This window comes from Ensifer sp. 2TAB8 (assembly GCF_052115125.1).
Lineage (GTDB): Bacteria > Pseudomonadota > Alphaproteobacteria > Rhizobiales > Rhizobiaceae > Ensifer.
The window spans coordinates 114613-168937 of the sequence record NZ_JBFRGB010000003.1; the positions used below are offsets into that span (position 1 = coordinate 114613).

At 62.9% G+C, this 54325-nt stretch carries 55 protein-coding genes, 1 tRNA gene, 1 pseudogene and 1 riboswitch (2 of these 58 running past the window's edge); of the genes and pseudogenes, 22 read left to right on the forward strand and 35 right to left on the reverse strand.

What is annotated here, in order from left to right:
- Together dapF and AB4Z53_RS08555 are read right to left on the reverse strand one after the other, a co-directional pair.
- On the reverse strand, positions 1-749 hold the 5' portion of the coding sequence (gene dapF, locus AB4Z53_RS08550; protein WP_162768586.1) for a diaminopimelate epimerase. Its footprint begins 151 nt before the window's first position; 749 of the gene's 900 nt are visible here — the first part of the coding sequence; the start codon lies at positions 747-749; the stop codon falls past the left edge of the window.
- Between the two features lie 92 nt (positions 750-841).
- Complete coding sequence (locus tag AB4Z53_RS08555; RefSeq protein ID WP_441595558.1) at positions 842-1855, reverse strand: MBL fold metallo-hydrolase; 1014 nt, start codon at positions 1853-1855, stop codon at positions 842-844.
- Between the two features lie 79 nt (positions 1856-1934).
- On the opposite strand from AB4Z53_RS08555, the gene AB4Z53_RS08560 reads away from it, so the two are divergent.
- From AB4Z53_RS08560 to trmD, 6 genes are all read left to right on the forward strand, one after another.
- Entirely contained in the window at positions 1935-2423 is a 489-nt protein-coding gene (locus tag AB4Z53_RS08560) for a MarR family winged helix-turn-helix transcriptional regulator (protein WP_441595559.1), read from the forward strand.
- Between the two features lie 249 nt (positions 2424-2672).
- Positions 2673-4238, forward strand: a complete 1566-nt coding sequence (ffh, locus tag AB4Z53_RS08565) for a signal recognition particle protein (protein ID WP_113535342.1) — start codon at positions 2673-2675, stop codon at positions 4236-4238.
- A 13-nt stretch (positions 4239-4251) separates the two neighbouring features.
- Complete coding sequence (locus AB4Z53_RS08570) at positions 4252-4587, forward strand: chorismate mutase (RefSeq protein ID WP_113535341.1); 336 nt, start codon at positions 4252-4254, stop codon at positions 4585-4587.
- Between the two features lie 37 nt (positions 4588-4624).
- Entirely contained in the window at positions 4625-4999 is a 375-nt protein-coding gene (gene rpsP / locus AB4Z53_RS08575) for a 30S ribosomal protein S16 (RefSeq protein ID WP_113535340.1), read from the forward strand.
- A gap of 146 nt (positions 5000-5145) precedes the next feature.
- Complete coding sequence (rimM, locus tag AB4Z53_RS08580; RefSeq protein WP_113535339.1) at positions 5146-5709, forward strand: ribosome maturation factor RimM; 564 nt, start codon at positions 5146-5148, stop codon at positions 5707-5709.
- 11 nt (positions 5710-5720) lie between these two features.
- On the forward strand, positions 5721-6413 hold the full coding sequence (trmD, locus tag AB4Z53_RS08585; protein WP_113535338.1) for a tRNA (guanosine(37)-N1)-methyltransferase TrmD: 693 nt from the start codon (positions 5721-5723) through the stop codon (positions 6411-6413).
- On the opposite strand, the gene AB4Z53_RS08590 is transcribed toward trmD, so the two are convergent.
- Positions 6395-7141: a sulfite exporter TauE/SafE family protein gene (locus AB4Z53_RS08590; RefSeq protein WP_441595560.1), complete on the reverse strand. Its 747-nt coding sequence runs from the start codon at positions 7139-7141 to the stop codon at positions 6395-6397. The genes trmD and AB4Z53_RS08590 overlap by 19 nt on opposite strands.
- A 328-nt stretch (positions 7142-7469) precedes the next feature.
- On the opposite strand from AB4Z53_RS08590, the gene rplS reads away from it, so the two are divergent.
- From rplS to AB4Z53_RS08615, 5 genes are all read left to right on the forward strand, one after another.
- Positions 7470-7988 (forward strand): 50S ribosomal protein L19, encoded by a 519-nt coding sequence (gene rplS / locus AB4Z53_RS08595; RefSeq protein WP_043625625.1) that lies wholly within the window; start codon positions 7470-7472, stop codon positions 7986-7988.
- Between the two features lie 125 nt (positions 7989-8113).
- Positions 8114-8923 (forward strand): transporter substrate-binding domain-containing protein, encoded by an 810-nt coding sequence (locus AB4Z53_RS08600; protein ID WP_113535336.1) that lies wholly within the window; start codon positions 8114-8116, stop codon positions 8921-8923.
- Positions 8924-8932: 9 nt separating this feature from the next.
- Complete coding sequence (locus AB4Z53_RS08605; protein WP_113535335.1) at positions 8933-9754, forward strand: amino acid ABC transporter permease; 822 nt, start codon at positions 8933-8935, stop codon at positions 9752-9754.
- Positions 9755-9997: 243 nt separating this feature from the next.
- Positions 9998-11407: a 3-isopropylmalate dehydratase large subunit gene (gene leuC, locus AB4Z53_RS08610; protein WP_291148762.1), complete on the forward strand. Its 1410-nt coding sequence runs from the start codon at positions 9998-10000 to the stop codon at positions 11405-11407.
- A 134-nt stretch (positions 11408-11541) separates the two neighbouring features.
- Entirely contained in the window at positions 11542-12078 is a 537-nt protein-coding gene (locus AB4Z53_RS08615) for a SixA phosphatase family protein (protein ID WP_441595561.1), read from the forward strand.
- A 79-nt stretch (positions 12079-12157) separates the two neighbouring features.
- On the opposite strand, the pseudogene AB4Z53_RS08620 reads toward AB4Z53_RS08615, so the two are convergent.
- Positions 12158-12406: pseudogene (locus tag AB4Z53_RS08620) on the reverse strand (L,D-transpeptidase family protein); the annotation flags it as partial.
- Positions 12407-12549: 143 nt separating this feature from the next.
- Between AB4Z53_RS08620 and AB4Z53_RS08625 the strand changes: the two are divergent.
- Complete coding sequence (locus AB4Z53_RS08625; RefSeq protein ID WP_034802783.1) at positions 12550-13233, forward strand: response regulator transcription factor; 684 nt, start codon at positions 12550-12552, stop codon at positions 13231-13233.
- 93 nt (positions 13234-13326) lie between these two features.
- A complete protein-coding gene (locus tag AB4Z53_RS08630) occupies positions 13327-13782 on the forward strand; it encodes a cyclic nucleotide-binding domain-containing protein (protein ID WP_113535332.1) in 456 nt (151 codons plus the stop codon).
- Between the two features lie 22 nt (positions 13783-13804).
- Here the strand turns inward: AB4Z53_RS08630 and AB4Z53_RS08635 are convergent, their stop codons facing one another.
- From AB4Z53_RS08635 to tesB, 7 genes are all read right to left on the reverse strand, one after another.
- The gene (locus AB4Z53_RS08635; RefSeq protein ID WP_113535331.1) at positions 13805-15988 is read right to left on the reverse strand and encodes a TonB-dependent siderophore receptor; all 2184 of its coding nucleotides are present in this window, start codon (positions 15986-15988) and stop codon (positions 13805-13807) included.
- A gap of 232 nt (positions 15989-16220) precedes the next feature.
- Positions 16221-17027, reverse strand: coding sequence for an exodeoxyribonuclease III (locus AB4Z53_RS08640; RefSeq protein ID WP_113535330.1), 807 nt, complete (start codon positions 17025-17027; stop codon positions 16221-16223).
- Positions 17028-17193: 166 nt separating this feature from the next.
- A complete protein-coding gene (locus AB4Z53_RS08645; protein ID WP_113535329.1) occupies positions 17194-17856 on the reverse strand; it encodes a LolA family protein in 663 nt (220 codons plus the stop codon).
- Positions 17857-18063: 207 nt separating this feature from the next.
- Complete coding sequence (locus AB4Z53_RS08650) at positions 18064-20733, reverse strand: DNA translocase FtsK 4TM domain-containing protein (RefSeq protein ID WP_441595562.1); 2670 nt, start codon at positions 20731-20733, stop codon at positions 18064-18066.
- 233 nt (positions 20734-20966) lie between these two features.
- Positions 20967-22322, reverse strand: coding sequence for an ammonium transporter (locus tag AB4Z53_RS08655; protein ID WP_441595563.1), 1356 nt, complete (start codon positions 22320-22322; stop codon positions 20967-20969).
- Positions 22323-22349: 27 nt separating this feature from the next.
- Entirely contained in the window at positions 22350-22688 is a 339-nt protein-coding gene (locus tag AB4Z53_RS08660; RefSeq protein WP_113535326.1) for a P-II family nitrogen regulator, read from the reverse strand.
- A gap of 234 nt (positions 22689-22922) precedes the next feature.
- A complete protein-coding gene (tesB, locus tag AB4Z53_RS08665) occupies positions 22923-23807 on the reverse strand; it encodes an acyl-CoA thioesterase II (protein ID WP_113535325.1) in 885 nt (294 codons plus the stop codon).
- Positions 23808-23892: 85 nt separating this feature from the next.
- On the opposite strand from tesB, the gene AB4Z53_RS08670 reads away from it, so the two are divergent.
- The gene (locus AB4Z53_RS08670) at positions 23893-25107 is read left to right on the forward strand and encodes a ubiquinone biosynthesis hydroxylase (RefSeq protein WP_113535324.1); all 1215 of its coding nucleotides are present in this window, start codon (positions 23893-23895) and stop codon (positions 25105-25107) included.
- Positions 25108-25349: 242 nt separating this feature from the next.
- Here AB4Z53_RS08670 and AB4Z53_RS08675 read toward each other — a convergent pair whose 3' ends face one another.
- The 4 genes from AB4Z53_RS08675 to AB4Z53_RS08690 form a co-directional block, all read right to left on the reverse strand.
- Positions 25350-25538 carry a Trm112 family protein gene (locus AB4Z53_RS08675; RefSeq protein WP_043626122.1) on the reverse strand — a complete coding sequence of 63 codons (189 nt, stop codon included), beginning with the start codon at positions 25536-25538 and terminating at the stop codon, positions 25350-25352.
- 10 nt (positions 25539-25548) lie between these two features.
- Positions 25549-26229: an LON peptidase substrate-binding domain-containing protein gene (locus AB4Z53_RS08680; protein ID WP_291164320.1), complete on the reverse strand. Its 681-nt coding sequence runs from the start codon at positions 26227-26229 to the stop codon at positions 25549-25551.
- 194 nt (positions 26230-26423) lie between these two features.
- Positions 26424-27398 carry a thioredoxin gene (trxA, locus tag AB4Z53_RS08685; protein ID WP_291164317.1) on the reverse strand — a complete coding sequence of 325 codons (975 nt, stop codon included), beginning with the start codon at positions 27396-27398 and terminating at the stop codon, positions 26424-26426.
- 58 nt (positions 27399-27456) lie between these two features.
- Positions 27457-27966, reverse strand: a complete 510-nt coding sequence (locus AB4Z53_RS08690) for a prolyl-tRNA synthetase associated domain-containing protein (RefSeq protein ID WP_441595564.1) — start codon at positions 27964-27966, stop codon at positions 27457-27459.
- A gap of 251 nt (positions 27967-28217) precedes the next feature.
- Here AB4Z53_RS08690 and AB4Z53_RS08695 point away from each other — a divergent pair.
- Positions 28218-28292 (forward strand) — tRNA-Gly (locus AB4Z53_RS08695).
- A 206-nt stretch (positions 28293-28498) separates the two neighbouring features.
- On the opposite strand, the gene AB4Z53_RS08700 is transcribed toward AB4Z53_RS08695, so the two are convergent.
- The 9 genes from AB4Z53_RS08700 to AB4Z53_RS08740 all read right to left on the reverse strand — a co-directional run bounded on the left by AB4Z53_RS08700 (position 28499) and on the right by AB4Z53_RS08740 (position 35682).
- Positions 28499-29515 (reverse strand): aldose epimerase family protein, encoded by a 1017-nt coding sequence (locus AB4Z53_RS08700; protein WP_441595644.1) that lies wholly within the window; start codon positions 29513-29515, stop codon positions 28499-28501.
- A gap of 194 nt (positions 29516-29709) precedes the next feature.
- Entirely contained in the window at positions 29710-30894 is a 1185-nt protein-coding gene (locus AB4Z53_RS08705) for a vWA domain-containing protein (protein ID WP_441595565.1), read from the reverse strand.
- Between the two features lie 6 nt (positions 30895-30900).
- Entirely contained in the window at positions 30901-31827 is a 927-nt protein-coding gene (gene metA, locus AB4Z53_RS08710; RefSeq protein WP_113535318.1) for a homoserine O-acetyltransferase MetA, read from the reverse strand.
- Between the two features lie 61 nt (positions 31828-31888).
- Positions 31889-31966, reverse strand: a riboswitch (SAM riboswitch).
- Between the two features lie 240 nt (positions 31967-32206).
- A complete protein-coding gene (locus AB4Z53_RS08715; protein ID WP_291160292.1) occupies positions 32207-32668 on the reverse strand; it encodes an NUDIX hydrolase in 462 nt (153 codons plus the stop codon).
- Positions 32665-33504, reverse strand: coding sequence for an AAA family ATPase (locus AB4Z53_RS08720; RefSeq protein ID WP_034802731.1), 840 nt, complete (start codon positions 33502-33504; stop codon positions 32665-32667). The genes AB4Z53_RS08715 and AB4Z53_RS08720 overlap by 4 nt, the downstream gene beginning before the upstream one ends.
- Positions 33505-33612: 108 nt before the next feature.
- Positions 33613-33993, reverse strand: a complete 381-nt coding sequence (locus AB4Z53_RS08725; protein ID WP_441595566.1) for a RidA family protein — start codon at positions 33991-33993, stop codon at positions 33613-33615.
- Between the two features lie 10 nt (positions 33994-34003).
- Complete coding sequence (gene leuD, locus AB4Z53_RS08730; RefSeq protein WP_275021800.1) at positions 34004-34609, reverse strand: 3-isopropylmalate dehydratase small subunit; 606 nt, start codon at positions 34607-34609, stop codon at positions 34004-34006.
- A gap of 155 nt (positions 34610-34764) precedes the next feature.
- A complete protein-coding gene (locus AB4Z53_RS08735; protein WP_113535314.1) occupies positions 34765-35196 on the reverse strand; it encodes a VOC family protein in 432 nt (143 codons plus the stop codon).
- 225 nt (positions 35197-35421) lie between these two features.
- Positions 35422-35682: a hypothetical protein gene (locus AB4Z53_RS08740; protein WP_291160304.1), complete on the reverse strand. Its 261-nt coding sequence runs from the start codon at positions 35680-35682 to the stop codon at positions 35422-35424.
- Positions 35683-35808: 126 nt separating this feature from the next.
- On the opposite strand from AB4Z53_RS08740, the gene AB4Z53_RS08745 reads away from it, so the two are divergent.
- Both AB4Z53_RS08745 and AB4Z53_RS08750 read left to right on the forward strand, forming a co-directional pair.
- Complete coding sequence (locus tag AB4Z53_RS08745) at positions 35809-36714, forward strand: HpcH/HpaI aldolase/citrate lyase family protein (protein ID WP_113535312.1); 906 nt, start codon at positions 35809-35811, stop codon at positions 36712-36714.
- On the forward strand, positions 36711-36917 hold the full coding sequence (locus tag AB4Z53_RS08750) for a DUF1737 domain-containing protein (RefSeq protein ID WP_113535311.1): 207 nt from the start codon (positions 36711-36713) through the stop codon (positions 36915-36917). The genes AB4Z53_RS08745 and AB4Z53_RS08750 overlap by 4 nt, the downstream gene beginning before the upstream one ends.
- Positions 36918-37176: 259 nt before the next feature.
- Here AB4Z53_RS08750 and AB4Z53_RS08755 read toward each other — a convergent pair whose 3' ends face one another.
- Positions 37177-37611: a metallopeptidase family protein gene (locus AB4Z53_RS08755; RefSeq protein ID WP_441595567.1), complete on the reverse strand. Its 435-nt coding sequence runs from the start codon at positions 37609-37611 to the stop codon at positions 37177-37179.
- A gap of 169 nt (positions 37612-37780) precedes the next feature.
- On the opposite strand from AB4Z53_RS08755, the gene AB4Z53_RS08760 reads away from it, so the two are divergent.
- The 5 genes from AB4Z53_RS08760 to bfr all read left to right on the forward strand — a co-directional run bounded on the left by AB4Z53_RS08760 (position 37781) and on the right by bfr (position 44713).
- Entirely contained in the window at positions 37781-38734 is a 954-nt protein-coding gene (locus tag AB4Z53_RS08760) for an ImuA family protein (protein ID WP_441595568.1), read from the forward strand.
- Positions 38649-40202, forward strand: a complete 1554-nt coding sequence (locus AB4Z53_RS08765; RefSeq protein ID WP_441595645.1) for a Y-family DNA polymerase — start codon at positions 38649-38651, stop codon at positions 40200-40202. The genes AB4Z53_RS08760 and AB4Z53_RS08765 overlap by 86 nt, the downstream gene beginning before the upstream one ends.
- Positions 40199-43561 carry an error-prone DNA polymerase gene (locus tag AB4Z53_RS08770; protein ID WP_441595569.1) on the forward strand — a complete coding sequence of 1121 codons (3363 nt, stop codon included), beginning with the start codon at positions 40199-40201 and terminating at the stop codon, positions 43559-43561. The genes AB4Z53_RS08765 and AB4Z53_RS08770 overlap by 4 nt, the downstream gene beginning before the upstream one ends.
- A gap of 383 nt (positions 43562-43944) precedes the next feature.
- Positions 43945-44256: a (2Fe-2S)-binding protein gene (locus AB4Z53_RS08775; RefSeq protein WP_441595646.1), complete on the forward strand. Its 312-nt coding sequence runs from the start codon at positions 43945-43947 to the stop codon at positions 44254-44256.
- Positions 44222-44713: a bacterioferritin gene (bfr, locus tag AB4Z53_RS08780; protein ID WP_034802698.1), complete on the forward strand. Its 492-nt coding sequence runs from the start codon at positions 44222-44224 to the stop codon at positions 44711-44713. The genes AB4Z53_RS08775 and bfr overlap by 35 nt, the downstream gene beginning before the upstream one ends.
- Positions 44714-44785: 72 nt before the next feature.
- Here the strand turns inward: bfr and AB4Z53_RS08785 are convergent, their stop codons facing one another.
- The 10 genes from AB4Z53_RS08785 to obgE all read right to left on the reverse strand — a co-directional run.
- On the reverse strand, positions 44786-45307 hold the full coding sequence (locus AB4Z53_RS08785) for an RNA pyrophosphohydrolase (protein ID WP_113535306.1): 522 nt from the start codon (positions 45305-45307) through the stop codon (positions 44786-44788).
- Between the two features lie 51 nt (positions 45308-45358).
- Positions 45359-46567, reverse strand: a complete 1209-nt coding sequence (locus tag AB4Z53_RS08790) for a divergent polysaccharide deacetylase family protein (RefSeq protein ID WP_441595570.1) — start codon at positions 46565-46567, stop codon at positions 45359-45361.
- 349 nt (positions 46568-46916) lie between these two features.
- A complete protein-coding gene (locus tag AB4Z53_RS08795) occupies positions 46917-48239 on the reverse strand; it encodes a S41 family peptidase (protein WP_113535304.1) in 1323 nt (440 codons plus the stop codon).
- Positions 48229-49626 carry a murein hydrolase activator EnvC family protein gene (locus AB4Z53_RS08800; RefSeq protein ID WP_113535303.1) on the reverse strand — a complete coding sequence of 466 codons (1398 nt, stop codon included), beginning with the start codon at positions 49624-49626 and terminating at the stop codon, positions 48229-48231. The genes AB4Z53_RS08795 and AB4Z53_RS08800 overlap by 11 nt, the downstream gene beginning before the upstream one ends.
- A 158-nt stretch (positions 49627-49784) precedes the next feature.
- On the reverse strand, positions 49785-50267 hold the full coding sequence (gene rlmH, locus AB4Z53_RS08805; RefSeq protein ID WP_441595571.1) for a 23S rRNA (pseudouridine(1915)-N(3))-methyltransferase RlmH: 483 nt from the start codon (positions 50265-50267) through the stop codon (positions 49785-49787).
- Between the two features lie 261 nt (positions 50268-50528).
- Positions 50529-50960 carry a ribosome silencing factor gene (gene rsfS, locus AB4Z53_RS08810; protein WP_077968685.1) on the reverse strand — a complete coding sequence of 144 codons (432 nt, stop codon included), beginning with the start codon at positions 50958-50960 and terminating at the stop codon, positions 50529-50531.
- 171 nt (positions 50961-51131) lie between these two features.
- Positions 51132-51761 (reverse strand): nicotinate-nucleotide adenylyltransferase, encoded by a 630-nt coding sequence (locus AB4Z53_RS08815; protein ID WP_441595572.1) that lies wholly within the window; start codon positions 51759-51761, stop codon positions 51132-51134.
- Between the two features lie 16 nt (positions 51762-51777).
- Positions 51778-53061, reverse strand: a complete 1284-nt coding sequence (locus AB4Z53_RS08820; protein WP_441595573.1) for a glutamate-5-semialdehyde dehydrogenase — start codon at positions 53059-53061, stop codon at positions 51778-51780.
- Complete coding sequence (gene proB / locus AB4Z53_RS08825) at positions 53054-54223, reverse strand: glutamate 5-kinase (RefSeq protein WP_441595574.1); 1170 nt, start codon at positions 54221-54223, stop codon at positions 53054-53056. Before proB ends, AB4Z53_RS08820 begins: the two co-directional genes overlap by 8 nt.
- Before the next feature lies 1 nt (position 54224).
- Positions 54225-54325, reverse strand: the end of a protein-coding gene (obgE, locus tag AB4Z53_RS08830) for a GTPase ObgE (protein WP_113535299.1). It continues 925 nt past the right edge of the window; the window shows 101 of its 1026 coding nt (coding positions 926-1026); its start codon lies off the right edge, out of view; it ends in the stop codon at positions 54225-54227.

A 54325-nucleotide genomic window follows, 5' to 3' on the forward strand; every position in this document is an offset into this window, starting at 1 on the left:
GGCACGTTGACGACGACATTGCGGTCGGTGCGTTCGGTGCGGGCGGCGCTGACGGCGGCGGCACAGGCAGCCGAGCCGCAGGCCAATGTCAGGCCGGCGCCGCGCTCCCAGGTTCTCAGATCCAGTTCACCACGCGAAAGCACGCGGGCGATCGAGATGTTGGCACGTTCGGGGAAGATCGGATGGTTCTCGAGCAACGGGCCGAAACGTTCGAGGTCGTAGGACCAGACGTCGTTCTCGACCCAGAAGATCGCGTGCGGATTGCCCATGGAGGCAACCGAGGGCGAATGCAGCACGGGATTGTCGATCGGGCCGATCTGCAGTTCGATGCGGCGGGTGTCGTGGAACTCTTCGGCGAGCGGGATCTCGTTCCAGGCGAAGCGCGGCTTGCCCATGTCGACGGATATCGTGCCGTCGTCATGCTCCTTGGCTTCCAGCAGGCCGGCGACGGTGTGGAAGAGGAAGGCCTTCTTGCCGGTTTCGGCGGCGAGCGCCTGAACGACGCAACGGGTGCCATTGCCGCAGGCCTGGGCCATCGAGCCATCGGAATTGACGATGTCGATCCAGGCATCGGTCCCGGCGGCCTTGGGGTCGTGGATCGCCATGATCTGGTCGAAGGCAGTTGCCGGGTCGGCATTGAGCGCAATGGCCGCCGCCGGCGTCACCCGATCCTTCCGACCGCGCATGTCGACGACGAGGATCTTGTTTCCAAGCCCGTTCATCCTGGCAAATTGCACGTAGTCGGTCATGTCGCGATTGTCCAAACGGGCTCGCGCCAAGCGGGCCATCCTTCATTCGGGCTGTATATGGCCGAAAAGCCCGGAAATTACCAGTGCTGCATTCATTCTGCGGCGGGTGCCGATGCTGGCACGTTGAAGACTTCGCCGGGGTGAAGCGGACGGAAGCGGGCACGGGCGACGCCGGCCGCGTCGAGTGCCCGTTCCAGCGCCTGCCGTGGCTCGTCGACGCCTTCGTCGGTCAGGCGAAACGTGCCCCAGTGATGACCGGCGACGTGGGCGGCGGCGCAATCGACCATGCCGCGCACCGCCTCTTCCGGGTTCTGGTGCTGGTCCTGCATGAACCAGCGAGGCTCGTAGGCGCCGAAGGGCAGGTTGGCGAGGCGGAAGGCACCATGTTTTTCCCGGGCGGCGCGGTAGTTGATGCCCTCGTGAAAGCCGGTGTCGCCGACATGGTAGATCTTGCCCGCCGGTGTCTCCAGCACGAAGGCGGCCCACAGCGCCATGCGCCGATCGCGCGAGCCGCGCGCCGACCAGTGATGGCAAGGCTCCGCATGGATGACGATATCGTCGCCGCAATCGAGCCTGTCGCCCCAGTCGACCGCGTCGATCTCGGCATCGGGAACGGCACGGCGGATGATCGTGTCGTTGCCGAGCGGCGTGATGATCCGTGGCCCGTGTTCCTGCTGCAGGGCGCTCAGCGTCTCGGTGTCGAGGTGGTCGTAGTGATTGTGGGTGACGAGCACGATGTCGATCGGCGGCAGGTCGTCAAGCTCGATGCCGGGGGCGTTGTAGCGGTGCGGACCGGCAAAGGCGACGGGGCTGGCGCGCTGTGCCCAGACGGGATCGGTGAGGATGTTGACGCCGTGCACCTGGACGAGCAGCGTCGCGTGGCCGACCATGGTGACGCGCAGATGTTCGCCTTCGACGCTGACTTCCGGCTTCACCTGTGCGTAGGGGCTCGGATTGCGCGTCGGCCAGCGGACCTTGCCGCCCCCGAACTGCCAGCGCAGCAGGTCGGGGAGCCCGCGCGGCTCCTTTCCGCCGGGATTGAAGAAGTGCGTTCCGTCGAAGTGGTCGGAGGGCGGCCCTTGGTAGTACGAATTGCGCTTGTTCATCCGAGTCGTTCACCCATCGCTGAATGGCCAAGGTTTAAGAAGTTCTTGAAGACAGCAACTGAATTGCTATCGTGTTCGCATGCTCGTTCGATTCGATCCGCATGAACGCCTCTACAAGACCCTGAAGCTGGTCCGTTCCATCCATCTCAACATGCAGCGCTCGGCAGAACATATGCTCGATGGTGCGGGCATATCAGTGGCGGAGCGCGCAGTTCTCGAACTTTTTTGCGAAATTCCGCTGACGGTACCGGAGGCGGCGCGGCGTCTGTCGATGAAGCGGCAGTTCGTTCTGCGCATCGTCACAGGACTGATGGACAAGCAATTGCTGGAACGGCAGCCGAATCCGGAACATCGCCGCGCCTACCTTTGCGCGCCGACTGCCGCCGGACGCGATCTGTTCGAGGAGATCCATCGCCGTGAAATCGAGATGCTGCACGTCCTGCTTGGTGACATCAACCAGACGGAAGCGGTGGCAGCGCTACGGGTGATGACGCGGGTGGCGACCGCCTTCGAACGGCTGGCCGGTGAACTGGATGAGGCTGTCGAGGAAGAGACGTTCGAAGCCTAAAACGCCGCATTGGCCTGTCGTCCTTGACTTTTGCCGCGCTTTCCTGTTTATCCGCCCCAATTCCTTCGCAAGCTCAAGTCTTCGAAGCCACCGACCGGGTCCCGTAAAGGTATAAAGAGAACCCGGAGGTCAACATCCGACAGCGCGTTGCGCCCTCGGGTGGTTTTTGGCTTTGCGCCTTGTTTTCTGCGCGAAGGAACCCACGTTTCCGGCGAGTTGATCGCCACCGGAAACTAGAAGGAAGTGAGAATGTTCGAGAGCCTCCAGGACCGCCTTGGTTCCATATTGAATGGACTGACCGGCCGCGGCGCATTGTCGGAAGCCGATGTTTCCGCTGCGCTTCGCGAGGTTCGCCGTGCGCTGCTCGAAGCCGACGTCGCGCTCGACGTCGTGCGCTCCTTCACTGAAAAAGTTCGCGAAAAGGCCGTTGGCGCCGAGATCCTGAAGTCGATCAAGCCCGGCCAGATGGTCGTCAAGATCGTCCATGACGAGCTGATCGAGATGCTCGGCTCCGAGGGCGTCACCATCGACCTCAACGCGCCGGCACCGGTCGTCATCATGATGGTGGGTCTGCAGGGCTCGGGTAAGACGACCACCACCGGCAAGATCGCCAACCGGATGAAGTCGCGGGACAAGAAAAAGGTCCTGATGGCTTCGCTCGACACGCGTCGCCCGGCAGCCCAGGAGCAGCTGCGCCAGCTCGGCGTGCAGACCGGTGTCGATACGCTGCCGATCATTGCCGGCCAGTCGCCGACCGACATTGCTGCGCGCGCCGTCCAGGCTGCCAAGCTCGGCGGCCATGACGTCGTCATCCTCGACACCGCCGGCCGTACCCATATCGATGAGCCGCTGATGATCGAGATGGCGGAGATCAAGCGGAAATCCAATCCGCATGAAATCCTGCTCGTCGCCGATGCGCTGACCGGTCAGGACGCCGTCAACCTTGCCCGTAACTTCGACGAACGCGTCGGCATCACCGGCCTGGTGCTCACCCGCATGGACGGCGACGGCCGTGGTGGTGCGGCGCTTTCGATGCGTGCCGTCACCGGCAAGCCGATCAAGCTCATCGGTGTCGGCGAAAAGATGGGCGAGCTCGAAGAGTTCCATCCCCGCCGCGTCGCCGACCGTATTCTCGGAATGGGCGACATCGTTTCGCTGGTCGAGAAGGCTGCCGAAAACATCGACGCCGAGAAGGCGGCCGCCATGGCCGCCAAGATGGCCAAGGGCAAGTTCGACCTGAACGATCTCGCCGACCAGCTTGGCCAAATGCAGAAGATGGGCGGCATGGGCGGTATCATGGGCCTGATGCCCGGCATGGCCGGCATGAAGGACAAGATGGCCGCCGCCGGCCTCGACGACAGCCTGTTCAAGCGCCAGCTCGCCATCATCTCGTCGATGACCAAGGCCGAGCGCGCCAACCCCGACCTGCTGAAGCATTCGCGCAAGAAGCGCATCGCCGCCGGTTCCGGCACCGATGCCGCCGACATCAACAAACTTCTGAAGATGCACCGCCAGATGGCGGACATGATGAAGATGATGGGTGGCAAGGGCAAAGGCGGCATGATGAAGCAGATGATGGGCGGCCTTGCCAACAAGATGGGGCTTGGTGGCCTCGGTGGCGGCGGCATGCCTGACCTGTCGAAGCTCGACCCGAAGCAGCTCGAAGCGTTGCAGAAGCAGGCCGAAGCCGCCGGCCTAAAGCCGGGCGGAATGCCGGGTCTCGGCGGCGGTGGCCTGCCGGGTCTGGGTGGCGCTAAGCTTCCCGGCCTCGGTGGCGGTTTCCCCGGCCTTCCCGGCCTGCCGAAGAAGAAGTGAGGATCGGTGAGAGATGATTGATCCCGAAATCAAACAGGAATTGGCGGGTTACCGGCAGTCGATCGACAACATCGATGCCGCACTCGTCCACATGCTGGCCGAACGCTTCCGCTGCACTCAGGCAGTCGGCGTTCTCAAGGCCAAGCACGACTTGCCGCCGGCCGACCCGGCGCGCGAAGAATACCAGATCGAACGCCTGCGCCGCCTGGCCAAGGATGCCAATCTGGACCCGGATTTCGCCGAGAAGTTCCTGAACTTCATCATCAAGGAAGTCATCCGGCATCATGAAGCCATCGCCGCCGACCGCTCGCATTCCGCGGGCAGCGCCGGCACAAACCATTCCGCTTGAACGAAGCGGTCAAGAAAGCCTGCAAGGAGTTACTCAAATGGCACTGAAAATTCGTCTCGCCCGTGGCGGTTCCAAGAAGCGTCCGTACTACCAGATCGTCGTTGCCGACGCCCGCAGCCCGCGTGACGGCCGCTTCCTCGAGAAGATCGGCTCCTGGAACCCGATGCTCGGCAAGGACGACGAAAAGCGCGTCGAGCTCGACGCCGAGCGCGTCGCTCACTGGATCGCCCAGGGCGCACAGCCGACCGACCGCGTTCTGCGCTTCCTCGACCAGGCTGGCCTCGCAAAGCGTCCGGCTCGCAGCAACCCGACCAAGGCTGTTCCGGGCAAGAAGGCTCAGGAGCGCGCTGCTGAAGCCAAGCAGAAGGCTGAAGAAGCCGCTGCTGCCGCTGCAGAAGCTGCCGCAGAATAATTGCCGGCAAACGGTCTGGAACGGGATCGGCGGTCCTCCGACAGCACTCCTGTTCCAGCTTGCCGTGACTTAAGGAAACGGGTGGCATTTCCATGCCGCCCGTTTTCCGTTATGTGCAGCGAGATATACCGAAACGGACGCGGACGATGAGCAAACTCGAAAACCCGGTTCTGATGGCGACTATCGGCGCGGCGCAAGGCTTGCGCGGCGAGGTCAGGGTCAAATCCTTTACCGACGATCCGACGGCGCTCGGCGACTATGGCAATCTGCACAGCGATGACGGCCGTGTCTTCGAGGTGCTCGAAATCCGCGAGGCGAAGAATGTCGTGGTCGTGCGCTTCCGTGGTGTCAACGATCGCAATGCCGCCGAAGCGCTCAATGGTCTCGAGCTGTTCATCGAGCGGGACAACCTGCCAGACGAGGATCTCGACGAGGACGAATTCTTCTATGCCGATCTCGAGGGCCTGGAAGCGATCGACGGCAATGGCACCAGCTATGGCAAGGTCAGCGGCGTTTTCGACTTCGGTGCCGGCGATCTCCTGGAGCTGAAGGGTCCGGGCCGTCGCCCGGTGCTGATCCCCTTTACCGAATGGTCGGTGCTGGAGATCGATCTGGAGGCCGGCCGGTTGCTGGTCGATCCCGTGGCGGCAGGTCTTTCCGAGGACAAGGATCAGGATTCGGGCAATCCGTTTTCCGCAAAGCGTAAGTGAGCGGTGCGGCAATGACTTTTCGCGCGACTGTTCTGACGCTTTATCCCGAAATGTTTCCGGGTCATCTCGGCGCCTCGCTTTCCGGTAAGGCGCTGGAGCGTGGCCAATGGTCGATCGAGCCGGTGCAGATCCGCGATTTCGCCGAAGACAAGCACCGCACCGTCGACGACACGCCGGCCGGCGGCGGCGCCGGTATGGTGCTGAAGCCCGACGTGCTTGCCCGGGCGATCGATCAAGTCTCCGCGGCTGACGATCGTCCTCGGCTGCTGATGAGCCCGCGCGGCCGACCGCTGACACAAGAGCGGGTGCGCGAACTTGCTGCCGGACCCGGCGTCGTCATCGTCTGCGGACGTTTTGAGGGCGTCGATCAGCGGGTGATCGATGCCCGTGGCCTCGAAGAGGTTTCCATCGGCGACTACATTCTCTCCGGCGGCGAGCCGGCCGCGCTGACGCTGCTCGATGCCGTGGTGCGTATCCTGCCGGGCGTCATGGGTAACGAGCTTTCGGGCGTGCATGAGAGCTTCGAGGGCGGCCTGCTCGAGCATCCGCACTATACCCGGCCGCAAGTGTTTGAAGGCCGCGAAATCCCGCCGGTGCTGACCTCGGGCAATCACGGCGCCATTGCCAAGTGGCGCGAAGCGGAGGCGCGGCGCCTCACCGCCGAGCGCAGGCCCGATCTTCTCGATCAGCCCGTGAAGAAATAATAGGCGGCAAGCAGCAAGCCGACGGCGACGACGAGCGCGCGGATGACCGCCTGCGGCACGCGCCGGGCCGCCCAGACCCCGGAGTAGCCGCCAAGGGCTGCGCCCGGCACCATGATGGCCGCATGCAGCCAGGAGACGACGCCGCCGGCGGCGAAGACGACGATGGCGATCGCGGCAATCACGATCGAAATGAAGTTCTTGAGCGCGTTCAGCCGGTGATAGCCACCGCCGGTCGCAAGCCCCAGCACCGCCAGCATCATGATGCCCATGCCGGCGCCGAAGAAACCGCCATAGATGGAGGTGACGAACTGGGCGCCGATGCCGGCCGGATTGATCGCATGCTCGTCAACGCGCGCCTTGGGCTTGAGCAACGGCCCGGCAGCGAAGATCGCCGTTGCCGCAAGCAGCAGCCAAGGGACCAGCGCACGGAAGGAGGCGTTGGAGAGCGAGACGAGCAGCAGCGCACCGGCAAGGCCGCCGAGGGCCGAGATCGCGCCGAGCAGGATCGCATAGCGCTTGTCGGCCCGGATTTCCTTGGCATAGGCGAGCGCGGAGGTGATGTAGCCCGGGAACTGGATGATCGACGAGGTCGCGTTGGCAACGATCGGCGAGAGGCCGCCAAGCGTCATCGCCCCGAACGTCAGGAACGTTCCGCCGCCGGCGATGGCATTGACGACGCCGGACAGGAAGCCGGCCGCAAAAAGCATGAGCACTTCGAAGATATGCATGGTATTCCCCGGAACCCCATGCTCGGGATAGCCGGTGGCGGTGGCGACCGCAAGTCCGCGCCATCGGACAATCGAGTGGACCGTCTAAGCTGATTTTCTGATGGAATCGCCGCCGCTGATGCGGATCGCCGAGAAAATATGGCTTCCGGGGATGACAAGCAGGGCAGATTGGTGTAAGTGCCGCCCCGGTTCGGGTTCTATGCCCGTCGACCAAAACAAAGAATGGCGTACCCGCTCCTGTTGGTTTCCAGCAAGACCTGAAGGCAAAGCCCGACAGGTTCATCGTGAGCGCTCTGGCTGTTTCAGAAGAACTTGAAAGGTTAGACCGATGAACATCATCCAGCAGCTGGAAGCCGAACAGGCCGCCAAGATCGCCGCCAAGCGCACGCTCCCGGAATTTTCCGCCGGCGACACCCTGCGCGTCAACGTCCGCGTTGTCGAAGGCAACCGTACCCGCGTCCAGGCCTATGAAGGCGTCTGCATCGCTCGTTCGGGCGGCGGCATCAACGAAAGCTTCACCGTTCGCAAGATCTCCTACGGCGAAGGCGTCGAGCGCGTATTCCCGGTTTACTCTCCGCTCGTCGAGAGCGTCGAAGTGGTTCGCCGCGGTAAGGTCCGTCGCGCCAAGCTCTACTACCTGCGCGATCGTCGCGGCAAGTCGGCTCGTATCGTCGAGAACACCGGCACGCGCGCCCGCAAGCTGAACGAAGCCGAGCGTCAGGCGATTGCCGAGGAAAAGGCACGCATCGAGGCTGAAAAGGTTGCAGCAGCTCAGGCGCTCGCCGCCGAAAAGGCAGCAGCCGAAGCCGCCGAAGCAAAGGCAGCAGCGGAAGCCGCAGCAGAATAAGTTTTCAATCCTCTGGGATTGTTGGAAAGGCGGCCTCGGCCGCCTTTCTTTTTTGGTACTATCCGCTTGTCTTTCCGATGGAATTTGTGACATTTTCCGCTGCCACAATTTTCGGGAGCCCTCCAATGACAATCCGTCGCCACGTGCTTGCGGGCATCGCAGCTGCACTTGCCGTTCCTTTCGCATTTTCTGCACCGGCGCTTGCCAGCGACCTGCCCGACCTGGGAGGCAAGACGGTTGTCGTCGTCACGGAGAACGCCTACCCGCCGCTGCAGTTTGTCGATCCGAAGTCCGGCGAAGCCAAGGGCTGGGAATACGACGCCATGAACGAGATCGCCAAGCGGTTGAATTTCAAGGTCGAATATCAGAACACCAGCTGGGACGCGATGATCCAGGCGGTGCATGACGGTCAGTACCAGATCGGCATGACCGGCATCACCATCAAGGACGATCGCAAGGAGAAGGTCGACTTCTCCGACCCCTACATGCGTTCGCAGCAGTTCATGCTGGTGCGTAGCGAGGAAAACCGCTTCAACGACGGAAAGAGCTTCGGCGCCTTTGCCGACGGTCTCGTTGGCGCCCAGCCGGGCACCTCGCCGTTCTACACCGCCGTCTACGAAATGCTTGACGGCAACGAGCAGAACCCGCGCATCAAGCTGTTCGAGACTTTCGGCGCAACCGTCCAGGCACTGAAGGCCGGCGACGTCGACGTGGTGCTGACCGACAGTGTCGCCGCCAAGGGTTATGTCGATTCGTCCGAGGGCAAGCTCAAGGTCGTCGGCGGCCCGCTCGGTACCGAGGATTTCGGCTTCATCTTCCCGAAGGGCTCGGACCTCGTCGCTCCGGTCAACGCCGCGATCAAGGCGCTGAAGGCAGACGGCACATTCGACGCCCTCGATAAGAAGTGGTTCCTCGAATACAAGATGGGCGGCTGATCCGAGGCTATGGCCGCTCCGCAATCTCCTGATATGTCCGGTAAGGGCGACTATCCCTGGTGGTTGGTCGCCCTTCTTGCGATCGCGGTGGCCCTCGCCGCCGTGATCGTCAGCAACGACATCTTCTCCGAAGTCTTCACCGTCGTCTTCAAGGGGCTCGGCGTCACCGTCTTCGTGACCCTCATGGGCTTCGTACTGGCAACAACGCTCGGCCTCGGCATCGCGCTGATGGCGCTTTCCGAGCATTCGGCGCTCCGGCAGATCGCGCGCTTCTACACGGAGATCATCCGTGGCGTGCCGATCCTCGTGCTTCTGTTCTATATCGCCTTCGTCGGTGCGCCGGCGCTCGTCGTCGCTGCCAATTTCATCTGCGCGCCGCTGATCGCAGCCGGCTGGATGGAGCCTGTCGTCGTGCGCGACATTTCGCTGATGTGGCGTGCCATCATCGCTCTGATGATCGGCTACTCCGCCTTCATCGCCGAGGTGTTCCGGGCCGGCATTCTCTCGGTCGACAAGGGACAGGTGGAGGCTGCCAAGGCGCTCGGGCTCACGCGCTACCAGCGCTTTCGTCTCGTCATCTTTCCGCAGGCGATCCGTGTGATCCTGCCGCCGCTCGGCAACGACTTCGTCGCCATGGTCAAGGACTCTTCGCTTGTCTCTGTGCTCGGCGTCGCCGACATCACGCAGATGGGCAAGGTCTATGCTTCCGGTTCCTTTCGCTTCTTCGAGACCTACTCGATCGTCGCCTATGTCTATCTGGTGCTGACCATCGGCCTGTCTCTGGCATTGCGAGGCCTGGAGCGGCGGCTGAGGCGTGCGGAGCAGCGTTGAGCGCGATCACGCCAATTGCCGACCTGTCAAAAAATTGATATGAACGCGCCCATGGAATCCAAATTCGGATGTCGCGAACAGAAAATCGTCGTGCTGCAGGATCACAAACGCCTGCCGGCACGCTTCTTTGCGCGCGTTCACGGGGCGCTTACAAGCCGCCTATCCTGATCCCTTGATCAGCATTTCCGGTTGCCTTGCCGCCGGCTTTCCCTACCTTTTTGAAAACTCGATGGATATACCGCCATGAGCGCACCGCGTACTCTCTATGACAAGATCTGGGACGACCATCTGGTCAACAGCCAGGACGATGGCACCTGTCTTCTCTACATCGATCGTCACCTCGTTCACGAAGTGACGAGCCCACAGGCCTTCGAGGGCCTGCGCATGGCTGGCCGCCAGGTCCGCGCGCCTGAAAAGACGCTCGCCGTCGTCGACCACAACGTCCCGACTTCGGCCGATCGTCACCTCGGCATCAAGAACGAGGAAAGCCGCATTCAGGTCGAGGCGCTCGCCAAGAACGCCGCCGACTTCGGCGTCGAATACTACTCCGAGAACGACAAGCGTCAGGGCATCGTGCACATCGTCGGCCCGGAGCAGGGCTTCACCCTGCCGGGCATGACCATCGTCTGCGGTGACAGCCACACCTCGACGCACGGCGCCTTCGGTTCGCTGGCGCATGGCATCGGCACGTCCGAGGTCGAGCACGTGCTCGCCACCCAGACGCTGATCCAGAAGAAGGCGAAGAACATGCTGGTGCGCGTCGACGGCCAGCTACCATCAGGCGTCACCGCCAAGGACATCATCCTCGCCATCATCGGAGAGATCGGCACTGCCGGCGGTACCGGCCACGTCATCGAGTTTGCCGGCGAAGCGATCCGTTCGTTGTCGATGGAAGGCCGCATGACCATCTGCAACATGACGATCGAGGGCGGCGCCCGCGCCGGCCTGATCGCGCCGGACGAGACGACGTTCGCCTATATCAAGGACAAGCCGCGCGCTCCGAAGGGCAAGGCCTGGGACATGGCGCTCGACTACTGGAAGACGCTGCACACGGACGAAGGCGCCCATTACGATCGCGTCGTCGTGCTCGACGCTGCCAACCTGCCGCCGATCGTTTCCTGGGGTTCCTCTCCGGAAGACGTCATTTCGGTGCAGGGCATCGTTCCCAACCCGGATGAGATCCAGGAAGAGAACAAGCGGGCCTCCAAGTGGCGCGCGCTCGACTACATGGGCCTGAAGCCGGGCACGAAGATCACCGACATCGCCGTCGACCGCGTCTTCATCGGATCCTGCACCAACGGCCGCATCGAGGACCTGCGGGCTGTGGCTGAGGTCGTCGAAGGCCGCAAGGTCGCCTCGACGGTTTCGGCCATGATCGTTCCGGGCTCGGGCCTCGTGAAGGAACAGGCCGAGGCCGAAGGCCTCGACAAGATCTTCAGGGAAGCCGGCTTCGACTGGCGCGAGCCGGGCTGCTCCATGTGCCTGGCGATGAACGACGACCGGCTGAAGCCGGGCGAGCGTTGCGCGTCCACGTCGAACCGCAACTTCGAGGGCCGCCAGGGCTTCAAGGGCCGTACGCATCTGGTCTCGCCGGCAATGGCGGCAGCCGCGGCGGTGGCGGGTCACTTCGTCGACATCCGCGAATGGAAATAAGCCGGATTTGAGCTTTTCCGGCGTCAATGGCCGCCCTTCGGGGCGGCCTTTTTTATTTGGCCTGGTTGCTGCCCGCGCATGCTTGAAAATGCGTTAAGCTGTGCCAGCCGATGCATGTTTGGGAGGACGATGGGATGAGCGACGACGTACCTGTGCAAAGCTATCGCCTGCTGCTGTTACGCCATGCCAAGTCCGCCTGGCCGGACGGCGTCACCGACATCAATCGCCCGCTCGGAGAACGCGGCCGCAAGGCTGCGCCGCTGACGGGAATGTACATGGCCGGCCATAAGCTCGTGCCCGATCTCGCACTCGTCTCGACCGCCAAGCGTGCGCAAGAGACCTGGCAATTGGTGGCAGCCACCCTGCCGTCCGAGGTCGCGGTCGAGAATACCCGGGCGATCTACGAGGTGGGTGCCCCCCAGATCCTCAGCGTCCTGCGCGCGACCGATCCGGCCGTCAGGACCCTGCTCATCGTCGGCCACAATCCGGGTATGGAAGATCTGGCGCTGCAGCTGGTCGGTTCCGGCGATGCGGATTTGCGCATGCGGATGGCGGACAAGTTTCCGACCGCCGCCCTTGCCGTTCTCGAATTCGAAGCCCCGGGATGGCGGGAGCTGATGCCCGGTGGGGCGAAACTCACGCGCTTCGTGACACCCCGCTCGCTTCGCTGAGCTGCACCGCAGTCCGCCGACTGCACGATGGTGCCGCGGCGCATATGCGGCATCAGCCGACGCATGGCCAGCAGGCTAACCGCGTCGGCAGCGGCGCCGGCGGCAGGGAAAGGCGGTCGTGCCGGACATAGCCACCGATCAGCATCATTGCCGCCCGCGGCGTGGCGCCGTCGCCCTCACGCTTCAGGCTGGCGATGCCGCTTCGCCCGATCGCCGCCTGCTCGACGCGGCCGTCGAAGCAGACCAGCGCCCGCCTTCGATCGCGCCGCGCCGCGCAGACGGTGATGATGGATCTGGCCGGTCTTTTTCCCGACGTTTTCTTGCGCATCATTCTCACGGATTTTTGCTTTGCCCGTGAATTGGGGGGCACCATAAGCACGGTTGCAGCTATAACGACTTACCAATGCTGGTTCGCTTGCCAACACAGGCATTTGAGCTAGTTTGAAAACGGAAGCAAACAGGAATTGTCCCATGGCGACCCGCACCATTCTTCTTGTCGATGACGACAATGACCTGCGCGAGACACTGGTCGAGCAACTCTCGCTCTACGAAGAATTCGATCTCATCCAGGAAGCCACCGCCGGCAAGGGTATCCAGACCGCACGGGCGCAGCAGGTGGACCTGCTGATCATGGATGTCGGCCTACCCGACATGGATGGCCGCGAGGCGGTGAAGCTCCTGCGCAAGGGCGGCTTCAAGGCGCCGATCATCATGCTGACGGGCCACGATACCGATTCGGACACGATCCTCGGCCTCGAGGCCGGCGCCAACGACTATGTGACGAAGCCGTTCCGCTTCGCCGTGCTGCTTGCCCGTATCCGCGCACAGTTGCGCCAGCACGAGCAGAGCGAGGACGCGACCTTCAGCGTCGGGCCCTATACGTTCAAGCCCAGCCAGAAGCTGCTGACACTGGAAAACGGCCAGAAGATCCGGCTCACCGAGAAGGAAGCGGCGATCATCCGCTACCTCTACCGCGCCGACCAGAAAGTGGTGACGCGCGACGTGCTCCTGGAAGAGGTCTGGGGCTACAATTCCGGCGTGACTACCCACACGCTGGAAACCCACGTCTATCGCCTCCGCCAGAAAATCGAGAGGGACCCTTCCAATGCCGAGATTTTGGTGACAGAGAACGGCGGCTACAAGATCGTTCCGTAGCTGGAGTGTGCATGGTGCAAAACCATGCCTATGCTTCGTTTCCTGTCACCGGCCCTCCGGCCGGCAGCGTGGTGATTTCGGGAGGTTAGCCGCTTGGCGCTCAACGACGATATCGTGCTTCTCTCCAACGTGCCGCTGTTTGCCGATATCAGCGAGGACAAGCTGCGGCTGATCGCCTTCGGCGCGGAGCGGCGGCGCATATTCAAGGGTCAGGAGCTGTTTCGCGAAGGGGCGCCCGCCGATTGCGCCTTCGCAATCGCAAGCGGCAGCCTGTCCCTGTCGAAGGTCGGCGTCGACGGTTCGGAGACGACGGTCTCGACGGTCGGCCGCGGGGCGCTGCTGTCGGAGCTGGCGCTGATCTCGATGGTCGAGCGCAAGTTCACCGCGACCGCCGAGGAAGACAGTGAAGTCATTCGCATCAACCGGCCGCTCTTCCGCCGCATGCTGGAAGAGTATCCGGAAGTGGCCGAACTCGTCGAAGCGCGCATCCGCGAGAACCTGCAGGCGATGATCCGCCGGGCCGGCGCGCTCGCCGGCCGTTTCGCCTGAGCCGAGTAGCGGCTTCTGGTCGTTACCACCGGTATTTCAGCGAGCCGAGCACCGTACGGCCCTGGCCGAAATAGCAATAGCCATCGGTGCAGACCTCTTCGCGGCGGTCGCCGAGATTGGTGACGCTGACGGCGAGCGACAGGCCGTCGAGGTCGGGGTTCTTGACGCCGAAGTCGTAGGCGATCGAGGCGTCGAAATAGACGGCGCCGCCGTTCTTTGTCGTGTTGGCATCGGATGTGTAGGAGCTTGATGCCAGACGCACGCCGCCGCCGAGGCTCAAGCCCGCAAGCTGCGTGTCGTCCGGCAGCAGATAGTTCACCCAGAGCGACGCGACATGGCGCGGCTTTGTTGACGGCACGTTGCCGATCAGCGACGGGTCGACGTTTCCGGTGATTTCGGCGTCGTTGTAGTTGTAAGCGGCGATGAAGCTGAGCCCGTTGTCGAATTCCCGGCGCCCTTCCACCTCGAAACCGTTGGTCGTCACTTCGCCGGCCGACTTGTAGTAGTAGCCGACGGGAAGAGACGGGTCCGATATATATTGCGGCGCGTCGGTCTCGACGATCCGGTAATAGGCGGCACTCAGCGAATAGGCCTCGCCTTCGGGCTGATACTTCACGCCCAGTTCGATCTGCTCGCCGGTCGTCGGATCGAGCACCGTGCCATCGGCAGAAAGCTCGGTACGCGGCACGAAGGAGGTGCTGTAGCTGGCATAGGGCGCGATGCCGTTGTCGAAGAGATAGAGCAAACCCGCCTGTCCGGTGAGTTCGCCATCGTCCTTGCGATCGACGGCACCGGTGTTCTTGTCGGTGTTGGTCTGGTCGACCCAGTCGTAGCGGAGGCCGCCGACGGCGCGCCAGTTGCCGACCTCCAGCTGATCCTGGACATAGATACCGGTTTGTCGCAGGTCCCGCCCGCTGAAGCTGGCAAGGGCTGGCGTCGAGCCGCCGACGCCGAAGGTTGGGTTGTTGAGATCGAAGCGATAGGCCGGGTCGACGGCGCCGAAACCGAGGCCGAAGTCGGAGGTGATCCAGGTGTAATCGAAGCCGGTCAGCAGCGTGTGCGAGGCAGCGCCGGTGTCAAAGTGCGCCTGGAGCTGGTTGTCGATCTGGTAGGCGCGCTGGTCGTCCTTGATGGCAACGGGCGAGCGGTCGAACACGTCGGGTGCGACCTCGGTCCCGAATTGCAGGTAACGGGCCTTCAGATCCAGATCGCTGACGCGGCCGTGCTGGCGGAAAGTCAGGCCATTGTCGAATTCGTGCTCGAACTTGTAACCGGCCTGAACCTGCCCAACCTTCTGGTAGTCGTAGTCCGGGTCGCTATAGCGCAGCAGCCGGCCGTCATGCTCGAGCACGCGTGGGCTGGCGTCGCTTTCGCCCTTCTGCCCGAGGCCGTACACGGTCAGCGACGTACCCTCGTCCGGCTTCCAGGTGAAGGAGGGTTGCAGCAGGTAGCGGTCGTCGGCAACGTCGTAACTGGTCTCACCGTTTCGCAGAAGTCCGACGATGCGATAGAGGACGTCGCCCTCGGCCGTTGCCGGCCCGCCGATGTCGAAGGCGGCCTGAGCGCGGCCGATCGTGCCATATTGCAGCTCGACCTCGCGGTGTGTGTCCTCCTCAGGCATCTTGGAGATGCGGTTGACGATGCCGCCAACGCCGGCAGCACCATACATGACGGAGACTGGGCCCTTGAGGATCTCTATCCGCTCGAGGCCGTAGACCTCGGTCGGGAAGGTGCCGTAGTTCATGTAGGGCTGGCGCAGGCCGTCACGGAAGTCGCCGGTCGTCGTCGTTTCGAAGCCACGGATGTAGATCTGGTCGAAGCGCGGATCGAAGCCGAAGGCGCCGGTCGTGACGCCGGCGGCATAGCGTGTCGCCTGGATCATGTCCTGCACGCCGCGCTCTTCGAGTTCCTTGCGCGTGACGACCGATACGGAGCGGGGCGTTTCGATCAGCGGTGTGTCGGTTTTGAGTGCCGAGACGTTGCGCGTCGGCACGATCGTGTCGTTGTCCTCCGCGATCGTCGCGGCTGCCTTGCCCGCCGTCACCTCGATCTTTTCCAGCCGCGTCGTCTTCTGGCTTTCGGCCGATTGCGCGTAGGCCGCATTCGGCGAAAGGAACGCGGCGGCAGCGCTTGCGGCCAGGACAGTGGTCGCGGAGAGTGTGCGGCGCGATGTCCGCATGAAGTCGATCGGCAGGGTTTTTGGCATGTCTGGCCCTCTTGCGGGCGCACGAAAGCCCTCCGGCAACAGCCAGAGCAGAGCACCCGAATATCAGTGAAAATGGCAGCCCGGCGGCTGCCGGAGGCGGTGTCCCCGCCGCCTGACAAGAGGGATAGTCCGTTTGGAAATGCGCATCAAGAAAAATATGATTCTTTTAGTCATGTTTTTCTTGATGGAGCGGCGAGCACTAAAGGCGCGTGCCACCGCTCAGAAAAAAGCGTTAGATATCAAAATGCGCGATGACGGGCACGTGGTCGGAGGGGCGTTCCCAGCCGCGGGCTTCACGCAGGATGTCGACATTCGTGAGCGCCGGCGCCAGATCGGCGGAGGACCAGATATGGTCGAGGCGGCGGCCACGGTCCACGGCTTCCCAGTCCTTCGCCCGGTAGCTCCACCAGGTGTAGAGCTTGGTCGGGGTCGGCGTGTGCTGGCGCATCAGATCGACCCAGCCACCGCCGTTCATGACCGTGTTCAGCCCCTCTGTTTCGATCGGCGTATGGCTGACGATCTTCAGAAGTTGCTTGTGCGACCAGACGTCGTCCTCCAGCGGCGCGATGTTGAGGTCGCCGACGAGGATAGAGGAAATGCCGGCCTCGGCTTCGGCGTGCAGCAGCTTCATCTCTTCGACGAAATCGAGCTTGTGGCCGAACTTCGGGTTGATGGTGCGGTCCGGCTCGTCGCCGCCCGCCGGGACGTAGAAATTGTGCAGCCGGATCTTCTTGCCACCGGCTTCGAAGACGACGGAGAGGTGGCGGGCGTCGCCGACGCCGCAATAGTCGCGGCGGTCGCTGAGCTCATGCAGCGGCAGGCGCGAGATCGTCGCCACGCCGTGATAGCCCTTCTGACCATGCATCTCGATATGATTGTAACCAAGCGCCTTCAGCGGCTTGGACGGGAACTGGTCGTTCGGGCACTTGGTTTCCTGCAGGCAGAGGATATCGGGCTGCCAGGTCTTCAGGAGATGCTCGACCAGCGGCATGCGCAGGCGAACGGAGTTGATGTTCCAAGTGGCGACGGAAAGGGCCATACGTCATTCCCTGATCGGATGGGCCGGACGCTCGCGAGGGGAAGGCCGGCTGAGGATGAATGTTGACCTGAGCTTTAAGCAGGTCCGGGGCACCGGGACAAGGAATGCATGAAAAAGGCCGCCATTGGCGGCCTTGTGTCCACAATGCCAGAGCCTGAGAACTCGCTCAACCGCCCTTCTTGTTGCGGACCTCGTCATAGGGGATCTGGAAGACCTTGTCGTCCAGCGCCATGCCGGTCTGGACATTGAAGATCATGACCGAGGTATCCTTCTTCTGCGCGTCGGTGATCGTCCACTGGCGCAGATCGTAGGTCTTCGGGTCGAACATCATGGTGATCGTCGAATCGCCGAAGATCGAACGGTCGCCAAGCACGATGGTGATGAGGTCGGACTCTTCCTTGACGCCGCGCACCATCTTGCCGGTCAGGTCGATCTTCTCGCTGAGCAGCAGGTTGAGCGGCGTCTTCGACAGCGGATAGATGTCCCAGGTCTTGAGCTTCATGTTGCCGATGACCACCGACTTGCCATCGGCAATCACGCGCATCGGCGAGGGGGCCTCGTAGTTGAAGCGGATGCGGCCGGGGCGGCGGATGTAGAACTTGCCGCCGGTCTGTTCGCCGCGCGGGCCGAACTGTACGAATTCGCCGGCCATGGTCTTCACCGAGGAGAAGTGATCGGCGATCTTCTGGGCCGCGCTCGGCGCCTGCGCGAAGGCCTGGGTGAGGTCGAGACCGGTGCCGCCGATGCCGGCAAGCGCCGCAACCCCGCACATGAAAAGGCGGCGCGAAACTACCGGATGGCTGCGCTCGCCGTTCTTCGTCTCTGTCATCTCAGTCTCCTTCATTTACGGATCATCTGGAGCGCAAGTGCGGCGCCTTCAAGGCGCCTTTTTCGAGCTTTTTGGCTCTTGCTCTCACATGACCGTTACCGGTTCGGCCGCCTTCGGCGGGGCGCATGGCCATATCTTGCTGGCCGTGTCTCTCATCTGCGCGATTGCGGACGCAGAACCGCGCGGCACTTCTGCCGCCGAACTGCTTTACCGGCCGGTGATTTCCGCTTCGGTCGGGACCAGGATCTCGCGTTTTCCGGCATGGTTCGCCGGGCCGATAATGCCTTCCTGCTCCATGCGCTCGATCAGCGATGCGGCACGATTGTAGCCTATCCCGAGCCGGCGCTGTACGTAGGAAGTGGAAGCCTTGCCGTCGCGCAGGACGATTGCGACCGCCTGATCATAGGGATCGTCGGAATCGGAGAGGTTCGACGTGCCGGCCGGCCCACCGCCATCGCCGTCCTCGTCGTCATCCTCGGTGATGGCATCGAGATACTGCGGGACGCCCTGGGTCTTCAGATAGGCGACGACTTCCTCGACCTCGGTGTCGGAGACGAAGGGGCCGTGGACGCGCTGGATGCGGCCGCCACCGGCCATGTAGAGCATGTCACCCATGCCGAGCAGCTGTTCGGCGCCCTGTTCGCCGAGGATCGTGCGGCTGTCGATCTTGGAGGTCACCTGGAACGAGATGCGCGTCGGGAAGTTGGCCTTGATCGTGCCGGTGATGACGTCGACCGAAGGGCGCTGCGTCGCCATGATGACGTGGATGCCGGCGGCGCGCGCCATCTGCGCGAGGCGCTGCACGGCGCCTTCGATGTCCTTGCCGGCGACCATCATCAGGTCGGCCATTTCGTCGATGATGACGACGATATAGGGCATCGGCGACAGATCGAATTCTTCCGTCTCGTACATGGCTTCGCCGGTCTGGCGGTCGAAGCCGGTCTGCACCGTGCGGGTGATCTGCTCGCCCTTGGCAAGCGCCTGCTCGACGCGGCTGTTGAAGCCGTCGATGTTGCGCACACCGATCTTCGACATCTTCTTATAGCGCTCTTCCATCTCGCGGACGGTCCATTTGAGCGCCACGACTGCCTTCTTGGGGTCGGTCACGACGGGCGAAAGCAGGTGCGGGATGCCGTCATAGACGGAGAGTTCGAGCATCTTCGGGTCGATCATGATCAGGCGGCACTGATCCGGGCTCAACCGATAGAGCAGCGACAGGATCATGGTGTTGATCGCCACCGACTTGCCCGAGCCGGTGGTGCCGGCGACGAGCAGGTGCGGCATCTTGGCGAGATCGGCGACGACGGGTTCGCCACCGATGGTCTTGCCAAGCGCCATGGCAAGACGGGCCTTGGAGGTCTCGAAATCACGCGAGCCGATGAGTTCGCGCAAGTAGACGGTTTCGCGCCGCTGGTTCGGCAGTTCGATGCCGATAGCGTTGCGGCCGGGAACGACGGCGACGCGGGCGGCGATCGCGCTCATCGAGCGGGCGATGTCATCGGCGAGGCCGATGACGCGGGATGATTTGATGCCGGGCGCCGGTTCCAGCTCGTAGAGAGTGACGACCGGGCCGGGGCGCACGTGAATGATCTCGCCCTTGACGCCGAAATCCTCGAGCACGCCTTCGAGCATGCGGGCATTCTGTTCGAGTGCGTCGGGCGAAAGCGAGGCGTCGCGGCCGACATTCTTCGGCTCGGCAAGGAAATGCATGGGCGGCAGCGTGAAGTCGCCGTCGTCCTCGACGAAGGAGCGCTGGGCTTCACGCTCGATCCGCTGGCCGCTCTTCGGGCGGGGAGCAGGCGTTGCCACGCGCGAGCCCGACTTCGGCAGGCCCTGCTTCGGTGGTGCTGCGCGCGGCGCCCAGTCGGATGCCGGATCGTCGTCTTCGTCGTCGGGCAGGATGCCGGCCGGGCGACGTTCGTCGATATCGAAGGGCAGGTCATCGTCTTCGTCATCGGCCATGATGGGCGGCGGCGTGACGATGCGGCGTTCCGAGCGATCGAGCGAGGGTTCGATGCGGTCCCCGGCGACCATCGGCTTCGGCCGGACCGGCTCGTTCAGCGTGCCGAACTCGTCATTGTTGAAGTCGTAGGGTTCGTCATACTGGCGCTTGGGTGCACTGCGCGTGCCGCTCATGCCGAAAATGCGACGGACGCGTGCGTGCATGGTGTAGCGCATATGGGCGAAGGAGCCCATCAGCAGGGTGAAGGGGCCCTCGCTGTCGTCTTCGTCCAGTTCGTCGCGAACGGTGCGCGCCTTGCTCGGTGTCGGTTCGACGACCTCGTCCTCTTCCTCTTCGTCACTGACGCCGATGAGGCCGGCGCTGTAGATCAGGCACCAGGCCGCCGGCGCGGCGAAGATGCAGGCGAGCACGGTGGCGAATGTGCCGGTCGGGAATGCGCCGGTGAAGAGCGCCGGGAAGCGGAGAATCATGTCGCCGAAGACGCCGCCGAGACCGTTGGGCAGCGGCCAGGTGATGGGGGCGGGAACGCAGCTCAGCGCCGCGCCGGCAAGCACGGAGCCGATGAACCAGACGCCAAGGCGCTTGAAGACCTTGTCGAAACGCTTGCCGCTGATGAGCACCAGCGCCCAGGCAACGGCCGGCAAAAGGGCGACGACGCTGGCAAGGCCGAAGAATTGCATGAAGATATCGGCAAAGGCCGCGCCCGGGTAACCCAGCACGTTGGTCGGCGCTTCCGATGTCGCGTAGGAGAAGCTCGGGTCGGCGACGTTCCATGTCGATAGCGCCGCGACAGCCAGCGCCAATGCGCCAAACAGCGCAAAGCCCGCCAGCGACGCGATCTGCCGCCAAACGAAGGTGGTTAGCACGAACCGGTTGGAACGGCTGTCAAGCGTTGCCGGATTGCTTCTGCTCATATTGCCTGCTGCCCGTCTCGATCTCTAAGGCACATTGCGCGCCATGGAATCAACCTAAGCGGAGTACGGTTAATGCGACATTAACCATGCGTAGTTGCCGCTAAAATAGCGGTGGGTGTCCGCAAGATCGGCATGAAAAAGGCCCGGAGCTTCCGATCCGGGCCAAAGGCGATCCGCATCAGACGGATCGCGACGGGACTGTGAGCGGCGCCAGCTGCGGCGCCGGGAACCGCTTAGCTGTGGTAGGCGGCTTCGCCGTGGGACGAGAGGTCGAGACCTTCGCGTTCGGCTTCGACGGAGACGCGCAGGCCGACGATCGAGTCCACTACCTTGTAGAGGATCACCGAGACGACGCCGCACCAGACGATGGTGATGGCAACGGCGGTGAGCTGCGTGACGAACTGGCCGCCCATGGTGACGCCGTCGGCATAGCCGATGCCGCCAAGCGACGAGGAGGCGAAGATGCCGGTGGCAAGCGCGCCGAAGAAGCCGCCGACGCCGTGGACGCCGAAGACGTCCGCCGTGTCGTCATAGTGGAACTTGTTCTTCACGACCGAGACGAAGAAGTAGCAGAGCGGCGAGACGAGCACGCCCATGACGATCGCACCCATCGGGCCGGCAATGCCGGCGGCCGGCGTGATGGCGACGAGGCCAGCGATCATGCCCGAGGCTGCACCCAGCATCGAAGCCTTGCCACGCGTGATGGTTTCGACGACCGACCAGGAGAGAATGGCGGCTGCCGTTGCGAGGAAGGTGTTGACGGTTGCGAGAACCGCGCCGCCCGAAGCTTCGAGGTTCGAGCCGGCATTGAAGCCGAACCAGCCGAACCAGAGCATGGCAGCACCAACCAGCGTCAGCGTCATCGAATGCGGTGCCATCATGTCACGGCCGTAACCGGTGCGCTTGCCGACCATGATCGCGCCGATGAGGCCCGCGACGCCGGCATTGATGTGAACGACAGTGCCGCCGGCAAAGTCGAGCGCGCCCATGCCGAAGAGCAGGCCGTTGCCGTCCCAGACCATGTGAGCGATCGGGAAGTAGACGAAGGTTGCCCAGAGGATCGCGAAGAGGACCGCGGCCGAGAACTTGATGCGCTCGGCGAAGGCGCCGACGATTAGGGCCGGCGTCAGCGCGGCGAAGGTCATCTGGAACAGCATGAAGATGTATTCCGGAATGACGACGCCTTCCGAGAACGTTGCCGATGTGCTTTCACCGGTGACACCGGCGAGGAACATCTTGGCGAAGCCGCCGAAATAGGGGCTGGTCGAGCCACCGAAAGCGAAGGAGTAGCCGTAGACGACCCAGACGATCATCATCGCCGCGCCGATCACGGTGCACTGCATCAGCACCGAGAGCATGTTCTTGGCGCGGACAAGGCCACCGTAGAAGAGTGCGAGGCCGGGAATGAGCATGAAGAAGACGAGAAGCGTGGAGAAGAACATGAAGGCGGTATCCGCCTTGTCTGGGACCGGCGCTGCGGCGGCTGCGGCCGGCGCTGCTTCCTGTGCGAAGGCTAAGGCCGGCGCAAGCAAGGCGGCGCTGAGCGCGCCGAGGCGTCCAAGAGAGGTGGTAAGTTTGCTGGATGACATCGAGTAGTGCTCCCTGAACGGCGTGATTTACAACGCTTCTGAATCGGTTTCGCCGGTGCGGATGCGCACGGCATGGTCAATGGCGTAGACGAAGATCTTGCCGTCGCCGATCTGGCCGGTCTTGGCGGCTGCAGCGATGGCTTCCACGGCCTTTTCGACGAGCTCTGAGGGGACGGCGATCTCGACCTTCAGTTTCGGCAGGAAGCTCACGGCATATTCGGTGCCGCGGTAGATTTCAGTATGTCCCTTCTGGCGGCCGTAGCCTTTGACTTCGGTCACGGTCAGGCCCTGGATGCCGACAGCAGTGAGGGCTTCGCGAACCTCATCGAGCTTGAACGGCTTGATAATGGCCATCACAATTTTCATCTGGTTTCATCCTTGTTCGCCTCCGGCGGAGGCCGTCTCTCCTTGCTGCGGAGCGCCGGAGCGCCGTGCAACCGAACCATGACATTCAAGGGGCGTGCCAGATTCTGGCGATCGTCTTAAGTTGATGAAAAAAAACAGAAAAAAAGAAAGCCGCAGCACGAATGCTGCGGCGCATCAAAAAATCGGCACTTTAGGAGATTAAAAAATAGGCAGAATGAAGCTTCTGCTTATTTCCTATTCAGATGCCTTTTTCCGGATCAGCCCCTCCTGGGCGACGGAGGCGATCAGTACGCCGGAACGCGTAAAAAGGCTGCCTCTGGTCATCCCGCGGGCACCGTGTGCACTCGGACTGTCCTGGGTATAGAGCAACCAGTCGTCCATCTTGCAGGGCCGATGGAACCACATGGCGTGATCGAGGCTCGCGACCTGCAGGTTCCGATCGAAGACCGAAGTGCCGTGTGCATAGAGCGATGTGTCGAGCAGGGTCATGTCGGACAGGTAAGCAAGGATGGCTGCCTGGATGTGGCGTTCCTGCGGGACGGTGCCGACCGCCTTGACCCAGACATCCTGGATCGGTTTGCCGTCATCGCGGGTGAAATAATGGTGCAGTGAGGCGGGGCGGATCTCGATCGGACGCGGCCGCTCCCAGTAACGGCGGATCGCTTCCGGCGCATGCACGAGGAATTTCTCTTTCAGCTCCTGCTCGCCCGGCAAGGTCTCGGGCAGCGGAAGCTTCGGCATCTCGATCTGGTGGTCGAAACCGTCCTCGTCGTACTGGAACGAGGCGGACATCGAGAAGATCGCCTTGCCGTGCTGGATGGCGACGACGCGGCGGGTGGCGAAGCTCGAGCCGTCACGGATACGGTCGACTTCGTAGATGATCGGCACCGACGGATCGCCCGGCCGCATGAAATAGGCGTGCAGCGAGTGGACAAAGCGGTCCGCATCGACGGTCCGCTGGGCGGCGACGAGCGCCTGGCCGATCACCTGGCCGCCGAACACGCGCTGCCAGCCGACCTGTGGGCTCAAGCCGCGGAACAGGTTTTCCTCCAGCTTCTCGAGGTCGAGAATGGCAAGCAGCGCATCCATGGGCGTGGCGGTCTCAGTGGGGCGCGACATTTCGGCAGTCTCCGATGGTAGGAACGTCGATGGCATTGATCTATATAGACATAAAACGATGCTCAAGTGCGACGGGAGAAAGCCGATGCTCGATGTCTTGATTGCCGGTGGCGGCTATGTCGGCCTTTCGCTCGCCGTTTCGCTGAAGAAGGCGGCGCCGCATCTCAGCGTGATGGTGATCGACGGCGCGCCGGAAGGCGCCTGGAAGAAGGACCAGCGCGCCTCGGCGGTCGCGTCGGCTGCCGAACGCATGCTCGACGTGCTCGGCGTCTGGGATCAGATCGCGCCGGAGGCCGAGCCGATCCGTCGCATGGTGATTACCGATTCGAAGGCGGCCGATCCGGTTCGTCCTGTTTTCCTCACCTTTGATGGCGATGGTGGCGATGGCCGACCCTTCGCCCATATGGTGCCGAATACGGCGATGGTCGGCGCGCTGCGGGGAGCCTGCGAGGAACTCGGCGTCGCCAATCGCCAGTCGACGATGGTCGAAACCTTCAGGAGCGGCGACCACGCCGTTGCGGTCACGCTTGCCGGCGGCGAGGAGCTGGAAGCGCGCCTGCTCGTCGCCTGTGACGGCGTGCGCTCCAAGCTGCGCGATGCTGCGGGCATCAAGACCGTCGAGTTCGACTATGGCCAGTCCGGCATCGTCACGACGGTCGAGCACGAGCGGCCGCATGAGGGCACGGCGGAGGAGCATTTCCTGCCGGCCGGTCCGTTCGCGACCCTGCCGCTCAAGAACAATCGCTCGTCGCTGGTCTGGACCGAGCGCACGGAGGACGCCGAGCGGCTGGTCAAGGGCGACGATTTCCTGTTCGAGGAAGAGCTGGAGCGCCGCTTCGGCCACAAGCTCGGCCATTTGAAGGTGGTCGGCGGACGGCGGGCCTTCCCGCTCGGCCTCACGCTTGCCCGCGATTTCGTCAAGCCGCGCTTCGCGCTCGCGGGCGATGCGGCCCACGGCATTCATCCGATCTCGGGGCAGGGGCTCAATCTCGGCTTCAAGGACGTGGCAGCACTTGCCGAAACCATCGTCGAGGCCGATCGTCTCGGGCTCGACATCGGCTCGCTCGCGGTCTTGGAGCGCTACCAGAGCTGGCGGCGTTTCGACACGTTCCGCATGGGCGTGACGACCGACGTGCTCAACCGGCTGTTTTCCAACGACATCACCCCGGTCCGAATCGCCCGCGATTTCGGTCTCGGTATCGTCGACCGGTTGCCGTCGCTGAAGAACTTTTTCATTCGCCAGGCGGCCGGCGTAGCCGGCGAGACCGATCCGCGGCTGCTGTCCGGTCAGCCGATCTGAGACGTTTGCGGTAGGGGCTGCCCCTCACCCTAGCCCTCTCCCCGCATGCGGGGAGGGACACGGCCAAAGTTTGCCTCATGGCGAGGGGCTCGCGTTGAACGCGATCCGACACTTGCGGCTGGTCGAAATAATAGTTCTAGAGGGGTCACGGATTTCCTTCGCCCCGCCTGCTGGGAGAAGGTGGCCGGCAGGCCGGATGAGGGGCAGTCGCGAATTCTACGCTCAATGAGCCGCCGCGGCGCTCAATCCTCGATCTTGCGCGCTTCGGAGACCAGCATGATCGGCACGCCGTCGCGGATCGGATAGGCGAGGCGGGCCTTTTCCGAGACGAGTTCGTTGGCTTCGGCGTGGTAGCTGAGGCGACCCTTGGTCAGCGGGCAGACGAGCAGCTCGAGAAGTTTCGGATCGACCTTGCTGGCGTTGATATCCATTATCCGGCGCTCACTGCAGGATGCTGTCCATATCGCCGAAGTCGCGCGCGAGCACGATCTCGGTGATGGCGATCAGGGTTTCGGCGCGGGTCTTGAGGTCGGGTGCTTCGAGCAGCGCCTGTTTCTCCGCAGGCCCATAGGGCGACATCATCGCCATGGAATTGACCAAAGTGCGGTTGCTCGCCCGCTCCACGCTCTCCCAATCGGCCTTCAGCTTGTTGGCTTCGAGATAGGCCTTGAAGGCGGCGAGAAGCGCTGCCCTGTCCACGAGGGTTTCATCGTCGCGGTTTTCGAGATCGGCGGCGAAGGGGCCGATGCGGAAACGGCGGTAGCCGCGGGTGCCGCCGACCTCCGAAAACAGCCGGTAGCGGCAGACGCCGGTGAGCGAGGTGATGTAGCGGCCGTCACCGGTTTCGGCAAAAGAGGTGATGCGGCCGATGCAGCCGACCTCGCAGAGCGCCTGCATCGGACCCATGGCGGTCTCGTTACGGCCCTCGCAGAAGGATGGTTGCACGATGCCGATCAGGCGGTTTCCGGAAAGCGCGTCATCGAGCATGGCAAGGTAGCGCGGCTCGAAGATATTGAGCGGCAGCTGCGCACCGGGAAGCAGCAAGGCACCGGTTAGCGGAAACACCGGAATGATCTCCGGCAAGTCCTTCGGACCGAGATAGCGTGCATTTCCGACGTGCATTTTCCGATAGACCCTGCAGATGTCCGCTTTGCCCCGCCAAGGAAGCGTAGTCAACCAGACCAGAAGATGGTGCGTTCCGTGAAAATCTCAAGGGACGAGTCCGCCGATCTTCATGGGTGAATGTGGATCGTGATCAGCCGCACGCACGAAAAGGGGCGCAAACAGCGCCCCTCTTCAAAAAAATGCCTGGCGGTTCAGGAGAACAGGATCGACGAGAGCTTGCGCCGTGCGGCGATCGTTGCCGGATCCTTCGGTCCCCAGACCTCGAAGAAGGACAGAAGCTCGCGGCGGGCGCCGTCGTCGTCGAAGGCCCGGTCACGCTTCATGATCGTCAGCAGGTGATCGGCGGCAGCCGTCCGGTCGCCTTCGACGTTGCGGATCTTGGCGAGCAGCACGCGCGCCTCGTGATCATCGGGATTTGCAGCGAGGCGCCGTTCGAACTCGTTGGGATCGCCGAGCTTGCGGGCTTCCTCGATCTGGTCGAGCTTCTTGCCGATCGCCGCAATGCCTGCGTCCTTGGCAAGGTCTTCCGGCAGACCGGAGAGCGCTTCGCGGGCTTCCGCGAGCTGGCCGAGCGTAATCATGCAATCGATCATGCCGGCGATCGCCACGACGTTTTCGGGATCGGCCTGCAGCACGGCGCCATAGAGGCCTGCAGCGTTCTGGGCGTCACCGGCATCGATGAGCGCCTTGGCATCCGCGAGAACCGCCTCGATCTCGGCCTTGCTGTCGTCGACAGCGGGACCGGCGATCTTTTCGATGAATTGCTTGATCTGGCTTTCCGGTACCGCGCCCATGAAGCCGTCGACCGGGCGACCGCCGACAAAGGCGATGACGGCAGGGATCGACTGGATGCCGAGCTGGCCGGCGATCGAGGGATGATCGTCGATGTTCATCTTGACGAGCTTGACGCGGCCTGCGGCTTCCGTGACCACCTTTTCGATGACGGGGGTCAGCTGCTTGCAGGGGCCGCACCAGGGCGCCCAGAAATCGACGAGAACCGGCTGCTGCCTGGAGGCTTCGAGCACGTCCTTGGTGAAGTTGGCAGTGGTGGTTTCCTTGATCAGGTCGCCGCCCGACGCGGCCGCCGGCGCCGGCTGGCCGAAGGAGGCCGAGGCCGTCATCTGAGTGCCGAAAGACCCTGCATAGGGATTGTCGCTGCCCGTCATTCTTCTCTCCTCGCCGGCTCGTCTGCCAGCTTACTGCATTCGCGCCAAAGATCGTATGTCAGGCCGTGACTTTCAAGACAAGCGGTTCGTGTCCGGTCGCTTCCATGAAGCGCAGCAGATCCTTCGTTGCGATTGCGGTCGTCGCGTCGTTGGAGAGCGGATGGCAGTTGACGACATCGAACTTCATCAGGTCCTCGTCGAGGATCACCTTGACGCTGCCTTCAGTGTCGTTGATCGCGCCGAAGGCGGTTACGGCACCCGGAATGACGCCCAGATACTCCATCAGCTTCTCCGGCTTGCCGAAGGAAACCTTGCTTGCTGCGCCGATCACCTGGTGGACGGTCTTCAGGTCCACCGTCGCGTGCTCCTCGACGGTCAGCAGGAAGTAGTTGTCCTTCTTGTCCTTCACGAAAAGGTTTTTCGTATGGCCACCGGGCATCTCGTCACGAAGCGCCACCGATTCGGCGACGGTGAACACCGGCTCGTGGTTCTTGGTTTTATGGTCGATCCCGAGCTGATCGAGAAAACGGAAGAGGTCTTCGGCGGTCTTCGGCTGTGATTCACTCATGATTCTCATCCCTTGGGCACTCGTTTCGCATCTGCTTTAGGGGAGAAGCCCGTCGCGGTGCAATCTCACAGGCGGCGAGCCAAGCCGAAAACGCGGCATTTCCGGGCTTTGCGAAGGGTCTCCAAAAAAATATTCGATTTCTCGTCATTTCCCTGTTGCATTCCAAAATCGCTTAGGCCATATACCGCCCGTCGCCGCAAGACAGCGCCGACGCCACGGTCCACCGACTACCCCCGGACCTTGGATGATGAGCGGGTGTAGCTCAGGGGTAGAGCACAACCTTGCCAAGGTTGGGGTCGGGCGTTCGAATCGCCTCACCCGCTCCAATTTCTCCCAACCACTTCATTTCACAGTTGTTTTCGAAATGAACGGCATTTGCCGTCAGGCGCCCAGCGCTTCGCGACCGGACACTGTGCCGTGCGAATACGGGCGCTCTGCCGAACACAACGCCGGTATTTGGGGAGGCAGTCCTTTCGGCCGCTTCCCCACCTTTCATTCATTGCAGATTGTCAGCACGTGCGCGCGAGCGCGCTCAGCTCTTCATGAACACGTAGTCCGTTTCCTGCCGGCGGATCTCGCCGGGGCGCAGCACTGCGCTCGGGAAGCCGGCGTGGTTGGCCGCATCCGGCCAGATCTGGGTTTCCAGGCAGAAACCGGCGAAGGGGCCGTAACGGCGTCCCTCGAGGCCGGGGACGGGGATGTCGAGCTTGGCGCCAGTATAGAGCTGCACGCCCGGTTCCGTCGTCAGCACTTCGAGCGTCACGCCGGAATTGATGCTGCGGGCAAACGCCACCGAGTGTTTCGCCATGGGTTCGCTCGAAAGGCAGAAATTGTGGTCGTAGGCGATGCGCTCGCCTTCGGTCTGGCGGCGAAGCGGCGTCATTTCCCTGAGGTCGAAGGCGGTGTCCTCGACCGCGCGGATCTCGCCCGTCGGCACCTGGCGTTCGGTGGTCGGCAGGTAATGATCGGCGGCGATCATGATGTCGTGGCCGAGCGCGTCGGCGCTGCCGTCGAGATTGAAGTAGCTGTGCTGGCAGACATTGGCGAGCGTCGCCCGGTCGGTCTCGGTCTCGTAGACGACGCTCAAGACGCCGCCGGGCTTCAGCGCGTAGGTGCAGGTGACCTTGCAATTGCCGGGATAGCCGGCGCGGCCGTCCGTGTCGGTAATGGCGAGCGTGACGCTGTCGGGCGTCTGGCGGGTGATCGTCCAGTTGCGCTTACCAATGTTGTCGCTGCCGCCGTGCAGGTGCGTGACGCCCTTCTCGTTCAGTTCGAGCTGGTAGGTCTCGCCGTCGAGCGTGAAACGTCCGTTTCCGATGCGGTTTGCGCAGCGCCCGGGCGTGGCGCCGAGATAGGGCGAGTGGGCGAGGTAGCTTTCGAGATCGGTGAAACCGAGCACCAGCGGGGGCTCGTGGCCTTCCAGGCGGAGATCCTGGATCGCCGAGCCCCAGGTGAGCACATGGGCGGTGAGCCCGCCACCGGAGAGCACCACACGATGGACCGGCTCGCCGGATGGCAGGTGGCCGAAGATTTCCGTGTTCTGATGCATGTTCACCGCTTACTCCCCTCTTCGCGATCGCAGCAACCTGCGTCATTTCAAAGGGCGCGGCAACCAAAAATCTTACTATATGAGGCCTTAAATCGTCACCGACTTAAGGGCAAAAACCTGCAGCCATCCAGAATGCCACGGCGCGCTGGCGGATCGTGAGGTACGCGCGACGCCTTGGATTTTTCGGGGTGAATTCAGCGCGATAGCTGCCTGGTGGCGTCCTGCAGGCCGGCGAGCGTCAAGGGAAACATTCGTCCTTCGAACAGGCTCTTCACCATGCCGATCGACTGGGTGTAGCCCCAGTGCTGTTCGGGCACGGGATTGATCCAGATCGAGCGCGGGAAATGTGCCGTCAGACGCGACAGCCAGAGCGCGCCGGCCTCGTCGTTCCAGTGCTCGACCGAGCCGCCGGGATGGCTGATCTCATAGGGGCTCATCGAGGCGTCGCCGACGAAGATGGCGCGATAGTCGCCGCCATAGGTGCGCAGCACTTCGGTGGTGCGGGTGATGTCGATACGGCGGCGGCGGTTGTCCTTCCACAGGCCCTCGTAGACGCAGTTGTGGAAGTAGAAGTGCTCCATGTGCCGGAACTCGCCGCGGGCCGCCGAGAACAGTTCCTCGACGATGCGGATGTGATCATCCATCGAGCCGCCGATATCGAAGAACATCAGGAGCTTCACGGCATTGCGGCGTTCGGGGCGAGTCACGACGTCGAGATAGCCGTGTTCGGCGGTGGAACGGATCGTGCCGTTGAGGTCGAGCTCGTCGGCGGCACCCTGGCGCACCCAGCGCCTGAGGCGCTTCAGTGCGACCTTGATGTTGCGGGTGCCGAGTTCGACCGTGTCGTCGTAGTCCCTGAATTCACGTCGGTCCCAGACCTTGACGGCGCGGCGGTGGCGCGACTGGTCCTGGCCGATTCTGACGCCCTCGGGATTGTAGCCATAGGCGCCGAAGGGCGAGGTGCCGGCGGTGCCGATCCATTTCGAGCCGCCCTGGTGCCGGCCCTTTTGCTCCTGCAGCCGCTGGCGCAAGGTCTCCATCAGCTTGTCGAAGCCGCCAAGCGCCTCGATCAGGCGTTTTTCTTCCTCGCTCAGATGCTTCTCTGCGAGCTTGCGCAGCCAGTCCTCGGGGATGACAGCCTCTTCGCCCGCCTCCATCGGGTTGACGGCTTCAAGGCCGGAAAAGCAGTGCTGGAACACCCGGTCGAAGCGGTCGATATGGCGCTCGTCCTTCACCAGTGCCGTACGCGCCAGATAGTAGAAGGCCTCGACGTCGAAGGTGGCGATGCCCGCCTCCATCCCCTCGATCAAGGACAGGAATTCCCGGAGCGTGACCGGGACCTTCGCCGCCTTGAGTTCGAGGAAGAAGGGAATGAACATCTGACCTCAGCTTTTCCCGGCGCCGATCTCCGCGACATCATACGGCGTCGTCTGGTACATCTCGTTGATCCAGTTGCCGAAGAAGAGATGCGCATGACTGCGCCAGCGGTTCTGCGGCGGCAGGGTCGAATCGTTGTGCGGGAAATAGTCGTGCGGCATCTTGATCGGCACGCCCGCATCCACGTCCCGGAAGTATTCGTCCGACAGCGACGTCGAATCATACTCCACGTGGTTGAACATATAGAGCCGGTTGCCCTTCTTCTCGTGCACCAGGCAGACGCCCATCTCCTTCGATTCCATCAGGATTTCGAGGCTCGGCACCTTGTCGATATCGGCGCGGCGGACCTCGGTCCAGCGCGAGACCGGAACCGCGAAATCGTCGGAGAAGCCGTTGAGATAGACGGAGGAACGATTGAGGTTCTGGTGGCGGTAGACGCCGAAGGCTTTTTCCTTCAGCGCATATTTCGGCACGTGGTGGAAATGATAGATCGCCGCCATCGCGCCCCAGCAGACGTTGAGCGTCGAGTGCACATTGGTCTCGGTCCAGTCGAGGATGCGCTTCAGTTCGTCCCAATAGGTGACGTCCTCGTATTCGAGCGTCTCGACCGGCGCGCCGGTGATGATGAAGCCGTCGAACTTGCGGCCCTGTACCTCTTCCCAGGTCTCGTAGAAGGAGAGCAGGTGATCTTCCGAAGTGTTCTTGGCCCGGTGAGCGCCGATGCGCACCAGCGACAGTTCCACCTGCAGCGGCGAGGCGCCGATCAGGCGCGCCATCTGAATCTCTGTCTTGATCTTGTTCGGCATGAGGTTCAGGAGCCCGATCTGGAGCGGGCGGATATCCTGACGGATCGCCACGGTCTCGGTCATCACCCGCACACCCTCATGCACGAGGGTTTCGAAAGCGGGCAGCGTATCGGGAATCTTGATGGGCATGGGCTTCCACTCGATCAATACAAAAAAACCGGCAGCGATTGATCGCGACCGGTCCTCGGAAATCCAACTTTCCTCGGCCCTTTAGCGACTTGTTTAACGTGGCTGCAAGCCGRCCGGCCAAATCACCACAGGGAATTTGATAGCGCGACAGGGCCTCGGGGGTCAAGAAAAACGATTCGGGGTGTCGTGGCCCCTCATCCCGCTGCCGCGACCTTCTCCCCGCGGGCGGGGAGAAGGGGCCTTGCCGCACCCGATCGCTCCGCCAGTCAAGCTTAGCGGCCGTTCGGCCTATCTTGATCGCCGGGTTCGCTGCCGGCCCGTCTCGGCTTGGGGGCTTACTCGTCGTCCTCGTCCCCTCTTTCCGCTTGTGGGGAGAAGGTTAGTCCTCGGGTTTAACCCGAGGAGAGGGGCTAGTCTGCAGCAGGCTTAGAGCATCCCGCATTCCATAACCTAGCCGGCGCTCAGCCTCATCCAGGCCGAGCCAGAAGAAGCGAAAGCGGATCGGGTCACCGCCGCCATAAGGCGTCATTTCCTGATGCACCCAAGTCTGGCGCTGCTCGCCGGCGAGCGCGACGTGAAAGTAGTGCCGCCGATGGCAGATCGTCCTGCCGTCCTTCGGGTAGTGGTAGTCCTGCGTGTCGAGATGGGCGAGCGTTTCCGACGGCGTCAGCCCCGTCTCCTCGATAAATTCTCTCACTGCCGCGGCCTCTGGGCTCTCGTCCGGCTCCATCGTGCCGCCAGGCACCTGCAGCGCGATCTCGGGAAAGTCCGGCTCGTCGAAGACCAACAATCGGTCGCGCCAGGTGGCGTAGATCAGGACCTTGTGGGCGTCCGGGGTCATCCGTCGCGCCGCGCCATGAAGGCGAGGCGCTCGAAGAGGTGTACGTCTTGCTCGTTCTTCAGAAGTGCGCCGTGCAGCTTCGGCAGCATGGTCTTGGCGTCGGCTCTCAGATCCGCCGGATCGACCTCGTCGGCGACGAGCAGACGGATCCAGTCGAGCGCTTCGGACGTGGACGGTTTCTTCTTCAACCCCGGCACCTGGCGGATGTCGTAGAAGGCGGCAAGGGCGGCCGAGAGCAGCGTCTTGCGGATGCCGGGGTAATGCACCTCGACGATGCGGGCGAGCGTGTCGGCGTCGGGGAAGCGGATATAGTGGAAGAAGCAGCGACGCAGAAAGGCGTCCGGCAGCTCCTTCTCGTTGTTGGAGGTGATGATGACGATCGGCCGATGACGGGCGCCGATCATCTCGCCGGTCTCGTAGACATGGAATTCCATGCGGTCGAGTTCCTGCAACAGGTCGTTCGGAAATTCGATATCGGCCTTGTCGATCTCATCGATCAGGAGCACCACGCGCCGATCGGCCTCGAAGGCCTGCCAGAGCTTGCCCTTGCGGATATAATTCCTGACCTCGTTGACGCGCTCGTCGCCGAGCTGGCTGTCGCGCAGGCGCGATACGGCATCGTATTCGTAAAGCCCCTGCTGCGCCTTGGTGGTCGACTTGACGCTCCATTCGATCAGCTCGAGGCCAAGGGCTGCGGCGATCTGGCGGGCAAGCTCGGTCTTGCCGGTGCCGGGCTCGCCCTTGACCAGCAGCGGCCGTTCCAGCCGGATCGCGGCGTTGACGGCGATCATCAGGTCCTTGTCGGCGATATAGTCGGCGGTGCCTTGAAATTGCATGGGCGTCTTCCGGGTTCAGCGTCTCGTCTGCGAAGTCCATGGACTACCGCATCTTGGCCGAAATCGGAATCGATTTGAGAAGAGATGGTGCGAGCAGAAAGTTCTGTCTCAGCCGCGAAGGGCGGTGACCTCGATCTCGATCAGCATTTCCGGGCGGATCAGATCGCAGACGATCATGGTTGCGGCCGGGCGGATCTCGCCGAAGATTTCGCCGAAAACCGGGAACACCCGGTCGGCGAAGCTGGCATCGGTGACGTAGTAGTGGTTGCGCACCACGTCCTTCATCGAGAAGCCCGCTTCCTTCAGCGCGCCCTCGATCGTCTTCAGGCAGTTGCGCGCCTGCTCCTCCACCGTCTCGGGCATGGTCATGGTGGCGTAGTCGTAGCCGGTCGTGCCGGAGACGAAGCACCAGTCGCCCATCGCGACGGCACGCGAATAGCCTGCCGTCTTTTCGAAGGGCGAGCCCGAGGAGATGAGCTTGCGCGTCATGCCGCTTGCTTTAGGCCCAGGGGCGCGAGGCGCCGACCGACTTCTCGAAGCTGTCGATGGCGGTCGCCTTTTCCAGCGTCAGGCCGATGTCATCGAGGCCGTTCAGCAGGCAGTGACGCTTGAAGGCATCGACCTCGAACTTGACCGAGCCGCCGTCCGGACCGGTGATTTCCTGGGATTCGAGGTCGACCGAGAGGATGGCGTTGGAACCGCGCGAGGCGTCATCCATCAACTTGTCGAGGTCAGCCTGGCTGACGACGATCGGCAGAATGCCGTTCTTGAAACAGTTGTTGTAGAAGATGTCGGCGAACGACGTGGAGATCACGCAGCGGATACCGAAGTCGAGCAGCGCCCACGGTGCGTGCTCGCGCGAGGAGCCGCAGCCGAAATTGTCGCCGGCAACCAGGATCTTGGCGTTCTGGTAGGCGGGCTTGTTGAGCACGAAGTCCGGGTTGACCGAGCCATCCTCGTTGTAACGGGCTTCGGCGAAAAGGCCCTTGCCAAGGCCGGTGCGCTTGATCGTCTTCAGGTAATCCTTCGGAATGATCATGTCCGTGTCGATGTTGACGACGGGGAGGGGGGCGGCGACACCGGTGAGCTTGACGAATTTTTCCATAACTTCAGGCCTTCGATTTCAGAAGAATGTTGCGCTAGCGTTTAGATGAGTTTTGCGCCGAAATGAAGGAAAATCTGTTCAAATAGGCGTCGCCGGGTGGGTGAAAATGCCCGCCCGGCGAGAGCTTCGTCCGGATTTCGATTGTCTGCAGGGACTTAGCCTGCCTTCACCGGGCTGTTCATGGCCCAGAGGACGCCGAAGGGATCGCGGAGCTGGCCGTAGCGATCGCCCCAGAACATCACCTCGATCGGCATCACGACCTCTGCGCCGGCGGCAACAGCGCGGTCCCACCAGGCATCGATGTCGTCGACGGTCAGCGTCAGGGTGAAGGCCTGGGGTTTTTCCAGCGGGTGGCCGTATTCCGGATAGGCGTCCGCCAGCATCAGCGAACTGCCATTGATGTAGAGATGGATGTGCATCGTCCGGCCCTGCTCGTCGAGCGGGTGCCGGCCCACTTCTTCACCACCGAAGGCGCGCTGGTAGAATTCCGACGCCTTGGCGGCGCCATCGACCTGAAGATAGGGCAGAAGGCCGTTCAGGACCGGTGCCGGCTGCTTCGTTTCAGTTTGCTGCGTCTGGGTATCCATGTCGTTCTCCATCCTGTTTCGAAGAGCCAGGACCGTGCTGGCCTGTCTCAAGGACGAAGATGGAATGTCCGATCCGACATGGGATCGAAAAAAAATTTGCAGCCTGCTGAATGACGGTTTTTGAAGGGCGCCAACAGGGTTCGAGCCGATCATTGATCGGCCCGATTGCGGATGACCGCTGGGGATCGATTCCGACGCCCGGGGATCGATCCCGATGCCTGGGGATCAGAGGTCGATGATCGTACCGCGACCGTCATTCCAGATGCGCATCTCGCGCTGGCCGTGGCCATGGGCGGGGCCTGCGGCAGCCGGACGCGCCGTGGCGCGGGCTGGCCTGAAATTCAGCCGTGTGGCAATGGCGCTGCCGACCACGACGACGGCGGCGATGCCGGCAAGGGCCAGCGCCAGCGAGGCGGTGAGCACAAAGGCCGCGAACGTGATGGTCAGGGCTGCGGCCGTAAAGAGAACAGAGCGAATGCTTTGCATAATCGTCACCTTTCTGAGGGCGATGTGGGGGCTCGCCTTCGGACTTGCAAGAGGCGCGCTTTGCGAAAGGGGTGCGGCGGTTCGCCTCGTCTTGCGGAACGCGGCAAAGGCGGGCACAACTGAAACATGAACAAATCGATCGAACATCACCCCGTGCGTCTGCGCCGCTCGGCGCTTTCGGTGCCGGCCGACAATGCCCGCGCGCTCGCCAAGGTCGCTGAACTCGCAACTGATGCCGCGATCTTCGATCTTGAGGATGCGGTTGCGCCCGAGCGCAAGGTGGAAGCGCGCGAGGCGCTGGTGCAGTATCTGACGGCGAGCCGGCCGGACTGCGAAATCGTCATCCGCATCAATGCGATCGGCTCCGATTTCGGTCAGCACGATCTCGCCGCAGCGCTAGCGGCCAATCCTGATGCCATTCTCCTGCCGAAGGTCGAAAGCCCGGCGGATATTCAGGCGGCGGCCGACTGGCTCGACGAGAACGACGCGCCGGAAACGTTGCGTCTCTGGGCGATGATCGAAACGCCGCGTGGGGTGATCAACGCGCCGGCAATCGCCGAGGCCGGCCGCACCTTCAGCGGCAGGCTCGATTGTTTCGTCGTCGGCCTCAACGACCTGCGCAAGGAGACCGGCGTGCCGGATCGCCCTGGTCGCCCCTATCTGATTTCCTGGCTGATGCAGATCCTGTTGGCCGCACGCGGCGGCGGCCTCGATGTCATCGACGCCGTGTTCAACGATTTCCGTGATGCGGCGGGCTTCGACGAGGAATGCCGGCAGGGCCGCGACATGGGCTATGACGGCAAGATGCTGATCCATCCCACCCAGATCGGCCCGGCGAACGAGCGCTTCGGCGTGGAGCAGGTTGCCGTCGACGAGGCGCGCGCGATCATCGCCGCCTTTGCGCTTCCGGAAAACGCTGGCAAGGGTGTCATCAATCTCAACGGACGGATGGTCGAGCGGCTGCACCTCGACCAGGCCGTGACGCTTGCCGCCAAGGCGGACCTTATCGAACAACGAAAGAGAAGATCTTGAAACTCTACCGCTTCCTGACCGGTCCTGACGACGCCTCCTTCTGCCACAAGGTGACGGCGGCGCTGAACCAGGGCTGGAGCCTGCACGGCTCGCCCACCTATGCCTTCAATGCCGATACGCAGCATATGCAGTGCGGCCAGGCGGTGGTCAAAGATGTCGAGGGCAAGGATTACACCCCGGATATCAAGCTGTCGGAACAGTAAGCAGGCCTGCCTGCTGTCGCGCAAATTTGCCCCTCTCCTCGGGTTTAACCCGAGGACTAGCCCTCTCCCCGCAAGCGGGGCGAGGGGACGCGACTGACGCTTGGTCATCGCGAATAGTCGGCACGTGAAGCCCGTTTCTGGAATTGGGTATGAATGCGAGCGGGTGCCGCGCGGTTCCTTCGCCCCGCCTTCGGGGAGAAGGTGCCGGCAGGCGGATGAGGGGGCAGCCCTCACCGCGCGGATGATAGGCAATGAAGTGTCAGCCGCCGACGTGCTCGACGCTGGCCTCGATCCGTTCCATGTCGTCGTCGGAAAGGCCGAAATGGTGGCCAATCTCGTGGATCAGCACATGGGTGATGATATCGCCCAGCGTCTCTTCGTTCTCGGCCCAATAGTCGATGATCGGGCGGCGATAAAGCGTGATCCGATTGGGGAACTGGCCGGTTTCCATGGTGAAGCGTTCGCCGATGCCGCGGCCTTCGAAGAGGCCGAGCAGGTCGAAGGGCGTTTCAAGCGCCATATCCTCGAAAACGTCGTCGCTCGGGAAGTCGGCGACTTCGATGATGAGGTCGGTCGTCAGCTGGCGGAACTCCTGCGGCAGATGGCCGTAGGCTTCCAGCGCGAGCTGTTCGAAGGTGGTGAGCGTCGGTGCGTGGCGTTCCCGCCAATCATCGGTCTGGTCAATGCGGGCCATAGGCACTCCTTGTTGCCCTCCATATAGCGATTTTGCCTTTGTTTTTCGAGTGTTGAATTCCTTGACCACAGGGACAGGAATAAATTCTTAGAATTGGCTGTTGACTCATTTAGGAAGCTCTGGAATCTAATAGAACATAACATGAACATTCTGATGGGAGTTGACCGTCATGGCCGACAAAGCCGTGGAGCGGGAGACGGTACTTTCGCTCCGAGAAACCATAGCCAGGATCGAAAACCGTCGGCTTCCGGGCGTCGTGCGCGCCGCCAAGGCGGCCGATCCCGGCGGCTTCCGTCAACGTGAGGAAGATGAGCCGGGGCGCAAGGCGCTGGCGCTTGGCGTTCGGGATCTAGACGCGCTTCTCGAAGGCGGTCTGCCGCTCGAAGGCATGACGGAAATCCGCAATGCCGAAACGCGTGATGCCGGTGCTGCCGCCGGGTTTGCTGCCGCACTTAGCGTGCTCTGTCAGCAGGCGCGCCTGGAAAAGGGCGAGTCGGTGGCGCCCGTACTCTGGATCAGCCAGGCAATGGCTTCCAACGAAGCGGGCATGCCCTACGGGCTGGGTCTCAAGGCTTTCGGCCTCGATGTCCGCGGCCTCGTCTTCAGCCTGCCTCGTACGGTGAAGGATGCGCTCTGGATCGCTGAAGCCGCGCTTTCCGTCCCGACCTTCTGTGCCGTGATCCTTGAAATTCGCGGCAATCCTGCAGCCCTGGCGCTTAGCGAAAGTCGGCGCCTGCATGTCCGCTCACGAGCGGGCCATATCCCCCTTCTGCTTCTGCGCCAGTCCGGACACGAGGAGGCCAGCAGCGCCTTCTTCCGCTTCCTCGTCGAGCCGGCCCCGGCGCGCGAGCGCGCCCTACCGGATGGATCGATGCTTCGCGGCAGCATCGGCCATCCCGTCTTTCATGTCATTGCCGAGAAGAGCAGGGCTCCTGCGCCGCTCGGCTTCTTCCTGGAGTGGAACCCCCATGACCGCCGCCTTTACCCCGTCGAGCCCCTACCAGCCGCTGCTGCGGCAGATCCAGAACCAGCGCATTCTGTCGCTCGCCTTTCCGCATCTTCCGGCCGATCGGGTCGCGCGCAAGCGTTGGGGGAACTCGTGGCTTTCCCGCGGGCGTCCTGAACATCCGCCCGTCGTCTTCGCCGACAAGGTGAAGAGCGCGATGCGCCTCGTCGCGCTTGAGGGTTACGCCGAGAAACGTGGATTTCACATTGGTCAGGGCGTTGCCGAAGCTCGGGCCATGTGTCCCGAGATCGACGTGCTGCCGGCCGATCCCGCCGCCGACCGGGCGCTGCTTGCAGGCCTTGCGGATTGGTGCAGCCGCTATACGCCGCTCGTCGCGCTCGATGGCGACAGTGGCCTCTTTCTCGACATCACCGGTTGCGCTCATCTTCTCGGCGGGGAAAAGGCGCTGCTCGACGATCTGCTCGCGCGCCTTTTTCATCTGGGCGTCGAGGCCCGGGCGGCGATCTCCTCGTCCGCCGGGCTCTCCTGGGCGGTGGCGCGTTTCGGCTCAGACGATATCCTTGCCGAGGACGAGGCGGCGCGGGCGCTGGCACCACTGCCGATGGCGGCTCTTCGGTTGCCGCAGGAAACGATCGAAACGCTTGGCCGGGTCGGGCTCAAGCAGATCGGCGACATCATCGCGGCACCGCGCGCGCCGCTTGCCCGCCGGTTCGGTGCAACCCTGCTTCTGCGCCTCGATCAGGCGCTGGGGCGGGAGGACGAACCGCTATCGCCACGGCTGCCCGTCGCGGCCCTTTCGGCAGAGCGGCGGCTCGGCGAACCGGTCCAGGGCGAAGACGATATTTTGGGCCTGACGGAAGAACTGGCGCTGCGGCTGAAGCCGGAACTGGAAAAGCGCGGGGAGGGCGGGCGCCTGTTCGAACTGCTGCTCTTCCGTGTCGATGGCGCGGTCTTCCGCATCGCCGCCGGCACATCTTCGCCGCTCAACGAACCGCGGCGCGTCGCCGGTCTTTTCCGCGAGCGCCTGCAGGCGGTGCATGAGGATCTCGATGCCGGCTTCGGCTTCGAAATCTTGAGGCTCTCGGTGCCGAAGAGCGAAAAATACGAGGTGATGCAGGAAGATTTTTCCGGCACGCCGGATCGCGAGCGCCCGCTTGCGGCCTTCGCCGATCGGGTCATGGCGCGCTTCGGAGCGGAGAGCCTCATGGTGCCAGCTCTCTCGGAAAGCCATGTTCCGGAGCGGGCAGCGACCTTCCGCCCGCTTACGGACATGGCGCTGATCAGCAAGGCCGGGGAGCCGGCCGCAAACATCCCGGCGCCCCTGCTTGCCGCGGCGGCCCGGCCGCAACGGCTCTTTCCAAGCCCCGAGCCGGTAGAGGCGGTCGCCGAGGTGCCGGAGGGGCCGCCGAGAAGTTTTCGCTGGCGGCGCACGCTGCACCGCATTGCGCGAGCCGAAGGGCCTGAGCGGATTGCCGGCGAATGGTGGCTTGATGGTGAGCCGGCGCTGGAACGCGATTATTTCCGGGTGGAAGACGATAGCGGTCGGCGGTTCTGGCTGTTTCGCGAGGGCCATTATGGCGCGAGCGCTCCGCCGCGCTGGTTCATGCATGGAGTCTTCGCATGAGTAACGCTGTGCCCTATTTCGAGATCGGCGCCTGGTCGAACTTTTCCTTCCTCGAAGGCGCTTCCCATCCGGGCGAGATGGTTGTTGCGGCAAGCCGCCTCGGCATTGGCGGCCTCGGCATTGCCGATCGCAATACCGTCGCCGGCGTGGTGCGCGCGCATGCGCAGGCCAAGGTGGAGAAATATGCCTTCCAGCCAGGCGCGCGGCTCTCCTTTGCCGAAGACCTGCCTGACGTGCTCGCCTATCCCTTAAATCGCCGCGGCTGGGGCAATCTCTGTCGGATGCTGAGTGCCGGAAACCTGCGCGCCAAGAAAGGCACCTGCACGCTCTACGAGACCGATCTCATCGAATGGGGCGAGGATCTCTTGCTTGCCGTGCTGCCCGGCCCGGTGATCGGCGCGCCGGAGGCAACCCTGCTTGCCGATTTCCTCAAGCGGTTGAAGCCGCATTTCGCCGACCGGCTCTATCTGGCGCTGGTGCCGCGTTATGACGGCTTCGACCAGTTTGCCTTTGCCGGGCTTGCGACCATTGCCCGCCATGCGTCAGTCAGGCTCGTCGCCACCAACAGCCCGTTGTTTCATGTCGCTGACCGGCGGCCGCTTGCCGATGTCGTCACCGCGATCCGCGAGCATGTGACGATCGCTGCCGCCGGCTATCGGTTGCACGCCAATGCCGAACGACATCTGAAGACGCCCGCCGAAATGGCGCGCATCTTCCGCGATTATCCGGAAGCGATCGCCAATACCGGGCATTTCTTTGGGCGTCTGAAGTTCTCGCTGTCGGACCTCGAATATCAATATCCGGATGAGAGCATTCCTGGCGAAACACCGACACAGACGCTGCGGCGGCTGACGAAGGAGGGCGCGCGCGAACGGTATTCCGGTGAGATTCCTGAGAAGGTTTCGACGCAGATCGAGTATGAGCTCGAGCTGATCGCCGGCAAACGTTACGAGCCCTACTTCCTGACGGTGCGCAACATCATGCAGTTTGCGCGTGGCGCCGAAATCCTGTGCCAGGGCCGCGGTTCGGCGGCGAATTCCACCGTCTGTTACTGCCTGAGGATTACCGAAGTCGACCCGCTTTCGACCACCCTGCTTTTCGATCGCTTCCTCTCGACCGAACGGGACGAGCCGCCGGATATCGACGTCGATTTCGAGCACGAGAAGCGGGAGAGGGTCATCCAGCATATTTATGAGACCTATGGCAAGGAACATGCGGGGCTGACTGCCGCCGTCATCAGCTACCGGGCACGTTCCGCCGGTCGCGAGACCGCCAAGGCTTTCGGGTTCTCAGAAGATGTACAATCGGCGCTTGCCGGCTCGGTCTGGGGCTGGTCGGTCGCCGATCTCTCGGAACGCGAGGCGCAGGCCGCCGGTCTCGACACGAAGGACCCGACGACCGTGAAGGTGCTCGATTATGCCAGCGAGCTGATGAGTTTCCCGCGCCATCTTTCCCAGCATGTCGGCGGCTTCGTCATGACCCGCGACCGGCTCGACGAGGTGGTGCCGATCATGAACACGGCGATGCCCGACCGCTTCATGATCGAGTGGGACAAGGACGACCTCGACACGCTGAAGATCCTGAAGATCGACGTGCTGGCGCTCGGCATGCTGACCTGCATCGCCCGAGCCTTCGCGCTTCTCGACCGGCATTACAATGAGCGGAAAAACCTGCACCAGCTCTTCAAGGATCATCAGGACGCCGTCTACGACATGATCTGCCGGGCCGATACGATCGGCGTCTTCCAGATCGAGAGCCGGGCGCAGATGAGCATGCTGCCGCGGCTGAAGCCCAGGAAATTCTATGATCTCGTCATCGAGGTGGCGATCGTCCGGCCGGGGCCGATCCAGGGCAACATGGTGCATCCCTATCTGAAACGGCGGGAGCAGCATGCTCTTGGGATACCTATCGAATATCCGAGCCCTGAATTAGAGGTCGTTCTGGAACGGACGCTCGGCGTGCCGCTCTTTCAGGAGCAGGCGATGCAGATTGCCATCACTGCCGCCGGTTTTTCGCCCAGTGAGGCCGACCAGTTGCGGCGGGCGATGGCGACCTTCAAGCGCACCGGCACCATCCATACCTTCCACGAGAAGATGATCGAAGGCATGGTCAAGAACAACTATCCGCGCGATTTCGCCGAGCGTTGCTTCAAGCAGATCGAAGGTTTTGGCGAATATGGCTTTCCGGAAAGCCACGCGGCGTCCTTCGCGCTGCTCGTCTATGTCTCCTGCTGGCTGAAAACCTATTATCCCGATGTCTTCTGCGCGGCGCTCCTGAACTCACAGCCGATGGGCTTTTACGCGCCCGGGCAATTGGTGCGGGACGCGCGGGAGCATGGGGTCCGGGTGCTGCCCGTCGACATCAACCACTCGGTCTGGGATGCCGATCTCGAAGCGGGTGGCCTGGATCGCAACGCCATCGAGCCGCGCCACCGCGAGATGGAGGACGTGATCAGGACGACGAAGGCGATGCGCCTCGGTTTCAATTCGATCAAGGGGCTGAACCAAAAGGAGMTTGAAGATAAACTCGTCGCCAATAGGGGCGCCGGTTACGGGTCGGTTCGTGATCTCTGGTTACGCTCCGGCCTCTCCCGTTCAGCGCTCGAGCGGCTCGCCGATGCCGATGCCTTCCGCTCGATCGGGCTCGATCGTCGCAAGGCGCTTTGGGCGGTGAAGGCTCTGGATGAAAAGAGTGCGGCCGAGCGGCTGCCGCTCTTCGAGGGTGCAGCGAGAGAGGAGTTGCGGCCGGAGCCGGCGATGGTTCTGCCGGAGATGCTGGCGGGCGAGCAGGTGATCAACGACTATCGTTATCTCTCTTTCTCGCTGAAGGCGCATCCGGTCTCCTTCCTCAGAGACACACTTGCGGCGCAGGGCATCGTCACCAGCCGCACGCTTGCGACTGCTCCGGTCGGGCGGCGGATAACGGTCGCCGGGCTGGTGCTCGTTCGCCAGCGTCCGGGCTCGGCCAAGGGCGTCATCTTCATGACGATCGAGGACGAGACTGGTGTCGCCAATGCGATCGTTTGGCCAAAAGTGTTTACGACCTATCGCCCGGTGGTCATGGGTGCACGCCTCGTCAAGATCCGCGGCCGGCTGCAGCGCGAAAGCAGCGTCATCCATGTGGTCGCCGAACACATCGAGGACATCACGCCGATGCTGGGACTGTTGCGCAAGGAAGCCCGGCGGTTCGGGGGCAGCGACCGCGCCGATGAAGCGCTGAGACCGACCGGCGACGCGCGCGAGAAGAAGGCGCAGGGCAATCTGCGCCTGCCGGTGACCGGGGATTCCGGTGGCCGGGGGCCACAGCAGGCGACGGCCGAGGTGGCGGACGTGATGCCGAAGGGACGCAATTTCCATTGATGGCAGAGCCCCCCGCGCCGCCTCAAAGGGCGGCCCGGTGGGCCTCGCGGTGAATGAGCCGTTCATCTTGCGTGACGCCCGGAACGGTTTTCCGGACCATTCGGCGAGACTGCCGTTGGGGGCTCTTCCTGGCAGTGTTTGATGGAGGGAGCCATTGATGTGTGTAAAAATGTCGCAGGCGACCTGCGGCGCGAACGACCTTAGGTCTGCAAGAATAGTCTTTCATATTTCTCTAAAATTCTGAAAAGACGAAGCTTTTTGTCAAGTTTAGAGTCGTTCTAATCAACCTGCAACTTCCGCTCGCGGAGTTTTTAGTTGACACTAAATGTCCTGTTTTGCTTTATGCGCTGACACAGGGCGTTGCGTACGACAGGCGAGACGACATGCTGGTTTGCAGCTGCAATTTCATCACGGAACAAGAGATCGAGGACACGATCATCGGTCTCCTCAACGACGACTGTTGGCAGCTGATCGTGCCGGCGAAAGTCTATCACGCGATGGAAAAGCGCGGCCGCTGCTGCGGCTGCTTCCCCAATGTCGTCGACATCATCATTCGCACCACCGAGCAATATCACGCGCACCGCGACTCGACGGACGCTGAGATATTTGATTTCATGACCCGCCTTAGACAATTCCACGAAGACAACCGGAGGGCGGATCTTGAAAGGCGACAAAAAGGTCATCGAGCAGCTTAACGAAGCGCTCTATCTCGAACTCGGTGCCGTCAACCAGTACTGGTTGCATTACCGCCTCCTCGAAGACTGGGGTTACACGCTTCTCGCCAAGAAGGAGCGCGCGGAATCCATCGAGGAGATGCAGCATGCGGACAAGCTCGTCGCGCGCATCATCTTCCTTGAAGGCCATCCCAACCTGCAGACGGTCGCGCCGCTGCGTATCGGCCAGAACGTCAAGGAAGTGCTGAAGGCCGACCTTGCCGGCGAATACGACGCCCGCACCGCCTACAAGAAGTCGCGCGACATCTGTCACGCCGCCGGAGACTATGTCTCCATGAAGCTCTTCGAAGAACTGCTTGCTGACGAGGAAGGCCATATCGACTTCCTCGAAACCCAGCTCGAGCTGCTCGACAAGATCGGTGAAGAGAAATACGGCCAGCTCAACGCTGCCCCGGCCAACGAGGCCGAAGCCGACTAAGCTCGGCCCAAATGCCAAAAAGAAAGGCCGGCGACTTCGCCGGCCTTTTTGTATCTTCATCCGAGGGCTGGCTTACGGCGCGAGATGCGCGAAGGCCGTGACGACTTCCTCGTAGACCTTGCGCTTGAACGGCACGATCATCTCCGGCAGATCACGCATCGGCTTCCAGTCCCAGGCGTCGAACTCCGGTTCGTGGCCGCCGGGTGGCGGGTTGATGGCGATTTCGTTCTCGTCGCCCTCGAAGCGGAAGGCATACCAGCGCTGCGTCTGGCCGCGAAACTTGCCCTTGAGGCCAATGCCGATCAGATGCGTCGGCAGGTCGTAATTGATCCAGCCCGGCGCTTCCGCCAGCAGCGAGACCGAGCGCATTCCAGTCTCCTCGTAAAGTTCGCGATAGGCCGCCTTCAGCGGGTCTTCACCCTTGTCGATGCCACCCTGCGGCATCTGCCACTGCTGCGGCGAACCGTCATATTCGGAATTGCCGACGGCGATCCGGTGGCCGGCCCAGACGAGGCCGGCGCGGTTCAGCACCATGACGCCGACGCAGGGGCGGTAAGGCAGGTCTTCCGCCTTCAATTTCTTGTCCTTGCTCATCGGCTGCCTCTTCCTTCCATATCCATGCATTCCGATCGGGTTGCGTGTACGCTAGTTCTGTTGCGGATCMTTGACGAGCGCGGACACGCCGACGAACTCGATGCCGCGTCCCTGTGCTTCGCCGATCCAGGAGGCTATCGCGCTGACGCTTTCGTCGAAGGCGGAGGCGACGCCGATGGCGGTGCCGTTGCGCCGCGCAATGCGTTCTAGCTCATCAAGCTTGCGCAGGATCGCACCGCGGCTGAGCTCGGTGTCGAGTGTCAGGTCGGCAAAACCATGCGGCACATCGAAGGCATCGGCGAGCTTGCCCGAGAGCGATTGCGCCGACGTGCCGTCGTCGAGGAAAAGCAGGCCGCGCTTGCCGAGATCGCGCATGACCGGCTCCAGCGCATCGGCATCGGACAGGAAACGGCCGCCGAGATAATTCATGACGCCGGTGTAGTTGGTGATCTCGGCGAGGTTGCGATGCAATTCCGCAAGGTTCTTCTTCTCACCGAGGCCGATACGCAAGGCATTGGGACCGGGATCGTTGGCCGGGTAGTCGAACGGTTCCATCGGCAGCTGCAGCAGGATCTCGTGGCCGCTTCGGCGCGCCTCCTGCATCCAGCGCTGCAGGCTGTTTCCGGCTGTGGCAAATCCCAGCGTCACTTCGCCTGGCAGGTCGCGGATCGCCTTCTGCGTTCCGGTCTGGCTGAGGCCAAGACCGCCGACGATGAGCGCGATGCGCGTGCCGCGCGCGCCGGACCAGGGGCGTGCATATTGATCCATCGGGCGCAGCCCGTCCGGACCGATGATCGGCAGACGCCCGGCTGGACTGTCCTCGAGGAGGTCGTCATTCGGCATCGCGGCCATACGCGGATCCTGGCCGCGGACCGGGCCGACATTGATGAGAGCAGGGCCCTTGCCGTCGCGGCTGCGCGGAGAAAACGTCGTAACGGTGGAGCCGTCGTCGGTGAGCGTGTGCTCGACGTCGGCGCCGGAATAGGCGGTTCCCGGCTTCATCGTTCCGCCGGCGCCTGACTGGCTGTTTGCCGCCTTCGACGGTTTCTCGCCGGTGCCCTTGGCGCTTTCGGTCATCGCCGTTTCGGTCTGGCCGCGCCTCAGCCCGTCCGGCGCAAGGCTGCCCCACAATGACAGTCCGACCACTGCCGCTATACAAAGGCCGAGAAGAGAGAACCCGAGCAGACGTCGGGGATTGCGCTTCGCCGCTGGCTTTACCCGCCGGTTCTGGCCCAGGGGGGCATTGAGATCAGTTCCCAAACGGAGCCTCGGTCGGTCTGTGCGATGTTGCCGCTTCTGCATGCCTGCCTTCGATCACAGTCGATCAAAGGACAAAACGTGCAGCAATTCAAAATTCTGCAGCGCCCTTTGCGTACCTGACAGGACGCACGGCGCTCTCGAGCGAGGCGGCGTTGAGACGCTTCGCCTGTTCCTCCCTCAGCGCACCGGTGGCCTGAGAATCAGTGCCGCGGCAGCGCCTGTACCCCTATAATTTAGCTGTGCTGCGTTGACCAGTGCATCTGCCCTGGCGGGGCGCGTCCTCCCAAAATGCAGAACGCCGCGTGGTCTTTCGAACACGCGGCGTTCTCGATTGAAAATCGTCTCAGGCTTACTTCTTCAGCTGCGCCTGTTCCGGACTGGCCGGGAAGGACGGATCCGACTTCTTGCCGCGCAAGAGGTCGAGCGCGTAGTTGAGCTGCAGGTCGTCCTTGGGTTCCGGCGGCACATAGGCGACCGAGCCCGAACCTTCTTCGGTCTCGCTCTGGCCCTGGATGTGGCCACGCAGATCGGACTCGCCCTGAGCCTCGACCTTGCCGAGCAGTTCCGGCGGCAGCGGCTGTTCGACCTTGATGTCCGGCGTGATGCCTGTGCCCTGGATCGATTTGCCCGACGGCGTGTAATAGAGCGCAGTCGTCAGACGCAGCGCACCGGCTTCGCCGAGCGGGATGATCGTCTGGACCGAACCCTTGCCGAAGGAGCGCGTGCCGAGCACGGTCGCACGCTTCAGGTCCTGCAGGGCGCCCGCGACGATTTCCGAAGCGGAGGCCGAACCGCCGTTGATGAGCACGATCACCGGCTTGCCGTCGGTCAGGTCGCCCGGCGTCGCGTTGAAGCGGCGGGTTTCGTCCGGGTTGCGGCCACGGGTCGAAACGACCTCGCCGCGCTCCAGGAAGGCGTCGGAGACGTTGATCGCCTGGTCGAGCAGGCCGCCCGGGTTGAGGCGTAGGTCGAGCACATAGCCCTTGAGCTTGTCGGCCGGCACGTCCGCCTTGATCTTCTCGATGCCCTTCTTCAGATCGTCGTAGGTCTTCTCCGTGAAGGAGATGACGCGCAGGTAGCCGACGTCGCCTTCGGTGCGGAACTTGACGGCGCGAACGGCAATGACGTCGCGAACGATCGTCAGTTCGATCGGCTTGTCCGCGCCCTTGCGCAGGATCGTCAGCTTGATCGGAGTGCCGACAGCGCCACGCATCTTTTCAACGGCGTCTTCAAGCTTCAGGCCGCGAACGTCTGCACCGTCGATCTTCGAAATGAAATCGCCGGCAAGCACGCCAGCGCGCGCAGCGGGCGTATCGTCGATCGGGCTCGTGACCTTGACGAGATCGTCTTCCATCGTGACTTCGATGCCGAGACCGCCGAATTCACCGCGGGTCTGGGTACGCATGTCCTCGGCGTCGGCCGAGTTCATGTAGCTCGAATGCGGATCAAGCGACGAGAGCATGCCGTTGATGGCATTCTCGATCAGCTTGTCATCCTGCGGAGGCGTCACGTATTGCGCGCGTACGCGTTCGAATACGTCGCCAAAAATTGCCAGTTCGCGATAGGTCGAGGTGTTGGCAGCGACGGCCGGAACGACAGCCGAATAAACCACGCCCATCGCGGTCGCGCCCATCAGCGCCCCGACCAGAACAAGTGAAGCCCTACGTATCATTTCGCGCCTTTCCAACCTCTGCTGCGGTCCACCACGGTCGGGAATCAACCGGTTTCCCGTCTTTCCGGAATTCAATGTAAAGCGTCGGCCGGTCCGTTTCCAGCGCCAAGGCCGCAGCGCTCGCCACTCTTTTCGCCCCCATCGTCGCCAGCGGCTCGCCGGCCACGACAAACTGTCCGGGCTGTACGCTCACCTTCTCCATGCCCGCCAGTACGACGTGGTAGCCGTCACCCGGGTTGAGAATGATCATCTGCCCATAACTGCGGAAATTGCCTGCATAGACGATCCAGCCATCTGACGGCGCAGTCACCAGCGCGCCGGGATTGGTTTCCAACATGATCCCTTGCAGCGAATGCCCCGTGCCGTCCGCATCGCCGAACTTGCGTAACAGCGATCCCGCGGCAGGATAGGCAAGCTTGTTCCTCAGCTCCGAAAACACATATGCGGGGGCAATGCGGTTTTTGTCGGGCACCGCATTGCGGGCCAATTCGCGTGCCGCCTCGCGCTCGGCATCGCTCATGCGTCGGCGCTCCTCCTCCTGGGCGCGCGCCGCTTCGGCGGCCTCGCGAACAGAGGAAATCTGGCTTTCGAGCGAGCCGATCAGTCCCTGGAGATTGGTGGCCTGGCTGGCCAGCTCCTGGGCCTTGCGCTGTTCGGCGGCGAGCTCGCTGGCGCTCGACTGGCGCAGCTTCTCCTTTTCGGCGACCAGCATCGACATGCGGCGTTCTTCTTCGACATTGGCCGTCATTGCCGCGGTCAGGTCTTCCCGCTGCTTGTCGATGCCGGCACGAATGTCCGAGAGCGCCTTCAGGTCGGCCACCAGGTTTTCGGTCTCCTTGCGAAGACCCGGTACGACGGCGCCGAGCAGAATGGCGCTGCGCACCGATGCCAGTGCATCCTCCGGCGTCACCAAAATCGCCGGCGGTGGGTTGCGCCCCATCCGCTGCAGAGCGGCGAGAACCTCGGCGAGCACGCCGCGGCGCGCGTGCAGCGACTTTCGCACGGCGTCTTCCTTGGTCCGAAGATCGCTCAATTTCTTTTCGCCGTCGACGATCTGCTGCTCAAGATCCTGGCGCTTCTTGGCAGACTCAACGATCGCAGCCCGCAGGGTCTCGTTGGTCTTGTCGATCTCGGCGATGGTCTCCGTCAGCGCATTGGCGCGCTCCTGCGACAGCGTAATGGTCTTCGAAAGTGCGTCGAGCTCGCTGCGCGTGCTGTTGCGGCGAAGGGTGAGGTCGGCGGCAGGATCGGGCGGACCCTGCTCTTGCCCGGCCATCGTGGCCCCGGGCGGTGTAACTTCCTGGGCGCCCGCGGGCAGGCCGATCGCAAGCGCGAACGCAAAGGCCGCCGCTTTCCGGCCAAGCCGTCCTGCGTCGTCTCTTCCCATGCTGAAAACGCTGGCTCTGCCTCGGCGCGTCATCCGTTGCGTGCGTCCATTCGAAAATATGAGGAAAAAACCTAATCTGATTTGGCGCACACGACCAAGCATATTCTCGTTATCAGTGCGTGTTGGCGCGAGCGGGATGTCGGCGGAAAATTGCTGCCCTAGACCCGGTGATAGGGGTGGCCGGAGAGAATGGTGACGGCGCGGTAGAGCTGCTCGGCGATCAGGATGCGCACGAGCTGGTGTGGCCAGGTCATCTTTCCGAGATTGAGCACCGCATCGGCGCGGGCATGAAGGCTGGGGTCGAGGCCATCGGCGCCGCCGATCACCACCATCAGGTCACGCTTTCCGCTGTCGCGAAACGTGCCGAGAAGCGATGCGAAACCTTCGGAATCGAGCGCTTTTCCGCGTTCGTCGAGAAGTACAAGCAGACTGCCCTCGGCAAGCGCCTTCTCAAGCTGGGAGGCTTCTTCCCGCTTGCGCGTCTCGGCATTCGACGCACGGCTTTCGTTAACCTCGACGACGCGAGACAGCTCAAGACCGATCGCCGGACCGGCCTTGGAAAAGCGATCGAGATAGCGGGCCGCGAGATCCTTTTCCGGCCCCGCCTTGAGGCGGCCGACTGCGAAAAGTCCGATACGCATGACCTTATCCGTCCTCGCTTGCGCTGCAACGCGCACTGCATAGTTCCTGAAATCGGATCGATTCAAGGAGAATCTTATGCCGCGTCCATGGAACTTCGCAGCGTCGTTGCGCGCCTTGTCCGGAAACGGGGCCGAAGGTTACGATCAGTCGCAGCAACTTCCGGCTAACAACGCCGCTCAATACGGCGCCAGCCCTTCAAATTCACGCATGACCGTATCTCGGCTCGTCCGGCATTCGGCTGCGCGGCGACCCGGTCGGTCTCAATGCAAGGTGCCGTCCTCGATCTCAGGAGCCGCCCACATCTTCTCGATGTTGTAGAACTCCCGGATCTCCGGCCGGAAGATGTGTACGATCACATCGCCGGTGTCGATCAGCACCCAGTCACCGCCTTCCAGACCTTCGACACGGGCGTTGCCAAAGCCCCCATCTTTCAGGTCGGTCGTCAGGTGATCGGCAATAGCCATCACATGCCGTGTCGATCGCCCGGAGACAACGACCATGAAGTCTCCCAGCGCCGATTTTCCGGCAATGTTGATGCTGACGATATCTTCTGCCTTCGAGTCCTCTAGGCTTTCGAGGACCAGTTGAAGCGCACGGACAGCGGCTTCGTCGCTAGATCCCGTGCTGCGCGGGAATGCGGAGACCGCATATCCCTTGGCGTGTGCTGTTGTCAGGGTCTTTCCTTTCCACATGAACAAAACAGGCACTTTCGATTCGAACAAAGATCGAACCGTCCATGAATGTAGGCATCAAACGGTAGCGGTTTCAAGACAGCAGAACTGAATCATGGGAATTCACACAACCCGACCGCGCCGCGCGCCTGATGAAGGTTGCTGTACCCCGAATGCTGCCGGTGTTCACCCCTAAATCGATTCCGACCTGGAGGGGGCCGGCGTCGCCGCCCGAAGCGCTGTCGAACTCATCGATGAGCGCGGTCCATGGATGAAGGTCCAGGCGGGCGCGGCGTGAAAAGCGAGACGCCGTGCGTGGTCCTCGTCGATGCGGGCATAATCGAAGGTCCTGGCCATGCGCGAGGAGAGATAGGCAAGTGTCGAACCCGGCCGATCGATGACGGCGATCGGGAAGGTTCGGGCGATCTTCTGCCAGTTCTGCCAGCGGTGGAAGCTCCTCAGGTTGTCGGCGCCCATGATCCAGACGAAGCGGATGTCGCGGTTGCGGGCGCGCACGATCTCCAGAGTGCGGGCGGTATAGCTCTGCCCGAGCGCCTTTTCGAAGGCCGTCACCTTGATGCGCGGGTCACGCGCGATCGCTTCGCTCATGGCGATGCGGTCGGCGAGTGGCGCCAGATTGTTGTGATCCTTGAGCGGGTTGCCCGGAGTCACCATCCACCAGAGCTGGTCGAGCCCGAGGCGTTGGATCGCCGTATCGGCAACCAGCACATGACCCTGGTGCGGCGGGTTGAAGGATCCGCCGAACAGGCCGACCACCATACCGCTTTCGACATGGGGCATGCGCAGGTAGCGGGCGTTCACTGTGCCCGCCGTCACCTCAGGGCCTGACCTGTCCAGCACCGCGCACCCGATATTTGAAGGATGTCAGCTGTTCGACGCCGACCGGTCCGCGCGCATGCATCTTCCCCGTCGCGATACCGATCTCGCCGCCCATGCCGAATTCGCCGCCGTCTGCAAACTGCGTCGAGGCATTGTGCAGCAGGATCGCAGAATCGATTTCCGCAAAGAAGCGCTCGACCACGACCGGATTCTCGGCGATGACCGCTTCTGTATGCGCCGACGACCAGGTGGCGATGTGTTCTATCGCGCCGGAAATACCGTCGACCAGCTTCACCGAGATGATGGCGTCGAGATATTCCGTCGCCCAGTCCTCGTCGGTGGCGGCTTTCAGTCCATCGACGGAGCCTGCGAGTTCGTCGGACACGCGCACTTCGCAACCAGCCGTGAGCAGGGCCTTGAGCAGCGGCTTGGCGAGGCGGTCGGCGTCGTTGCGGTCGATCAACAGCGTTTCGGCAGCACCGCAGATGCCGGTGCGGCGCATCTTGGCGTTGACGACGATCCTTTCCGCCATGGCAAGATCAGCCGAGGCGTCGACATAGATGTGGCAGAGACCTTCGAGGTGAGCGAAGACCGGCACACGTGCCTCGTTCTGGACGCGGGCGACCAGGCTCTTGCCGCCGCGCGGCACGATGACGTCGATGGCGCCGAGAAGACCCGACAACATGGCGCCGACGGCAGCGCGATCGGCGACCGGCACCATCTGAATGGCATGTTCGGGCAGGCCGGCCGCCTTCAGCCCTTCGACCAGGCAGGCGTGGATTGCGCCCGAGGAGTGGAAGCTGTCGGAGCCGCCGCGCAGGATCACGGCATTGCCGGCCTTGAGGCAGAGCGCGCCGGCGTCGGCAGTCACGTTGGGACGGCTCTCATAGATGACGCCGATGACGCCGAGCGGCGTGCGCACGCGCTCGATATGCAGGCCGTTCGGCCGGTCCCATTCGGCAATGATCGCACCGACCGGATCCTTGAACTCCGCAATCGCGCGGATGCCGTTCGCCATGTCGCGGATGCGGCCTTCGGTCAGTGTCAGGCGGTCGATGAAGGCGCTGGCGACGCCGGTCTCGCGGGCGTTTTCGAGGTCGATCGCGTTGGCGGACAGGATCTCTTGGCTGCGCGCGACGATTGCGTTGGCCATGGCAATCAGGGCGGCGTGCTTGCGTTCGGCGCTGGCAATGGCGAGCGGTCGGCTGGCGGCCTTGGCCCTGCGGCCAATCTCCAGCATGATGCTTTCGACATCGTCCTTGTTCTTCACCTCGTCAAGCATGGACCTCATCCTTCCGGCTGCCCTCTACCTCAGCACGTTTTCCGGTCATCACCATATCGTCACGGTGCACCATGGCGGCGCGGCCGGCATAACCGAGGATCGCGGCGATCTCGGCCGATTTCTTGCCGGCGATCTGGCGCGCCTCGTCGGCGTCGTAGCCGGCGAGACCACGGGCGATTTCGCGGCCGGACGTGCCGATAATGGCGATGGTATCACCGCGGCTGAAGCTGCCGGTGACGTCGCGCACACCGGCGGGCAGCAGGCTCTTGCCGGAGCGCAGCGCCTCTTCGGCGCCGGCATCGACGGCAAGCGTTCCAGCCGGCAGCAATTGGCCTGCGATCCAGGTCTTGCGCGCCGTGACCGGCGAGCCTGACGGGGCGAACCAGGAGGAACGCGCGCCCTCTTCGATTGCCGCCAGCGGATGGTCGGGCTTGCCCGAAGCGATGATCATGGCGCAGCCGGCCGTCGTTGCGATCTTGCCGGCATCGATCTTGGTGCGCATGCCGCCGCGCGACAGCTCGGACGCCGCACCGCCGGCCATGGCCTCGATCTCGGGCGTTATCTCGGCGATCGTTTCGAGGAAGCGTGCGTTCGGGTCGAGATGCGGCGGGGCGGTATAGAGCCCGTCGATATCGGAGAGCAGCACCAGGAGATCGGCGCCGACCATGGTGGCGACGCGGGCAGCCAGGCGATCGTTGTCGCCATAGCGGATTTCCGTGGTCGCCACCGTGTCGTTCTCGTTGATGATCGGCACGGCGCCGAGCTTCAGCAACTGGTTGATGGTAGCGCGGGCGTTGAGGTAGCGGCGGCGCTCCTCGGTATCGCCGAGGGTCAGCAGCACCTGGCCGGCAACGATGGCATCGGTGGAGAGGCTTTCAGACCAGGCCCGCGCCAGCGCGATCTGGCCGACGGCGGCCGCGGCCTGGCTCTCCTCCAGCCTCAGCGCGCCTGCGGGCACGCTGAGTACGGTACGGCCGAGCGCGATCGCGCCCGACGAGACGACCAGCACTTCGACACCCTTGGCCTTAAGGCCGGCGATATCGGCGCACATGGCGTCGAGCCAGGCCTTCTTCAGGCCGGTGGCACGGTCGACCAGCAATGCCGACCCAATCTTGATGACGACCCGGCGATACTTCAAAAGCGGCTTGCGGGTCTTGGTCATCTCAGACGTTCTCCTCACCGGCGTTCGCTTCGCCTGCCTTGGCGGCGACGATAACGCTGCGCAGCGCCCGCAGCGCCTCGGTCATGCCCTTGCCGACGGCGG

What these genes read in the sequence shown, in the direction of transcription:
- AB4Z53_RS08555 (WP_441595558.1), bottom strand. Translation starts at nt 1,855, where the DNA reads ATGAACAAGCGCAATTCGTACTACCAAGGGCCGCCCTCCGACCACTTC.
- AB4Z53_RS08560 (WP_441595559.1), top strand. Translation starts at nt 1,935, where the DNA reads ATGCTCGTTCGATTCGATCCGCATGAACGCCTCTACAAGACCCTGAAG.
- ffh (WP_113535342.1), top strand. Translation starts at nt 2,673, where the DNA reads ATGTTCGAGAGCCTCCAGGACCGCCTTGGTTCCATATTGAATGGACTG.
- AB4Z53_RS08570 (WP_113535341.1), top strand. Translation starts at nt 4,252, where the DNA reads ATGATTGATCCCGAAATCAAACAGGAATTGGCGGGTTACCGGCAGTCG.
- rpsP (WP_113535340.1), top strand. Translation starts at nt 4,625, where the DNA reads ATGGCACTGAAAATTCGTCTCGCCCGTGGCGGTTCCAAGAAGCGTCCG.
- rimM (WP_113535339.1), top strand. Translation starts at nt 5,146, where the DNA reads ATGAGCAAACTCGAAAACCCGGTTCTGATGGCGACTATCGGCGCGGCG.
- trmD (WP_113535338.1), top strand. Translation starts at nt 5,721, where the DNA reads ATGACTTTTCGCGCGACTGTTCTGACGCTTTATCCCGAAATGTTTCCG.
- AB4Z53_RS08590 (WP_441595560.1), bottom strand. Translation starts at nt 7,141, where the DNA reads ATGCATATCTTCGAAGTGCTCATGCTTTTTGCGGCCGGCTTCCTGTCC.
- rplS (WP_043625625.1), top strand. Translation starts at nt 7,470, where the DNA reads ATGAACATCATCCAGCAGCTGGAAGCCGAACAGGCCGCCAAGATCGCC.
- AB4Z53_RS08600 (WP_113535336.1), top strand. Translation starts at nt 8,114, where the DNA reads ATGACAATCCGTCGCCACGTGCTTGCGGGCATCGCAGCTGCACTTGCC.
- AB4Z53_RS08605 (WP_113535335.1), top strand. Translation starts at nt 8,933, where the DNA reads ATGGCCGCTCCGCAATCTCCTGATATGTCCGGTAAGGGCGACTATCCC.
- leuC (WP_291148762.1), top strand. Translation starts at nt 9,998, where the DNA reads ATGAGCGCACCGCGTACTCTCTATGACAAGATCTGGGACGACCATCTG.
- AB4Z53_RS08615 (WP_441595561.1), top strand. Translation starts at nt 11,542, where the DNA reads ATGAGCGACGACGTACCTGTGCAAAGCTATCGCCTGCTGCTGTTACGC.
- AB4Z53_RS08625 (WP_034802783.1), top strand. Translation starts at nt 12,550, where the DNA reads ATGGCGACCCGCACCATTCTTCTTGTCGATGACGACAATGACCTGCGC.
- AB4Z53_RS08635 (WP_113535331.1), bottom strand. Translation starts at nt 15,988, where the DNA reads ATGCCAAAAACCCTGCCGATCGACTTCATGCGGACATCGCGCCGCACA.
- AB4Z53_RS08640 (WP_113535330.1), bottom strand. Translation starts at nt 17,027, where the DNA reads ATGGCCCTTTCCGTCGCCACTTGGAACATCAACTCCGTTCGCCTGCGC.
- AB4Z53_RS08645 (WP_113535329.1), bottom strand. Translation starts at nt 17,856, where the DNA reads ATGACAGAGACGAAGAACGGCGAGCGCAGCCATCCGGTAGTTTCGCGC.
- AB4Z53_RS08650 (WP_441595562.1), bottom strand. Translation starts at nt 20,733, where the DNA reads ATGAGCAGAAGCAATCCGGCAACGCTTGACAGCCGTTCCAACCGGTTC.
- AB4Z53_RS08655 (WP_441595563.1), bottom strand. Translation starts at nt 22,322, where the DNA reads ATGTCATCCAGCAAACTTACCACCTCTCTTGGACGCCTCGGCGCGCTC.
- AB4Z53_RS08660 (WP_113535326.1), bottom strand. Translation starts at nt 22,688, where the DNA reads ATGAAAATTGTGATGGCCATTATCAAGCCGTTCAAGCTCGATGAGGTT.
- tesB (WP_113535325.1), bottom strand. Translation starts at nt 23,807, where the DNA reads ATGTCGCGCCCCACTGAGACCGCCACGCCCATGGATGCGCTGCTTGCC.
- AB4Z53_RS08670 (WP_113535324.1), top strand. Translation starts at nt 23,893, where the DNA reads ATGCTCGATGTCTTGATTGCCGGTGGCGGCTATGTCGGCCTTTCGCTC.
- AB4Z53_RS08675 (WP_043626122.1), bottom strand. Translation starts at nt 25,538, where the DNA reads ATGGATATCAACGCCAGCAAGGTCGATCCGAAACTTCTCGAGCTGCTC.
- AB4Z53_RS08680 (WP_291164320.1), bottom strand. Translation starts at nt 26,229, where the DNA reads ATGCACGTCGGAAATGCACGCTATCTCGGTCCGAAGGACTTGCCGGAG.
- trxA (WP_291164317.1), bottom strand. Translation starts at nt 27,398, where the DNA reads ATGACGGGCAGCGACAATCCCTATGCAGGGTCTTTCGGCACTCAGATG.
- AB4Z53_RS08690 (WP_441595564.1), bottom strand. Translation starts at nt 27,966, where the DNA reads ATGAGTGAATCACAGCCGAAGACCGCCGAAGACCTCTTCCGTTTTCTC.
- AB4Z53_RS08700 (WP_441595644.1), bottom strand. Translation starts at nt 29,515, where the DNA reads ATGCATCAGAACACGGAAATCTTCGGCCACCTGCCATCCGGCGAGCCG.
- AB4Z53_RS08705 (WP_441595565.1), bottom strand. Translation starts at nt 30,894, where the DNA reads ATGTTCATTCCCTTCTTCCTCGAACTCAAGGCGGCGAAGGTCCCGGTC.
- metA (WP_113535318.1), bottom strand. Translation starts at nt 31,827, where the DNA reads ATGCCCATCAAGATTCCCGATACGCTGCCCGCTTTCGAAACCCTCGTG.
- AB4Z53_RS08715 (WP_291160292.1), bottom strand. Translation starts at nt 32,668, where the DNA reads ATGACCCCGGACGCCCACAAGGTCCTGATCTACGCCACCTGGCGCGAC.
- AB4Z53_RS08720 (WP_034802731.1), bottom strand. Translation starts at nt 33,504, where the DNA reads ATGCAATTTCAAGGCACCGCCGACTATATCGCCGACAAGGACCTGATG.
- AB4Z53_RS08725 (WP_441595566.1), bottom strand. Translation starts at nt 33,993, where the DNA reads ATGACGCGCAAGCTCATCTCCTCGGGCTCGCCCTTCGAAAAGACGGCA.
- leuD (WP_275021800.1), bottom strand. Translation starts at nt 34,609, where the DNA reads ATGGAAAAATTCGTCAAGCTCACCGGTGTCGCCGCCCCCCTCCCCGTC.
- AB4Z53_RS08735 (WP_113535314.1), bottom strand. Translation starts at nt 35,196, where the DNA reads ATGGATACCCAGACGCAGCAAACTGAAACGAAGCAGCCGGCACCGGTC.
- AB4Z53_RS08740 (WP_291160304.1), bottom strand. Translation starts at nt 35,682, where the DNA reads ATGCAAAGCATTCGCTCTGTTCTCTTTACGGCCGCAGCCCTGACCATC.
- AB4Z53_RS08745 (WP_113535312.1), top strand. Translation starts at nt 35,809, where the DNA reads ATGAACAAATCGATCGAACATCACCCCGTGCGTCTGCGCCGCTCGGCG.
- AB4Z53_RS08755 (WP_441595567.1), bottom strand. Translation starts at nt 37,611, where the DNA reads ATGGCCCGCATTGACCAGACCGATGATTGGCGGGAACGCCACGCACCG.
- AB4Z53_RS08760 (WP_441595568.1), top strand. Translation starts at nt 37,781, where the DNA reads ATGGCCGACAAAGCCGTGGAGCGGGAGACGGTACTTTCGCTCCGAGAA.
- AB4Z53_RS08775 (WP_441595646.1), top strand. Translation starts at nt 43,945, where the DNA reads ATGCTGGTTTGCAGCTGCAATTTCATCACGGAACAAGAGATCGAGGAC.
- AB4Z53_RS08785 (WP_113535306.1), bottom strand. Translation starts at nt 45,307, where the DNA reads ATGAGCAAGGACAAGAAATTGAAGGCGGAAGACCTGCCTTACCGCCCC.
- AB4Z53_RS08795 (WP_113535304.1), bottom strand. Translation starts at nt 48,239, where the DNA reads ATGATACGTAGGGCTTCACTTGTTCTGGTCGGGGCGCTGATGGGCGCG.
- AB4Z53_RS08800 (WP_113535303.1), bottom strand. Translation starts at nt 49,626, where the DNA reads ATGGGAAGAGACGACGCAGGACGGCTTGGCCGGAAAGCGGCGGCCTTT.
- rlmH (WP_441595571.1), bottom strand. Translation starts at nt 50,267, where the DNA reads ATGCGTATCGGACTTTTCGCAGTCGGCCGCCTCAAGGCGGGGCCGGAA.
- rsfS (WP_077968685.1), bottom strand. Translation starts at nt 50,960, where the DNA reads ATGTGGAAAGGAAAGACCCTGACAACAGCACACGCCAAGGGATATGCG.
- AB4Z53_RS08820 (WP_441595573.1), bottom strand. Translation starts at nt 53,061, where the DNA reads ATGCTTGACGAGGTGAAGAACAAGGACGATGTCGAAAGCATCATGCTG.
- proB (WP_441595574.1), bottom strand. Translation starts at nt 54,223, where the DNA reads ATGACCAAGACCCGCAAGCCGCTTTTGAAGTATCGCCGGGTCGTCATC.